The organism is Frateuria sp. Soil773 (assembly GCF_001428405.1).
Lineage (GTDB): Bacteria > Pseudomonadota > Gammaproteobacteria > Xanthomonadales > Rhodanobacteraceae > LMSL01.
Window position 1 is genome coordinate 311,275 of sequence record NZ_LMSL01000002.1, and the last position, 55,907, is coordinate 367,181.

General features: G+C 70.7%; 48 protein-coding genes and 1 riboswitch (1 of these 49 running past the window's edge). Of the genes, 24 read left to right on the top strand and 24 right to left on the bottom strand.

The window, feature by feature from the left end:
* Positions 1-51 precede the first annotated feature (51 nt).
* The gene (locus ASG87_RS01470; protein ID WP_055999688.1) at positions 52-2,034 is read left to right on the top strand and encodes a UvrD-helicase domain-containing protein; all 1,983 of its coding nucleotides are present in this window, start codon (positions 52-54) and stop codon (positions 2,032-2,034) included.
* 127 nt (positions 2,035-2,161) lie between these two features.
* On the opposite strand, the gene ASG87_RS01475 is transcribed toward ASG87_RS01470, so the two are convergent.
* The gene (locus ASG87_RS01475; RefSeq protein WP_055999691.1) at positions 2,162-3,190 is read right to left on the bottom strand and encodes an AI-2E family transporter; all 1,029 of its coding nucleotides are present in this window, start codon (positions 3,188-3,190) and stop codon (positions 2,162-2,164) included.
* A gap of 127 nt (positions 3,191-3,317) precedes the next feature.
* Between ASG87_RS01475 and ASG87_RS01480 the strand changes: the two genes are divergently transcribed.
* The 5 genes from ASG87_RS01480 (at position 3,318) to ASG87_RS01500 (ending at position 9,587) form a co-directional block, all read left to right on the top strand.
* Positions 3,318-4,217: an HAD family acid phosphatase gene (locus ASG87_RS01480; RefSeq protein WP_055999694.1), complete on the top strand. Its 900-nt coding sequence runs from the start codon at positions 3,318-3,320 to the stop codon at positions 4,215-4,217.
* A gap of 294 nt (positions 4,218-4,511) precedes the next feature.
* The gene (locus ASG87_RS01485) at positions 4,512-5,456 is read left to right on the top strand and encodes a hypothetical protein (RefSeq protein ID WP_055999697.1); all 945 of its coding nucleotides are present in this window, start codon (positions 4,512-4,514) and stop codon (positions 5,454-5,456) included.
* Positions 5,457-5,481: 25 nt separating this feature from the next.
* A complete protein-coding gene (gene plsB / locus ASG87_RS01490; protein ID WP_055999699.1) occupies positions 5,482-8,160 on the top strand; it encodes a glycerol-3-phosphate 1-O-acyltransferase PlsB in 2,679 nt (892 codons plus the stop codon).
* Between the two features lie 10 nt (positions 8,161-8,170).
* Positions 8,171-8,938: a bifunctional demethylmenaquinone methyltransferase/2-methoxy-6-polyprenyl-1,4-benzoquinol methylase UbiE gene (gene ubiE, locus ASG87_RS01495; protein ID WP_056000260.1), complete on the top strand. Its 768-nt coding sequence runs from the start codon at positions 8,171-8,173 to the stop codon at positions 8,936-8,938.
* Between the two features lie 10 nt (positions 8,939-8,948).
* On the top strand, positions 8,949-9,587 hold the full coding sequence (locus tag ASG87_RS01500; RefSeq protein ID WP_055999702.1) for a TMEM175 family protein: 639 nt from the start codon (positions 8,949-8,951) through the stop codon (positions 9,585-9,587).
* A gap of 27 nt (positions 9,588-9,614) precedes the next feature.
* Here the strand turns inward: ASG87_RS01500 and ASG87_RS01505 are convergent, their stop codons facing one another.
* The 4 genes from ASG87_RS01505 to ASG87_RS01515 all read right to left on the bottom strand — a co-directional run bounded on the left by ASG87_RS01505 (position 9,615) and on the right by ASG87_RS01515 (position 11,837).
* On the bottom strand, positions 9,615-10,331 hold the full coding sequence (locus ASG87_RS01505) for a glutathione S-transferase family protein (RefSeq protein WP_055999705.1): 717 nt from the start codon (positions 10,329-10,331) through the stop codon (positions 9,615-9,617).
* 272 nt (positions 10,332-10,603) lie between these two features.
* Positions 10,604-10,747 carry a cupin domain-containing protein gene (locus ASG87_RS21160; RefSeq protein ID WP_268761794.1) on the bottom strand — a complete coding sequence of 48 codons (144 nt, stop codon included), beginning with the start codon at positions 10,745-10,747 and terminating at the stop codon, positions 10,604-10,606.
* A 12-nt stretch (positions 10,748-10,759) separates the two neighbouring features.
* Entirely contained in the window at positions 10,760-10,918 is a 159-nt protein-coding gene (locus ASG87_RS20735; RefSeq protein WP_235499536.1) for a hypothetical protein, read from the bottom strand.
* Positions 10,911-11,837, bottom strand: a complete 927-nt coding sequence (locus tag ASG87_RS01515) for a DMT family transporter (protein ID WP_055999708.1) — start codon at positions 11,835-11,837, stop codon at positions 10,911-10,913. Before ASG87_RS01515 ends, ASG87_RS20735 begins: the two co-directional genes overlap by 8 nt.
* A gap of 118 nt (positions 11,838-11,955) precedes the next feature.
* Here ASG87_RS01515 and ASG87_RS01520 point away from each other — a divergent pair, with 118 nt between their 5' ends.
* Positions 11,956-12,456: an Lrp/AsnC family transcriptional regulator gene (locus ASG87_RS01520; RefSeq protein ID WP_055999711.1), complete on the top strand. Its 501-nt coding sequence runs from the start codon at positions 11,956-11,958 to the stop codon at positions 12,454-12,456.
* Between the two features lie 110 nt (positions 12,457-12,566).
* Positions 12,567-14,270 carry an acid phosphatase gene (gene acpA, locus ASG87_RS01525; RefSeq protein WP_055999714.1) on the top strand — a complete coding sequence of 568 codons (1,704 nt, stop codon included), beginning with the start codon at positions 12,567-12,569 and terminating at the stop codon, positions 14,268-14,270.
* Positions 14,271-14,519: 249 nt separating this feature from the next.
* On the opposite strand, the gene ASG87_RS01530 is transcribed toward acpA, so the two are convergent.
* Positions 14,520-15,713, bottom strand: coding sequence for an FAD-dependent oxidoreductase (locus ASG87_RS01530; protein ID WP_055999717.1), 1,194 nt, complete (start codon positions 15,711-15,713; stop codon positions 14,520-14,522).
* A 134-nt stretch (positions 15,714-15,847) separates the two neighbouring features.
* Here ASG87_RS01530 and pip point away from each other — a divergent pair, with 134 nt between their 5' ends.
* The 5 genes from pip (at position 15,848) to ASG87_RS01555 (ending at position 21,327) form a co-directional block, all read left to right on the top strand.
* Positions 15,848-16,801 carry a prolyl aminopeptidase gene (pip, locus tag ASG87_RS01535; protein ID WP_055999720.1) on the top strand — a complete coding sequence of 318 codons (954 nt, stop codon included), beginning with the start codon at positions 15,848-15,850 and terminating at the stop codon, positions 16,799-16,801.
* Complete coding sequence (locus ASG87_RS01540) at positions 16,794-17,663, top strand: aminoglycoside phosphotransferase family protein (protein ID WP_055999723.1); 870 nt, start codon at positions 16,794-16,796, stop codon at positions 17,661-17,663. Before pip ends, ASG87_RS01540 begins: the two co-directional genes overlap by 8 nt.
* A 302-nt stretch (positions 17,664-17,965) precedes the next feature.
* The gene (locus ASG87_RS01545) at positions 17,966-18,277 is read left to right on the top strand and encodes an EF-hand domain-containing protein (RefSeq protein WP_055999726.1); all 312 of its coding nucleotides are present in this window, start codon (positions 17,966-17,968) and stop codon (positions 18,275-18,277) included.
* A gap of 139 nt (positions 18,278-18,416) precedes the next feature.
* Entirely contained in the window at positions 18,417-20,273 is a 1,857-nt protein-coding gene (locus ASG87_RS01550; RefSeq protein ID WP_055999733.1) for a M1 family metallopeptidase, read from the top strand.
* Between the two features lie 109 nt (positions 20,274-20,382).
* A complete protein-coding gene (locus tag ASG87_RS01555; RefSeq protein WP_055999736.1) occupies positions 20,383-21,327 on the top strand; it encodes an alpha/beta fold hydrolase in 945 nt (314 codons plus the stop codon).
* Positions 21,328-21,445: 118 nt separating this feature from the next.
* Here ASG87_RS01555 and ASG87_RS01560 read toward each other — a convergent pair whose 3' ends face one another.
* From ASG87_RS01560 to ttcA, 5 genes are all read right to left on the bottom strand, one after another.
* On the bottom strand, positions 21,446-21,691 hold the full coding sequence (locus ASG87_RS01560) for a hypothetical protein (protein ID WP_055999739.1): 246 nt from the start codon (positions 21,689-21,691) through the stop codon (positions 21,446-21,448).
* 259 nt (positions 21,692-21,950) lie between these two features.
* On the bottom strand, positions 21,951-22,721 hold the full coding sequence (locus ASG87_RS01565; RefSeq protein WP_055999741.1) for a YgjP-like metallopeptidase domain-containing protein: 771 nt from the start codon (positions 22,719-22,721) through the stop codon (positions 21,951-21,953).
* A 118-nt stretch (positions 22,722-22,839) separates the two neighbouring features.
* Entirely contained in the window at positions 22,840-23,757 is a 918-nt protein-coding gene (locus ASG87_RS01570; protein WP_055999744.1) for a recombination-associated protein RdgC, read from the bottom strand.
* A 170-nt stretch (positions 23,758-23,927) separates the two neighbouring features.
* Positions 23,928-25,130 (bottom strand): amino acid aminotransferase, encoded by a 1,203-nt coding sequence (locus ASG87_RS01575; RefSeq protein ID WP_055999748.1) that lies wholly within the window; start codon positions 25,128-25,130, stop codon positions 23,928-23,930.
* A 36-nt stretch (positions 25,131-25,166) separates the two neighbouring features.
* Positions 25,167-26,027, bottom strand: coding sequence for a tRNA 2-thiocytidine(32) synthetase TtcA (gene ttcA, locus ASG87_RS01580; protein WP_055999751.1), 861 nt, complete (start codon positions 26,025-26,027; stop codon positions 25,167-25,169).
* Between the two features lie 99 nt (positions 26,028-26,126).
* Between ttcA and ASG87_RS01585 the strand changes: the two genes are divergently transcribed.
* Entirely contained in the window at positions 26,127-26,333 is a 207-nt protein-coding gene (locus tag ASG87_RS01585) for a DUF465 domain-containing protein (protein WP_055999754.1), read from the top strand.
* A 9-nt stretch (positions 26,334-26,342) separates the two neighbouring features.
* Complete coding sequence (locus ASG87_RS01590; protein WP_200948962.1) at positions 26,343-26,957, top strand: GNAT family protein; 615 nt, start codon at positions 26,343-26,345, stop codon at positions 26,955-26,957.
* Between the two features lie 21 nt (positions 26,958-26,978).
* On the opposite strand, the gene pssA is transcribed toward ASG87_RS01590, so the two are convergent.
* From pssA to ASG87_RS01630, 8 genes are all read right to left on the bottom strand, one after another.
* Positions 26,979-28,385, bottom strand: a complete 1,407-nt coding sequence (gene pssA, locus ASG87_RS01595; RefSeq protein WP_055999757.1) for a CDP-diacylglycerol--serine O-phosphatidyltransferase — start codon at positions 28,383-28,385, stop codon at positions 26,979-26,981.
* A gap of 37 nt (positions 28,386-28,422) precedes the next feature.
* Positions 28,423-29,421: an HlyD family secretion protein gene (locus ASG87_RS01600; protein WP_055999759.1), complete on the bottom strand. Its 999-nt coding sequence runs from the start codon at positions 29,419-29,421 to the stop codon at positions 28,423-28,425.
* Positions 29,422-29,431: 10 nt separating this feature from the next.
* A complete protein-coding gene (locus ASG87_RS01605; protein WP_055999762.1) occupies positions 29,432-29,632 on the bottom strand; it encodes a DUF1656 domain-containing protein in 201 nt (66 codons plus the stop codon).
* The gene (locus ASG87_RS01610) at positions 29,622-31,721 is read right to left on the bottom strand and encodes an FUSC family protein (protein ID WP_055999765.1); all 2,100 of its coding nucleotides are present in this window, start codon (positions 31,719-31,721) and stop codon (positions 29,622-29,624) included. The genes ASG87_RS01605 and ASG87_RS01610 overlap by 11 nt, the downstream gene beginning before the upstream one ends.
* A 3-nt stretch (positions 31,722-31,724) precedes the next feature.
* Positions 31,725-32,219: a MarR family transcriptional regulator gene (locus ASG87_RS01615; RefSeq protein ID WP_055999768.1), complete on the bottom strand. Its 495-nt coding sequence runs from the start codon at positions 32,217-32,219 to the stop codon at positions 31,725-31,727.
* A 346-nt stretch (positions 32,220-32,565) separates the two neighbouring features.
* The gene (locus tag ASG87_RS01620) at positions 32,566-35,697 is read right to left on the bottom strand and encodes an efflux RND transporter permease subunit (protein ID WP_055999770.1); all 3,132 of its coding nucleotides are present in this window, start codon (positions 35,695-35,697) and stop codon (positions 32,566-32,568) included.
* 195 nt (positions 35,698-35,892) lie between these two features.
* Positions 35,893-39,138 (bottom strand): efflux RND transporter permease subunit, encoded by a 3,246-nt coding sequence (locus ASG87_RS01625; protein ID WP_055999773.1) that lies wholly within the window; start codon positions 39,136-39,138, stop codon positions 35,893-35,895.
* A 121-nt stretch (positions 39,139-39,259) separates the two neighbouring features.
* Complete coding sequence (locus tag ASG87_RS01630) at positions 39,260-40,507, bottom strand: efflux RND transporter periplasmic adaptor subunit (RefSeq protein WP_055999776.1); 1,248 nt, start codon at positions 40,505-40,507, stop codon at positions 39,260-39,262.
* 330 nt (positions 40,508-40,837) lie between these two features.
* Between ASG87_RS01630 and ASG87_RS01635 the strand changes: the two genes are divergently transcribed.
* Positions 40,838-41,359 (top strand): c-type cytochrome, encoded by a 522-nt coding sequence (locus ASG87_RS01635; protein ID WP_055999779.1) that lies wholly within the window; start codon positions 40,838-40,840, stop codon positions 41,357-41,359.
* A gap of 126 nt (positions 41,360-41,485) precedes the next feature.
* Here ASG87_RS01635 and ASG87_RS01640 read toward each other — a convergent pair whose 3' ends face one another.
* Complete coding sequence (locus ASG87_RS01640; RefSeq protein ID WP_055999782.1) at positions 41,486-42,097, bottom strand: ACP phosphodiesterase; 612 nt, start codon at positions 42,095-42,097, stop codon at positions 41,486-41,488.
* A 60-nt stretch (positions 42,098-42,157) separates the two neighbouring features.
* Here ASG87_RS01640 and ASG87_RS01645 point away from each other — a divergent pair, with 60 nt between their 5' ends.
* The 5 genes from ASG87_RS01645 to ASG87_RS01665 all read left to right on the top strand — a co-directional run bounded on the left by ASG87_RS01645 (position 42,158) and on the right by ASG87_RS01665 (position 47,174).
* Entirely contained in the window at positions 42,158-42,844 is a 687-nt protein-coding gene (locus ASG87_RS01645; protein ID WP_055999786.1) for an alpha/beta fold hydrolase, read from the top strand.
* A 2-nt stretch (positions 42,845-42,846) separates the two neighbouring features.
* Positions 42,847-43,848, top strand: coding sequence for a hypothetical protein (locus ASG87_RS01650; protein WP_055999789.1), 1,002 nt, complete (start codon positions 42,847-42,849; stop codon positions 43,846-43,848).
* A 16-nt stretch (positions 43,849-43,864) separates the two neighbouring features.
* On the top strand, positions 43,865-44,980 hold the full coding sequence (zapE, locus tag ASG87_RS01655) for a cell division protein ZapE (protein WP_055999792.1): 1,116 nt from the start codon (positions 43,865-43,867) through the stop codon (positions 44,978-44,980).
* Between the two features lie 413 nt (positions 44,981-45,393).
* On the top strand, positions 45,394-46,185 hold the full coding sequence (locus tag ASG87_RS01660; RefSeq protein ID WP_055999794.1) for an aspartyl/asparaginyl beta-hydroxylase domain-containing protein: 792 nt from the start codon (positions 45,394-45,396) through the stop codon (positions 46,183-46,185).
* A complete protein-coding gene (locus ASG87_RS01665) occupies positions 46,173-47,174 on the top strand; it encodes an aspartyl beta-hydroxylase (RefSeq protein ID WP_055999797.1) in 1,002 nt (333 codons plus the stop codon). The genes ASG87_RS01660 and ASG87_RS01665 overlap by 13 nt, the downstream gene beginning before the upstream one ends.
* Before the next feature lie 266 nt (positions 47,175-47,440).
* Here the strand turns inward: ASG87_RS01665 and ASG87_RS01670 are convergent, their stop codons facing one another.
* On the bottom strand, positions 47,441-48,448 hold the full coding sequence (locus tag ASG87_RS01670; protein ID WP_055999800.1) for an SDR family oxidoreductase: 1,008 nt from the start codon (positions 48,446-48,448) through the stop codon (positions 47,441-47,443).
* Positions 48,449-48,686: 238 nt separating this feature from the next.
* Positions 48,687-48,901: riboswitch (cobalamin riboswitch) on the top strand.
* A 313-nt stretch (positions 48,902-49,214) separates the two neighbouring features.
* Between ASG87_RS01670 and ASG87_RS01675 the strand changes: the two genes are divergently transcribed.
* A complete protein-coding gene (locus ASG87_RS01675; protein ID WP_056000266.1) occupies positions 49,215-51,668 on the top strand; it encodes a ribonucleoside-diphosphate reductase subunit alpha in 2,454 nt (817 codons plus the stop codon).
* 203 nt (positions 51,669-51,871) lie between these two features.
* On the opposite strand, the gene ASG87_RS01680 is transcribed toward ASG87_RS01675, so the two are convergent.
* Entirely contained in the window at positions 51,872-52,168 is a 297-nt protein-coding gene (locus tag ASG87_RS01680; RefSeq protein WP_055999803.1) for a GIY-YIG nuclease family protein, read from the bottom strand.
* 175 nt (positions 52,169-52,343) lie between these two features.
* On the opposite strand from ASG87_RS01680, the gene ASG87_RS01685 reads away from it, so the two are divergent.
* Positions 52,344-53,369: a ribonucleotide-diphosphate reductase subunit beta gene (locus ASG87_RS01685; RefSeq protein WP_055999806.1), complete on the top strand. Its 1,026-nt coding sequence runs from the start codon at positions 52,344-52,346 to the stop codon at positions 53,367-53,369.
* Between the two features lie 228 nt (positions 53,370-53,597).
* On the opposite strand, the gene ASG87_RS01690 is transcribed toward ASG87_RS01685, so the two are convergent.
* Together ASG87_RS01690 and ASG87_RS01695 are read right to left on the bottom strand one after the other, a co-directional pair.
* Positions 53,598-54,377, bottom strand: coding sequence for a LytTR family DNA-binding domain-containing protein (locus tag ASG87_RS01690; RefSeq protein WP_055999809.1), 780 nt, complete (start codon positions 54,375-54,377; stop codon positions 53,598-53,600).
* The gene (locus tag ASG87_RS01695; protein WP_055999812.1) at positions 54,374-55,489 is read right to left on the bottom strand and encodes a histidine kinase; all 1,116 of its coding nucleotides are present in this window, start codon (positions 55,487-55,489) and stop codon (positions 54,374-54,376) included. Before ASG87_RS01695 ends, ASG87_RS01690 begins: the two co-directional genes overlap by 4 nt.
* Before the next feature lie 198 nt (positions 55,490-55,687).
* Here ASG87_RS01695 and ASG87_RS01700 point away from each other — a divergent pair, with 198 nt between their 5' ends.
* Positions 55,688-55,907 carry the 5' portion of a hypothetical protein gene (locus tag ASG87_RS01700; protein WP_055999815.1) on the top strand. It continues 110 nt past the right edge of the window, so 220 of the gene's 330 nt are visible here — the first part of the coding sequence; the start codon lies at positions 55,688-55,690; the stop codon falls past the right edge of the window.

Consider the following 55,907-nt stretch of genomic DNA (forward strand, 5'->3'; position numbering starts at 1 on the left):
CCAGCACCGCTCTGCTACCATCGGCCGCCGCCTCACGCACCGCCCCGATCCATGCTCAATCCGCAACAACTGGCCGCCGTCGAACACTGCGACAGCCCGCTGCTGGTGCTGGCCGGCGCCGGTTCCGGCAAGACCTCGGTGATCACCCAGAAGATCGCGTACCTGATCGCGCGCAAGCGCCTGGCCGCATCGAGGATCGCCGCGATCACCTTCACCAACAAGGCGGCGAAGGAGATGCGCGAGCGCGTGGGCAAGCTGGTCAGCAGCGAGGACGCCGCGGCGCTCACCGTGTGCACCTTCCATGCGCTGGGGCTGAAGTTCCTGCAGATCGAGCACGCGCGCGCCGGCCTGCGCCGCGGCTTCTCGGTGCTGGACGCGGACGACAGCGAGGGCATCGTCAAGGAGCTGGCGCCGAAAGGGGTCAAGCCCGACGTGCTGTTCGGCATCCGCAACCTGCTCAGCCGCGCCAAGAACGGCGGGCTGTCGCCGGAGGAGGCGCTGGCCGCCGCGCGCAGTCCGCGCGAGCTGGAGGCGGCGACCATCTACGACCTGTACCAGCAGCGCCTGGCCGCGTTCAACGCCGTGGACTTCGACGACCTGATCCGGCTGCCGCTGCGCATCCTGGAAAGCGACGCGGAGTGCCGCGACGCCTGGCGCGAGCGCCTGCGCTACCTGCTGGTGGACGAATACCAGGACACCAACGACGCGCAGTACCGCCTGCTCAAGGCGCTCACCGGCGAGCGCGGCGGGATCACCTGCGTGGGCGACGACGACCAGTCGATCTACGCCTGGCGCGGCGCCAACCCGGAGAACATCGACCAGCTCGGCCGCGACTGGCCGAACCTGCGCGTGATCAAGCTGGAGCAGAACTACCGCTGCGGCAAGCGCATCCTGCGCGCGGCCAACGCGCTGATCGCCAACAACCCGCACCTGCACGAAAAGAAGCTGTGGAGCGAGCACCCGGAAGGCGCGCCGATCCGCGTGCTGGAATGCAAGGAAGCCGAGCACGAGGCCGAGCGCGTGGCCGCGATCGCCGCCACCCTGGCCGAAAAGCACAAGGCGCGCTGGGACGACATCGCGATCCTGTACCGCGGCAACTTCCAGGCGCGCCCGCTGGAGAAGGCGCTGCGGCTGGCGCGCATCCCGTACCACCTCACCGGCGCGCTGTCCTTCCTCGACCGCGCCGAGGTGAAGGACCTGCTCTGCTACCTGCGCCTGCTGACCAACCCCAGCGACGACGCCGCCTTCCTGCGCGTGGTCAACGTGCCCCGGCGCGAGATCGGCGCCACCACGCTGGAGAAGCTGGGCCAGATCGCGCAGTCGCGCCACTCGTCCCTGCTCGACGCCACCCGCAGCGACAGCGTGCTCCGCCAGCTCACCCCGCGCCCGGCGGCGGCGCTGGCCGCGTTTTCGGACCTGCTCGACGAACTGCGCAGCGCCTCGCTGCACGAAAGCGCGGCCGACCTGGTCGAGCTGATCCTCAAGCGCACCGGCTATGCCGCGCAGATCGCCGCCAGCACCACCGACAACACCGTGCGCGAGCGCAAGCTGGGTAACCTGCGTGAACTGGCCGACTGGTTCCGCGCCATGCAGAAGGGCGGCAACAGCGCCGGCGACCTCGCCTCGCAGCTCGCCCTGCTCAGCCACGCCGACCGCGACGAACCGGGCAACGCCGTGCGCATGATGACCCTGCACGCGGCCAAGGGACTGGAGTTCCGCTTCGTCTTCATCGTCGGCTGCGAGGACGGCACGCTGCCGCACGAGGGCGCGCTGGACGAGGGCCGGGTCGACGAGGAACGCCGCCTGATGTACGTGGGCATCACCCGCGCCAAGGAACTGCTGACCCTGTCGTGGTCGGCCCGCACCAAGCGCTACGGCGAGGTCCACAACAACCAGCCCAGCCGCTTCCTGCACGAGCTGCCGCAGGCCGACCTGCACTGGCAGGGCAAGGACCCGGAGGCGGACAAGGAAGTGGTGCGCGAGACCGCCGAGTCGCACATGGCGAAAATCGCCGCGATGCTCGCCGGGGGCTGAGCCCCGCGCCGGGCATCGGGTGCGCGCGGCATGGCCGGGCCGGGTCGCCCTTGCCGTGCCGGGCGCACCGCATCGAACTCGCCGCATTGGCGAGGCGGCCCCGGCGCAGGCGGGCCGGGCAAGCGGGCTAGATCAGCCGCCCGCTCTCCAGCTCGCTCTTGAGGTAGGCGTAGTAGATCGGCGCGGCGACCAGCCCGGGCAGGCCGAACGCCGCCTCCATCAGCAGCATCGCGATCAGCAGCTCCCACGCGCGGGCGCGGATCTGCGTGCCGACGATGCGCGCGTTGAGGAAGTACTCCAGCTTGTGGATCAGGATCAGGAAGGCCAGCGCGGTGATGCCCACGCCCAGCGACACCGACAGGCCGGCGACGGTGACGGCGGTGTTGGAAAGCAGGTTGCCGATCACCGGCAGCAGGCCGACCACGAAGGTGACCACCACCAGCGTCTTGGCCAGCGGCACGTGGATGCCGAACAGCGGCAGCGCGCCGAGCAGCAGGATCGCGGTGAGGACGGTGTTGATCAGCGAGATCTTGATCTGCGCGAACACGATGTTGTGGAACGCCTCGGCCAGCCGCTGGCAGCGCTGCGACAGCGCCCCGGCGAGCGGGCCGACCTGGTGCGCCGGACGGGTGCGGCTGAGCGCCACGATCGCCCCCAGCACCAGGCCGATGATGATGTGCACGAAGGCGCGCGCGGTCTCCTTGCCGGCGAGCTGCAGGCTGCCGGCGTGCTTGCGGGTCAGCTCCAGCGCCATCACGCGCAGCTCGTCGACGCTGTCGGGCAGCGAGCCGACGATCGCCGCCGGCAGTTGCTGGCGCGCCTTCTCCACCAGCGGCATCAACTGGTTCTGCCACAGCTCCTCCGGGTTGCCGATCTCGCTGCGGAAGAAGCTGATCGCGCCCAGGATCAGGAGAATCAGCAGCCCCACCACCACGATGCCGAGCAGGGCCACCACCAGCATCCGCGCGCGGTCGCCGGAAATGCGCCGTCCCAGCAGCGGGCTGACCGTCTGCACCAGTTCGTACACCAGCAGGCCGGCCAGCAATGCCGGCAGCAGGCGCAGCCACAGCACCGCCAGCAGTGCGAGGCCGGCCAGGACGTAGCTCGCGGTGCGGATCGCACGGGTCGGTTCGCGCAGGGGCTGGATCGGTTGCATCGGTCGGCAGGGATGGACGGGGCGGCCAGTCTGTCAGCAGCGCGCGGCCGCCGCCAGCCCGGCGGGCGGACACGCGGCTGTCGTAAACTCCCGCGATCCTGCACGCTGCCTTCCTGGAAAACCCTTCATGTCCCTACGCCTGCCGGCGCTCGCCGCCACCCTCGTCCTGCTGGCCGGATGCGCCGCGCCATCGCCCAGGCCCGCCGCCGCCCCGGCACCGGCGGCCGACGCCGCGCCGACCGCCCCGGCGGCGACGCCCGCCGACGACAACCTCAACGCCGTCGCCTGGACGCAGACCGCGATCGAGCACGACCTGATCTACCTTCAGACCTACCGCGACGCGCAGGCCCGCCTGCCCGCCGCGCTGAAGGACCGGCAGTGGGATGCGCTGCCGAAGGACGACCGCATGGTTCCGGCCAGGGGCCTGAGGCCGGCCGTGGTGCTCGACATCGACGAGACCGTGCTGGACAACTCGCCGTACCAGGCGCGGCTGGTCAGGAGCGGCGGCGAATACAACGAGGCCGACTGGGCCGCCTGGTGCAAAGAGCAGAAGGCGCGTGCGCTGCCGGGCGTGGTCGAGTTCACCCAGTACGCGGCGAAGCACGGCGTTGCGGTGATCTACATCTCCAACCGCGCCAAGGACCTCGACCAGGCCACCCTCGCCAACCTGCGCCAGGTCGGCCTGCCGGTATCCGGGCCGGAAGCCTTCCTGGGCCTGGGCACCTTCGTCGAGGGCTGCGAGCAGATGGGCACCGAGAAGGGCTGCCGCCGCCAGTTGATCAGCCGCAAGTACCGGGTGCTGATGCAGTTCGGCGACCAGATCGGCGATTTCGTCACCGTGCCGGCCAATACCCGTGCCGGCCGCGAGAAGGCCGTGGCGCCCTATCTGCCGTGGATCGGCACGCGCTGGTTCACCCTGCCCAACCCCACCTACGGCGCCTGGGCGCCCGCGCTGTTCAACAACGACTGGACCGCCCCGCGCGGCGAACGCCGCCGGCAGACCATCGAGGCACTGCGCTTCGATTGATAAAAATCAATCACTTAACTACCAATTCATCACGTATTGCCTTAGCTTTAACGAGCAAGTAAGATTTCTCCCGCCGAAACCTGCTGACCTCCAATTCGCGGGCAAGGCCATTTCCCTTCCGGCTTCTGCCGGATTACCCCGCGAGGCCAAACGCCCGCGGGGTTTTTCTTTTGGGCGACGCATGGCAGGCCTTGTTTCGCCGCCGCACGCCCCCTTACCCTGCCGCGACTTCCGGCGCCGGTTCGCGCGCCGCCACCCCGCGGCGCGCCGGCGCCGTCCATCGCGAGACCTCCCATGCGTTCCAAGCCGCTCCGCCGTACCCTGCTGCCGCTGCTCGCCGTGCTGGCGCTGGCCGCCTGCCACGACAAGAACGACACCGCCGCCGCGGGCGGCGACACGCCGGAGGCGGCGGTGCGGCAGTCGGTGGCGCTGATCAAGGCGGGCGATTTCGCCGGCTTCTGGAAGCACGCGCTGCCGCCGGCGGACTACGCCACCCTGCGCAGCGACTGGGGCCGCGCCCGCCCGGACCAGAAGCCGGTCACCGCCGAGGACCGCGCCAGGTTCGACCAGACCGTGCAGAAGCTCACCGCGCCGGATGCGGAGAACAGGCTCTATGCCGAGCTGCAGCCGAAGCTGGCCGAGGCCGAGCAGAAGTACAAGGACCAGTTGCCGATGATGATCGGCGTCGGCCAGCAGTTCGCCAAGTCCGCCATCGCGCAGAACCAGAACCTGACCGCGCAGCAGAAGGACCAGGCCGGCGCCGTGCTCGACGTGCTCGGCCCGTGGGCGCAGCAGGTGGCCTGGTTCGACCCGGCCAAGGCCAGGCAGGCGGTCGGCGTGGCGGTGGCGACCGCGCGCAAGCTCGACCTGAAGAGCCCGGACGCGATGCGCACGATGGATTTCGACACCGCCATGGCCAAGTACGCGATCGGCTTCGACGGCGCCAGGCAACTGCTGGCCACCTACGGCCTGTCGGTGGACGACACGCTCGACTCGGTCAAGGTCACCCCGATCGAGACCACCGACGACCACGCCCGCGTGCGCATCGACTACACCCTGCTCGGCAAGCCGCTCTCGACCGAATCGGCGCTGGTGCGGGAGGACGGCCGCTGGTACGGCGAAGACCTGCTGGAGAAGACCCGCGAGGCGCACCGGCAGTTGCAGGCGCCGGCCGCCGCCGGCTCCGCGCCGGTCCAGGCCCGGGCGCCGGCCGCGACGGCGGGCGGTGCGCAAGGCTGAACGGCGCTGCCGGTAGAATAGGCGGATGCACAATATGAACGCGGACTCTCCCGCCCGCAACCGCGCGCCCTGGTGGTTCCACCTGGCCAGCCAGTTGCTCGAACCCTGGGTGCGCATCCGGCGCGATCCGGCCGAACCCGCCACCCTGCTGCAGGGCGGCGTGCCGGTCTGCTACGTGATCGAGCGCGACGGCTTCTCCGACGCGCTGATCCTCGACCGCGCCTGCCGCGAGGCCGGCCTGCCCTCGCCGATGCAGCCGCTGTCCGGCACCCGCCGGCGCCGCTCGGTGTTCGCGCTGGCGCGGCGCGACGGCTGGCTGTTCGGGCGCAGCCGCCAGCGCGCGCCGAACGAGCCGCTGGGCCAGTTGGTCCGTTCGCTGGAGGGCGACGCCGAGCGCGACATCCAGATCGTGCCGGTGTCGATCTACGTCGGCCGCGCGCCGAGCCGCGAGAGCGGCTGGTTCCGCGTGCTGTTCTCCGAGAACTGGGTGATGGTGGGCCGTTTCCGCCGCCTGCTGGCGCTGCTGCTCAACGGCCGCGACACGGTGGTGCACTTCTCCGCGCCGGTGTCGCTGCGCAGCGTGATGAGCGAGGCCGGCGAGATCCGCCCCGAGCGCCTGGTGCGCAAGATCGCGCGGGTGCTGCGCACGCATTTCCGGCGCATCCGCGCGGCGGTGATCGGCCCCGACCTGTCGCACAAGCGCACCGTGGTCGACGCGGTGCTCAACGCCGAGCCGGTGCGCAACGCGATCGCCGCCAGCGCCGCCAAGGAAAACATCACCTACGCCAAGGCCTGGCGCAAGGCGCACAAGCTGGTGCTGGAGATCGCCGCGGACTATTCGCACCCGGTGGTGCGCTCGGCCTCGTTCCTGCTGTCCAACTTCTGGAACAAGCTGTACGACGGCATCGCCATGCACCACTTCGACAAGGCCCGCGCCGCCGCGCCGGGCTACGAGGTGGTCTACGTGCCCAGCCACCGCAGCCACACCGACTACCTGCTGATGTCCTACCAGTTGCACGTGTCCGGCGTGGTGGTGCCGCACATCGCCGCCGGCGTGAACCTCAACCTGCCCGGGCTGGGCCCGATCCTGCGCCGCGGCGGCGCGTTCTTCCTGCGCCGCAGCTTCAAGGGCAACGCGCTGTACTCGGTGGTGTTCAACGAGTACATGGCGCAGTTGATCGACCGCGGCGTGCCGATGGAATACTTCATCGAGGGCGGCCGCTCGCGCACCGGGCGCCTGCTGGCGCCGCGCGCCGGCCTGCTGGCGATGACCGTGCGCGCCTTCCTGCGCGCGCCGCGCCGGCCGGTGCTGTTCCAGCCGGTCTACATCGGCTACGAGAAGCTGATGGAGGGCAAGAGCTACATCGGCGAGCTGTCCGGCAAGCCGAAAGAGAAGGAATCCCTGCTCGGCCTGCTGCGCGGCATCGGCGGCGTGCTGCGCCAGCGCTACGGCCACGTGGCGCTCAACTTCGGCGAGCCGATCGAGCTGACCCCGCTGCTGGACGCGGCCAGCGGCGACTGGCGCGCCGCCACCAGCGATCCGGACGCCAAGCCCGAATGGCTCAACCGCGTGGTCGACGACCTCGCCGACCGCATCCAGGTCAACATCAACCGCGCCGCCGACGTGAACCCCATCAACCTGCTGGCGCTGGCCCTGCTGGCCACGCCCAAGCACGCGATGGCCGAAAGCGACCTGCTCGCCCAGCTGGAGCTGATGAAGTCGCTGCTGACCGAGCTGCCCTATTCCGACCGCGTCACCATCACGCCGATGGACCCGGCCGCGATCATCGCCTACGGCGAGCAGATGGGCTGGATCCGCCGCGCGCGCCACCCGCTCGGCGACGTGCTGGCGGCCGACGACGAGCAGGCCGTGCTGCTGAGCTACTTCCGCAACAACGTGCTGCACCTCACCGCCACCGCGGCCTGGGTGGCGTGCTGCTTCCTCAACAACCGGCGCATGTCGCGCTCGTCGATCCTGCGGCTGGGCCGGATCATCTACCCGTTCATCCAGGGCGAGCTGTTCCTGCCGTGGGACGCCGAGGGCTTCGCCGCGCAGTTGCAGGCGACGATCGACTTCTTCGTGCGCCGCGGCCTGCTCGAATCCACCGGCGAGGGCCGCCTGCTCGAACGCGGCCCCGGCCAGGACGACGGCGCCTACCAGCTCAAGACCATCGCGCGCAGCCTGATCCAGGCGTTCGAGCGCTACTACATCACCATCGCCGCGCTGGCCAAGAACGGCCCGCACACGATCACCGCGGCCGAGCTGGAGAACGCCTGCACGCTCACCGCGCAGCGGCTGAGCCTTCTCAACGAGCTGTCCGCGCCGGAGTTCTTCGACAAGGCGCTGTTCCGCGGCTTCATCCAGAAGCTGCGCGAGCGCCGCATCGTGTGGACCGACGAGGCCGGCAAGCTCGACTATGCCGGCGCGCTGGAAGACATGGTGCGCGACGCGCGGGTGATCCTGTCGCGCGACGTGCGCCATTCGATCCTCAAGATCACCGGCGGCGACGACAAGGACGCGCCGAAGAACGAGCCGCCGCGCGCGCCGGCGGAGCCGGCCCCGGCCGAAGCCGCCGCGCCCGCTCCCACGCCCGCGCCCGTTCCCGCCGACGCCGGCAGCGACGACCTGCACCGGCGCCACGTCGAGGCCGAGCGGCAGGCGCATGCCCATGCGCCCGACGACGCCGGCAAGCCGAGCCTGTAGCATGGACCCCATGAACGAGCAGCCCAAGTCCAACCCGGAACCGACCACCCATTTCGGCTTCCGCGACGTGCCGGTCGGCGACAAGCAGAAGCTGGTCGGCCAGGTGTTCACCTCGGTCGCGCGCAACTACGACCTGATGAACGACCTGATGTCGTTCGGCGTGCATCGCCTGTGGAAGCGCCACTTCGTGGCGGTCAGCGGCGTGCGCCGCGGCGACCGCGTGCTGGACCTGGCCGGCGGCACCGGCGACATCGCCGCCCTGCTCAAGCCGGTGGTCGGCGACGCGGGCGAGGTGGTGGTGGGCGACATCAACGCCGCCATGCTCGGCGTGGGCCGCGACCGCCTCACCGACCGCGGCCTGGTCGGCGGCCTGCGCTGGGCCCAGCTCAACGCCGAATGCCTGCCGTTCCCCGACGACAGCTTCGACGCCGTGACCATGGCCTTCGGCCTGCGCAACGTCACCGACAAGGACAAGGCGCTGGCCGACATCTGCCGCGTGCTCAGGCCCGGCGGCCGCGCCCTGGTGCTGGAGTTCTCGCGGGTGCAGAGCGAGCTGTTCGGCAAGCTATACGACTTCCACTCGTTCAAGGTGCTGCCGAAGCTCGGCCGGCTGTTCGCCGGCGACGCCGACAGCTACCAGTACCTGGCCGAATCGATCCGCAAGCACCCGGACCAGCAGACCCTCAAGGGCATGATGGAGCGTGCCGGCTTCGGCCGCGTCGAGGTGCGCAACCTCACCAACGGGATCGTGGCGATCCACCGCGCGTACAAGCTCTGAAGGACCGCGCATGAGCCATGGAGCGCAGCAGCTCGAACGCCTGAAGGCCTTCTCCGACGCCGTGTTCGCCATCGCGATCACGCTGCTGGTGATCGAAGTGCACGTGCCGCGGCTGGACACGCCGGACGATGCCGCCTACCTCGCCGCGCTGGTGCACCTGATGCCGAGCTTCATGGGCTTCGTGCTGAGCTTCCTCGCCATCGGCGCGCTGTGGATCGCGCACCACCGGCTGTTCGGCGTGCTGGATGGCTACGAGCCCCGGCTGATGTGGCCGAACATGCTGCTGCTGATGGTGATCGCCTTCATGCCGTTCGCCACCGCGCTGATGAGTTCCAACCCGCTCGCGCGCGTGCCGGAGGTGTTCTATTCGGCCACCCTGCTCGCCGCCGGGCTGTTGCAGTTGTTCCTGTTCCAGCTCGCGCTGCGGCCCGGGCGGGTACGCGCCGGGGTGCCGCCGCAGGAGGTCAACGCGCTGCGCTGGCGCGCGCTGGCCCTGCCCACGGCGGCTGCCGCCGCGCTGCTGGCGGCACCGCACATCCCGGGCAACAACAACTTCTTCCTGCTGGCGATCCCGTTGCTCGCCCGTGCCTATGCCGCGATCGGCCGGCGCCGCGCCCTGCGGCGCATGGAGCCGGCGCTGGCCGACTGAGCGAGCGCCGGGTCCACGCCGCGCCGATCAGCCCGCTCCGGCCGACGCGCCCTCGGCTCCACGCAGATCCTGCAGCCACGTGCCTGCACGGCGCGCTTCGTCCTCGTGACCGGGATCGCGCCACGATTCCGCCAATGCCGCGTCGTACCACTCGCGCATCGCGGGCAGGTCCAGCAGGCGCTGCGCATAAGCCATCGATCCCGCGCCAAGCCGCAACCCGTAGGTCTGGATGCGGAAGGCCACCGGCGCGTAGAACGCATCGACCGCGCCGAACCCGTCGCCGGCGAGGAACCGTCCGCCGAAGCGCTCCAGCCCCTCGCTCCACAGCTCGTCAACGCGCGCGATGTCCGCGTCCAGCCCCGCCGGCAGCGGGTCCGGCAGGCGCACGCGCACGCCGCAGTTCATCGTGCAGTGCGTGCGCAGGGCGCCGAAGCCCGAGTGCATCTCGGCCGCGGCGCAACGCGCCCAGGCGCGCGCCGCCGGGTCGGACGGCCATACGCCCGGGTGGCGTTCGGCCAGGTATTCGGCGATCGCCAGCGAATCCCACACCACCGTATCGCCGTCGTGCAGGCACGGCACCTTGCCGTTCGGCGCGAACGCGCGGAACGCCTCACGGTTCGCCGCGGCGGCCGGGGAGAACGCCACCAACCGCTCGGCGAACGGGATCCCCAGCCCGCCGAGCAGCAGCCAGGGCCGCAGCGACCAGGACGAGTAGTTCTTGTTGGCGATGTAGAGCGTGTACATGGGTGGGCTCCAGGGTGAGTGTCAAAGCCTGTCCGCGATCTCCGGAAATGTCATCCCAGCGGACCGAAAAGGGGCAAGGGCCGGGATCCAGCGTCATTGAGCCTTGGGGCATGAAGGAAGCCCTGATTTCGCTCGTCATCCCAGCGGAAGCTGGGATCCAGCGCCTGTAGGCCATTGAGCGCCCCCTGCTTGACCGGCCCTGCGTCCGTTGAAAGCCGCAGGAATGACAGGCAGGCAATGGGAACCACGGGTGGGATCGTGAACTTGAGGCGTCAGGTATCGATGATCAGCAGCGTGCCCTCGATGCCGGACTCGACGGCATGCGGCACGTCCGCCGGCACGACCTGCAGCTCGCCGGCTTCCAGCGTGACCGCCTCCCGCCCGATCCGCAAACGCAGCCGCCCCTCGACGACCAGCCGGCCCTCGAGCTAGTCGTGGACTTCCTGCGCATGGGACGCCGCATCCATCCGCAGCAGCTTCAGCCGGGCCGTGCCGATCCGCGCCAGCACGCTGGACGTCCAGGCATCCGGCAGCCGTCGCGCAAGGTCGGCCAGGTGGTGGCGCTCCGTCCGTCCGGGCTCAGCCATGCTCGCATGCCTGCCGCTCCAGCGTCGGCTTGGCCGGCATCGGCACGGCGCGGCGGCGCGCGTTCGCCAGCACCACGCCGCCCACGGTGATCGCGCCCCCCACCAGGGTCAGCCAGCCGGGGCGCTCGTCCAGCCACACCCAGCCGATCAGCACCGCGATCGGCGGCGAGAAGTAGATGAAGCTGGATACCTGCGAGGCGGAGGCGCGGCGCAGCGCGGCGTTCCACGCCAGGTAGCCGGCGAAGGTGGGGGCGATGCCCAGCCACAGCAGCGCGGCGATGTGCGACCACGGCGCCGCGGCCAGCGCGCGCGGCAGCTCCCAGCCGAACGGCAGCGAGCCCAGCGTGCCGGCGAAGAAGGTGAAGGCGGTGACGCCCAGCATGCTGCTGCGCGCGAACAGCGGCTTCTGCCCGACGAAGTACAGCGCCGAGGCGAGCACGCTGAACAGCACCAGCGCCGCCATCGGCTCGAACTTCACCTGCTTGCCGCTGGCCAGCACCACCAGCACTACGCCTACCAGCGCCACGCCGAGCCCGACCAGGGTGCGCGCCGGCAGCCGCTCGCGCAGCCATACCGCCGACACCGCCGCGGTGGCCGCCGGCACCAGCGAGATCAGGATCGAGGCGGTGCCGCTGGCGATCCGCGTCTCGGCGATGTTGAGGCACAGGTGGTACACGGTCAGCCCGATCACCCCGAGCAGGGCCAGTTGCGGCCAGTCGCGCCGCGCCGGCAGCGGCACCCGCTTGACCAGCACCAGCGCGGCGAAGCACAGCGAGCCGATCGCCAGCCGCGCGAACGCCACCTCGCCCGGCGTGAACGAGGCCAGCGCATAGGCGATCGCGGCATAGGCCGACGACCAGGTCAGCAGGGCAATGCCGATGTAGCAGAGCGCGCGGCCGTCGAGGCGTTCGGTAGTCATGGGAGGGCGGGTTTCGTGGGGGGAGACGCGCATGCTAATCGCCGGCCATGCACGCCGGAATGATGAATCGTCTTAGAGTAGACATGTTTCGCCATCGAACGAATCGAGAATCCAGGGCATGACCTTCGAATCGAAATACGAGTGGGACAGCAAGGACTGGCAATTGCTGGAGGCGCTGCAACGGGACGCGCGCCTGGGCTACGCCGAGCTGGGGCGAAAGGTGCGCCTGTCAGCGCCGGCCGTGGCCGAGCGCGTGAAGCGGCTGGAGGAAGCCGGCGTGATCGCCGGCTACCGCGCCGTGGTCGAGCCCAAGCGGCTGGGCTACGCGATCGAGGCGATGGTGCGGCTGCGCTGCGACGGCGGCATCTGCGCGCGCATCGGCAGCATCGTGGAGGACATCCCCGAGGTGCTCGACTGCCGCCGCCTGGCCGGCGAGGATTCGGCGATCCTGCGCGTGGTGGCGATGTCGATCGGCCATCTCGAATCGGTGCTCGACCGCCTGCTGAAGATCCACGCCAGCATCAGCACCACCACCCTGATCGCGCTGCAGGCGCCGCACACCAACCGGCCGATCACCCGCGGCATGTGGAGCGCGGCGCGCGCCATGTCGCCGGACTGAAACGCCGCGGCATGACACCGGTCCGGCAAGGACGATACCCTTGCCCGCTCTCCCCGCCGCTCCCCGTGGCGATCCACACCCCGCCGCGCCACCGGCGCGCCTTCCGAGCCATGACCGACAAACATTCCCGCCCGCCCGCCACGCCGCCCTCCGATACACCCGACGATCCCTCGCGCCGCCGCCTGCTCGGCGGCCTCGCGGCCGCGGGCGCCGGACTGGCGGCGGGCGTCCACACCGTCGCCGCCGCCGAGCGTCGCACCGATGGCGGCACGCCGCGCAGCGAGGCGCAGACCGACGCCCTGCTGCGCGAGCACATCCGGCAGGTCGTGGTGATCTTTGCCGAGAACCGCAGCTTCAACAATCTGTTCGCGGACTTCCCCGGCGTCGAGAAGCCGCTCCGCGCGCTCGCCCCGGAGGACTACCGCCAGCGCGACCGCGACGGCTCGCTGCTGAAGACCCTGCCGCCGATCTGGCACGGCCTGGCGCCGCACGAGCAGGTGGTCGAGCACCGCCGCTACCAGATCCTGCAGGAACACATCACCGGCCTGCCGAACGCGCCGTGGGCGCTGCGCACGCCGGACGGCGAGCCGCTGCCGCACGGCGTGATCACCCGCGACCTGGTGCACCGCTTCTACGAGAACCAGCGGCAGATCAACGGCGGCAAGAACGACGGCTTCGTCGCCTGGGGCGACACCGGCGCGATGGTGATGGGCCACTACGGCGACGCCTCGGCCAACCTGCGGCTGTGGCAGCTCGCGCGCCAGTACACCCTTTGCGACAACTTCTTCATGGGCGCCTTCGGCGGCTCGTTCCTCAACCACCAGTACCTGGTCGCCGCGCAGCCGCCCTACTACCCCGACGCGGACAAGAGCCCGGCACGCTTCAACATCGCGCAGACCGAGAGCGGCGAGCCGACCGACACCCGCCTGAAGCTGGCCGAGGATTCGCCGGCCAGCGCGATGGACGGCAAGCCGAAGTTCGCCTCGCGCAGCACGCTCACGCCCGACTTCTGGGCGGTCAACACGATCAGCCCGGCGTACGCGCCGGCCGCCACGCAATCGCCCGACGACCCGCGGCTGGCCGACCCGCACAGCCCCAACACGCTGCCGCCGCAGGTGCACAAGACGATCGGCGACGCGCTGTCGGACAAGGGCATCGACTGGGCCTGGTACGCCGGCGGCTGGCAGCTCGCGCTCGACGGCAAGGGCGACGGCGACCAGAAGGATTTTCCGCAGCGGCCGAACTTCCAGTTCCACCACCAGCCGCTCAACTACTTCAAGAGCTTCGCGCCCGGCACGGCGGCGCGCGCGCGGCACCTGCGCGACGCAGGCACCGGCGAGACCGCGCGGACCAACCGCTTCATCGCCGCGATCGAGGCCGGCACGCTGCCGACGGTGACGTTCTACAAGCCGCAGGGCGACCTCAACATGCATGCCGGCTACTCCGACGTGGACGCCGGCGACCGCCACATCCTGCGCATCGTGGACGCGCTGCAGAAGAGCGCGGCATGGAAGCACACCCTGGTGATCATCACCGTGGACGAGAATGGCGGCTGGTGGGACCACGTGGCGCCGCCCAAGGCGGATCGCTGGGGCCCGGGCTCGCGCATTCCCGCGCTGGTCGTCTCGCCGTTCGCCAGGAAAGGCCACGTCGACCACACGGTCTACGACACCGGCTCGATCGCCCGCTTCCTCACCCGCCGCTTCGGCCTGGAGAAGCTGCCCGGCCTGGCGTTGCGCGAGAAGGCGATGCGCGAGGCCTCCGGCTTCGAGCCGGGGGATCTCACTGCGGCGCTGGATTTCGGCGAGGGCTGAGCGCGTGTCCGCGATCTAGCCATCCGTCCCACCGCCGCCTCGTCATCCCAGCGGAAGTTCGTTCTGCCAAAGTTCGTCATTCCTGCGGCTTTCAACGGCCGCAGGGCCGGTCAAGCAGGAGACGCTTTTCAACAGCCGAAGGGCTGGTCATCCAGTGACTTGATGCTCCAAGGCAAAGGCGCTGGATCCCAGCTTCCGCTGGGATGACGTTTCGTTGAAATACCCGGAGGTCCTGAGCCGGCTTTCCGCTCAGCCTCGCCTGACCTGCGCCATCAGGCCGGCCAACTGCCGCACCGCCGCCTCGGACGCCGCACGGTCCGGCGTGGTGTCGGGGTTGTTGAAGTTGCCGGTGTCGCCGGTCACCTGCACCAGCAGGCCGTCGCTGCGCGGCACCACGCCGAGGTGGTGCATGTTCAGGCCGTAGGTCACTTCCGGCTGCGGGATCAGCCGCGCGGTCTGGCCGCGGATCGGTATGACCGAATCGTCGCCGAACAGTGCGCGCGCGCCATAGCCGGTCGCGTTGATGAGCGTGCGCTCGGGCAGCGACAGCAGGTCGCCCGGCCGGTGGAACTCGCGCACCTCGATGCTGCCGCCCGCGGCGAGGAAGTCGGCCATCAGCATGCGCGCATAGGCGGTGATGTTGAACATCAGCGTGGTGTAGTGGCGCACGTACGGCTGCGGGAACGGATGGCTGCCGGGCGGCAGCATGACCGAGTGCGGCGTGAGGTCGCGCACGCGGTCGTACAGCTCGCCGTACTCGGGCTCGTCGGTCGGTTCGGGCAGGGACTGGCCGGGCGGCGTGTCGGACAGCGCGTAGCCGTCGATCCATTCGACCGGCCGCCCGGGCAGGCCGAGCAGGCTCTGGTACATGGCGAACGAGGTGCGCGTCATCGCCTCCCATCGCGTCGCCAGCGCATCCGCATGGCTCGCCTCGCAGATGCGCGAATCGGGCGTCCACAGGCCGGAGGCGCGCATCGAGTACACGTCCGGCGGCAGTTGCCTGGCGTAGATGCGCACCGGCAGGCCCGCACGCTGCGCCAGCAGGGCCGAGGTGAGCCCGAGCGCGCCGCAGCCGATCACGCCGAGCCGGCGCGCGCCGGTGGCCCGCGCCAGTTCCAGCGCCAGCGCGCTGGAGCCCCACGACAGCGACCAGCCGCTGCCGCCGTGGCCGTAGTTGTGCACCAGGGTCTTGTCGCCCAACCGCTCGGTCTCGATGCGCGGCCCGGCGGCGCGGAACGGACGGGTACAGACGTAGACGCCGGTGATGCGGTCGACCTGGGCGCGTATCGGCGCCAGTTCCGGCATCCCGCTGCCCATCCGCAGCGGCGGCGATGCCATGATGGCACCCGGCCGTTCCAGCGGGCGGACGCAGCCGGCCAGCATGCCCGTCGAGGCCGCCGCCAGCGTGGTGCCGGCACCGCGCAGAAAATCACGTCGCTGCATACATCCCCCTCCGCACGGTGACGCCGGGCATGGCTCCCAGACCTTATCAGCCCTCCGCCGCCGCGCGACAGCCCGCGGGCGAAGGCATCCGCACATCGCCTACCATGGCCGTCCGTCCCCGCAGGAACCTCTCCATGCGCGAGCTGTACCCCGAGATCGAGCCCTACCGCACCGAACGCCTCGCCGTCGATGCGCTGCACACCCTGTACCTGGAGGAATGCGGCAATCCGCAGGGCCTGCCCGTGGTGTTCCTGCACGGCGGCCCGGGCGCCGGCATCGCGCCGTACCACCGGCGCTTCTTCGACCCGGCGCGCTACCGCATCGTGCTGTTCGACCAGCGCGGCTCCGGGCAATCCACCCCGCACGCGGAACTCGCCGACAACACCACCCAGCACCTGGTCGCCGACATCGAGGCGATCCGCGAGCACCTGGGCATCGAGCGCTGGGTGGTGTTCGGCGGCTCGTGGGGCTCGACGCTGGCGCTGGCCTACGCGCAGGCGCATCCGCAGCGCGCGCTGGGGCTGGTGCTGCGCGGCATCTTCCTCGGCCGGCCGGAGGAGCTGCGCTGGTTCAACGAGGTCGACGGCGGCGCCTCGCAGATCTTCCCCGAACGCTGGGAACGCTTCCGCGACTTCATCCCGCCGGCGGAGCGCGACTCGATGCTGGAAGCCTACTGGCGCCGGCTGACCGGCGCGGACGAGGCCACCCGCCTCGCCGCCGCGCGCGCCTGGAGCGCGTGGGAAGGCGGCAGCACCACCCTCGTCCACGATCCCGACGGCGCCGGCGACTTCGACGATCCGCACAAGGCGGTCAGCCTCGCGGTGATGGAGGCGCACTACTTCCGCCACCGCATCTTCCTGGAACCGGATCAACTGCTGCGCGGCATCGACCGCATCCGCCACCTGCCGGCGACCATCGTGCACGGCCGCTACGACATCATCTGCCCGATGAAGAGCGCCTGGGACCTCGCCAAGGCCTGGCCGCAGGCGGACCTGCGCGTGGTGCTGGCCGGGCACAGCGCGGCGGACCCGGCGATCGTCGACGAGCTGGTGCAGGCCACCGACCGGCTCGCCGACCGCCATGGCTGAAGCGCCGGGCCGCAGCACCGGCGCCGCTCCCCGCTTTCCGGCCCACTGGCGGGCGAGCGAACCGGAGCTGGTCGCCGAAACGTTCTCCAGCCGCATCTGGAAGGTGCGGCTGGACGACGGCCGCGACGCGATCGTGAAGGACCTCAAGCCGTTCGACGACGTCGCCGACGAACTGCGCGGCGTGCACTACCTGGCGTGGCGCGACGGCGTCGGCGCGGTGCGGCTGCTCGGCGTCGACGGCCACCGCATGCTGCTCGAGCATGCGGGCGGGCGGATGCTCTCGCACGACCTCGACGCGCACGGCGACGACTTCGCCACGGACGTGGCGGCCGAACTGCTGGCGCGGCTTTCCACGCCCTCCGCGACGCCGATTCCCGCCGGCCTGCAACCCCTGCGCGAACGCTACGCCAGCCTGTTCGCCCAGGCGAAGGCCGGGCATGGCGCCGGCGCGGAAAACCCGTACGCCCATGCGGCCGCCATCGCCGAAAGGCTGCTGGCCGACCCGCGCGACGTGCGGCCGCTGCACGGCGACCTGCACCACGAAAACATCATGCACGGCCCGCGCGGCTGGCTGGCGATCGACCCCAAGGGCGTGCTGGGCGACCCCGGCTACGACGCCGCCAACCTGTTCTACAACCCGCTGGAGCGCGACGACCTGTGCCTCGACCCGGCGCGCATCGCCCGCATGGCCGGGACGCTCGCGCGCGCGCTCGGCCAGGACCCGCGACGCCTGCTCGACCACGCCATCGCCTACGGCTGCCTGTCCGCCGCCTGGCACGCCGGTGACGGCAACGCGCGGGACGAGTCGCGCGAACTGTCGGTCGCCGCCGCCGTCCGCGACGTCCGCGACCACGGCTTCTGACCACGGCCTTGCCGCCATTCGCGTCTTGCGGCGCAAGCCCCGCCCCGCCTCCGCTTCCCGCCATTCCCAACGCAACGGCCGCAGGGCCGGTCAAGCGGAAGGCGCTTTTCGACAGCCGAGGGGCCGGTCATCCGGCACCCTGTGCAACGCCACGATTTCAGGAAACCGCACCCTCGCCGGACCGTCCTCGCGCGGGTCGAGGCGCAGCCGGGCTTCCTCGCCGCCATGCACCCGCATGCGGCCCGCGAACTGCCCCGGGGATCGGTGCCATACTGCCGCCTCGTTCCCCCGGGAGAGCACGCATGAAGCGCATTCAGTGGATGACCGCCGCCCTCGCCGCAACCCTGGCCGCCTTCTCGGCCTCGGCCCAGAACGGCCTCGGCGGCCTGGCCGACCAGGCCGCCAGGGCCTCGAAGAACTTCGACATCGCCGACAAGAACCACGACGGGCTGCTCAGCCGCGAAGAAGCGGAAGCCGGCCCGGTGCCGTTCATCCGCGCGCATTTCGACGCGATCGACACCGCGCACCGCGGCCAGGTCTCGAAGGCCGACGTGGCCGCCTACATCCGCCGGATGCAGAACGCCGGCCCGGCGCGGGCGACCACCGTACGCTGAGCGCCGCGCGCCCGCGCCGTGGCGCGCGGCCCCGCGGGCCGCGCCACGGCCGCGGAACCCCGGCGGGATGACCTTCGCCGCAGGCAGACGCCGGCGCGGCGATGGCATACTCGGCGTTCCCGTCACTGGAGTCCGCCGCATGCGTCTGCTTCCTGTCCTCGCCCTCGGCGCGTTCGCGCTGCCGCTGGCCGCCTTCGCCGCCGACCCGCATTCCTATGCGCAGCCCGACCAGGTGCGGGTGACCCACCTCGACCTCGACCTGAAGATCGACTTCCCGCACCGCCGGCTCGACGGCCTCGCCACGCTGAAGCTGGACTGGAAGAATCCCGAGGCGAAGTCGCTGGTGCTGGACACGCGCGACCTGAAGATCGCCAGGGTCGAGGCGGTCGACGCCGCCGGCAAGGCGACCGCGCTGAAGTACGCGCTGGCGCCGCGCGACAAGGAACTGGGCAGCAAGCTCACCATCGCCACGCCGCAGCATCCGGCGCAGGTGCGCATCGCCTACGCCACCTCGCCCGACGCCTCCGGCCTGCAATGGCTGACGCCGGAGCAGACCGCGGACAAGAAGCAGCCCTTCATGTTCTCGCAGTCCGAATCGATCCACGCGCGCTCGTGGGTGCCGCTGCAGGATTCGCCGGCGGTGCGCTTCACCTACCGCGCCCACGTCACCGCGCCGAAGGACACCCGCGTGGTGATGAGCGCGATCAACGACGCGAAGCATCCGCTCGACGGCTCGTTCGATTTCGACCAGCCGCACCCGATCCCGTCCTACCTGCTGGCGATCGGCGCCGGCGACATCGCGGTGAAGGAGACCGGCCCGCGCTCGGCGGTCTACGCCGAGCCCAGCGTGGTCGGCAAGGCCGCGCACGAGTTCGAGGACACCGAGAAGCTGATCGCCACCACCGAGTCGCTGTACGGCCCCTACGCCTGGGGCCGCTACGACATCCTGGTGCTGCCGCCGTCGTTCCCGTTCGGCGGCATGGAAAACCCGAACATGACCTTCGCCACGCCGACCGTGCTGGTGGGCGACAAGAGCCTGGTCTCGCTGGTCTCGCACGAGCTGGCGCACTCGTGGTCGGGCAACCTGGTGACCAGCGCCGCGTGGCGCGACATCTGGCTCAACGAGGGCTTCACCACCTACGTGCAGGGCCGCATCACCGAGGCCGTCTACGGCAAGGCGCTGGCCGACGAGGAGGCGCTGCTGTCCGCCCGCGCGCTGCAGAAGGGCATCGGCGAGATGCCGGCCAACGCGCAGAAGCTGGCGCCGGAGCCGCGCGGCATCGGCGCGGACGATGCGCTGTCCGCCGTCGCCTACGACAAGGGCTCGTGGTTCCTGCGCACGCTGGAGCAGCGCTTCGGGCGCGCCAACTTCGACGCCTACCTGAAGGGCTACTTCCACCACTTCGCGTTCCAGAGCATCGACACCGAGCAGATGCTCGACTACCTCAAGCCGAACCTGATCGACAAATACCCGGGCAAGATGAGCTGGGACGAGGTGAAGGCCTGGGTCTACGGCGCCGGCATCCCGAAGGACGCGCCGCTGCCCGACTCGCCGCGCTTCGATGCGATCGACAGGCAGCGCGCGGACTTCCTCGCCGGCAAGCTCGACGCCGCCAAGCTCGACGCGAAGGGCTGGAACACGCAGGAGTGGATGTACTTCCTCGACCGCCTGCCCGACGCGCCGAAGCTCGCCGACATCAAGGCGCTCGACGCCGCCTGGCACCTCACCGGCACGCCCAACGCCGAGATCGGCATGCGCTGGTACGTGCATGCCATCGCCGCCGGCGACAAGGACGTGTGGCCGGCAGCGCGCGAGCACATGACGCGGATCGGCCGCATCTACCTCACCACGCCGGTGTACCGCGCCTTCGCCGCCACGCCGGACGGCCTGGCCTACGCCGAGGCCGCCTACGCCAAGGCGAAGGGCGGCTACCACCCGATGACCCAGGGCGCGATCGAGGGCATCTTCGCCAAGGCGAAGAAGGGCAAGCACTGACCCCTGCGCCCGCCGTGCCGCACCCCGGCACGGCGGGCGCAACGCCGCGAACCACCGACGGAAGCACGCGATGACGCCCAGCCCCTCTCCCCGCCCGCTCTGGCAGCGCATGCTGCTGCGCCGGCTGAAGTTCCTCGCCGTCGTGGCGGCGGCGCTCGCCGTGCTGCTCGGCGGCAGCTACCTGTTCGCGCCGCAGTGGCTGCTGCGCGCCGACATCGCGCGGCAGGCGATGGCCGCGCACGTCGAGAAGCATTCGGTGCAGGCCGGCGACACCACGTGGTCGTACTACGAGGGCGGCCAGGGCCCGACCCTGCTGATGCTGCACGGCTTCGCCGCCAGCAAGGAAGTGTGGCTGGAACAGGCCAAGCTGCTCAGTCCGCATTTCCACGTCATCATCCCTGACCTGCCCGGCTGGGGCGAGTCCACCCGCATCGACGGCGCCAGCTACGGCATCGAGGCGCAGGCGGCGCGCCTGCAGGCGTTCGTCGACGCGCTGCGGCTGCCGCGCGTGGTGCTGATCGGCCACTCGATGGGCGGCGCCATCGCCGGCGTGTACGCGGCCGAGCATCCCGAGCACGTCGCCGAACTGGCCCTGATCGATTCGTTCGGCCTGAAGTCGAACGAGAACGACTTCACCCGCGCGGCGCTGGCCGGCAAGAACCCGTTCCTGTACGACGACCGCGCCGGCTTCGAGCGCGCCACCTCGCTGGCGTTCAAGCAGGCGCCGTCGATCCCCGGCCGCTTCGTCGACGTGCTGGTCAAGCGCAACCGGAAGGACCACGCCTTCATCCAGCGCACCTTCGACGAACTGCGCCAGCCCGCGCAGTACCTGGCGCTGCAGGACCGTCTCGACCGCCTGACCATGCCGGTGCTGGGCCTGTGGTGCCACGACGACAGGATCATCGACGTCTCCGCGCTGGACAGCCTGCGCAACGGCCTCACCCATGCGCCGGACATCAGCTCCAGCGTGCTCGCCGGCTGCAACCACATGCCGATCGTCGAGAAGCCGGAAGAGACCGCGCGCATCCTCACCGGCTTCGCGCTGTCGCACTGAGCGGCCGGCTCCGGGCCGCAGCGCGGAAACCGGCGCCTCTCCGGAACGCAGGCCCACCCGCATCCGCGACGCCCGCACGGCGACCGTGAAGCCCACGGCCGCCGCGGCCGCTCCGCGCTCAGGCGCGCGACTGCCCCAGTTGCCTGGCGGCCGCCACGATCTGCTCCGCCGCCTGCGCGCGGATGCCTTGCGCGAGCTTCGGATCGGTCAGCCGCCAGGAGAGCGCATTGATGGCGAGCGCCGACAGCACCTCGTCCACCCCTTGGCGCCAAGGCTCCGGGTCGCCCGGCCCGTGCGGGTGGCCGTGCAGGAGTTCCCACAGGATTTCCGGCCACAGGCGCGGACACAGTTCATCGGTTTCCATGACAGTTCCTCGTTCGGAAGGCGGCATCGGCCATGATTGCCCCTGTGCCCGCGGCGCGGCGATGCACGGCGCCGAGGCAGGCGGAGCTTGCCGCCGGCCGCGCATGGAAACCATTCGGCATGCGGGGGATTGCGTTCGCCGTAGGAGCGCGCCGACACGGACGATCGGGTGCCGCCGTCAACGGCCGCGCGCCAGCCTCCCCCGCAAGGCAGCGCGATCGACGGGACGAGGCGTGCCGCCGGAGGACGGCGCCGCGGCCTCAGTCGGCGACGTCGGCCACCAGCCGGTCCAGCTCGGCCTTCAGCATCGCGCCGTTGATGCGCAGCCAGTCGCGCTGCTCGCGCCAGTCGGGAAAGATGCTTTCCACCAGCGCCCAGAACCGCGGCGCATGGCTGCGCACCCTGAGGTGGCACAGCTCGTGGGCGAGCACGTAGCGCAGCGCGGCCGGCGGCGCCAGCGCCAGCGCGAGGTCGAGGTTGATGCGGTCGCGCGTGTCGAGGCTGCCCCACAGGCTCTTCATCGGGCGGATCTTCAGCGCGGTCGGCGCCAGCCCCAGTTGCGGCACGTAGCCGACCAGCCAGCGCGATACGTCACGGCGGATCTGCGCCTCGAAATGCGAGGCGAGCAGGCCGCGCGCCACCGGCAGCGCGCGCGTGTGCGGGCGCGGGATCACCAGGGTCAGCGTGCCCTCGCCGGTCTCGATGCGCGGATACGGGCCCTCGGCCCAGTCCAGCGTGACGAACTCCCCGCGCAGCGGGAACTCGCTGGCGTGGCCGACCCGCAGCGGCGGCAGCGGCTTCACGATCAGGTTCAGCTCGTCGAGCTTCTGCTCCAGCCAGTCGGCGTGGCTGCGCAGGAAGGCGCTGACCTGGGCGGGGTGGGTGCCCTGCGGGTACGACACCCGCGCGCCCTTGGGCGTCACCGTGAGGCGCAGGCGGCGCGCGCGCGGGTGGGCGGCCTTGAGCACCCGGATGGTGCTGCCGCCCGCCGTCGCCAATTCCAGCCAGTCGCCTTCCAGATGCTGCGCCATGGTCCCATGCCCGTCCGGGTCGGCTAGCTTCGCCGATTCTCAGGGAAATGTGGGGAAAGCCTGGGGCATTCGCAAGACGGCCCGGTTACCGCGGGCACAACATACGCTTGCGTATGGATCAGCCGTCGGCCGGCCGCGGCAGCCCGAACCACTCCTCCAGCTTGGCCAGCAGCCGCTCCAGCTCCAGCGTGAGCAGGGCGAAGCTGGCGTCCATCTCGGCCTGCGCGTCCTGCTGGCTGTCGCCCATCTCGTCCAGCACCACGTCGAGGAACTTCAGCTTGCGCACGATCAGGTCCTCGCCGAGCACGAAGCTCATGCGGTCGTCGAACACTAGGCCGAGCTGGAACACCTGCTTGCCGTTGCGCAGGTGCTCCTTGATCTCCTCGCTGTCCAGGTCCTGCCGGCGGCACTTGGCGATCGCGCCGGTGGCGCTGGCCGGATCGCGCAGCTCCACCTCGTCGCCCAGCGCCAGGCCGGCCGGCAGGGTGCCGTTGGCGAGCCAGTCGGTCATCAGCACGCGCGGGCCTTCCTCGGGCGCCAGCGGCACCGCCGGGAAGCTGCCCAGCGCCTCGCGGACCTGGGTCAGCGCGTTCTCGGCCGACTTGCGGCTGGAGGTGTCCAGCACCAGCCAGCCGTGCTTCTTGTCGACGTAGGCGGACATCCGCGAGCTGCGCACGAAGGCGCGTGGCAGCAGCTCGTTGAGCAGGTCCTCCTTCAGGCGCTTGCGCTCGCGCCCGCCGACCTTGCGGCCTTCCTCCTCGGCGATCTTCTGCACCCGGCGCTGCAGCTCGTCGTTGACCACCGCGGCCGGCAGCAGCTTGTCCTCGCCGCCGACGGTGACCAGGGTGCACGCCTTCACCGCGTGGGTGAGCGGCGCTTCCTCGCCGCGGCCCACCGGCGGCACGAAGCCCTTGGTGAACATCTCCAGCGGCCCGCAGGGGCGCAGGCGATGCTCGGCCAGCGCCTCTTCGAGGCGTTCCAGGTCGGTGGCGACGGCGGGGGAAAAGCGGAACAGCGTGAGGTTGCGGAAGAACATGCGAAGCCCGGTGGAATGAACGATTGGAGATCAAGCCTGCGCGCCAGCCCTACGCCGTCATTCCGGCGAAAGCCGGAATCCAGCGTCGTTGTACTGGCAAGCCAAGTCACTGGATTCCGGCTTTCGCCGGAATGACGGGCATGAAGGCCGGGGAAACGGCCAGCGCGCGCTCAGCGGCAGACGTCGGCGACGGCGCGCGCCACGTAGTCGATATTGCCGGTGTTGAGCGCGGCGACGCAAATGCGCCCGCTGGACAGCGCGTAGATGGCGTGCTCGTCGCGCAGGCGGTCCACCTGCGCCTTGGACAGGCCCGAGTAGGAGAACATGCCGGCCTGCCGGTTGATGAAGCCGAAGTCCGGCGCGTCCAGCGCCGCCAGGCGGTCCACCAGGCCCGCGCGCATCACGTGGATGCGCTCGCGCATCGCGCCCAGCTCCTGCTCCCACAGCGCGCGCAGCTCGGCGCTGTCCAGCACGCCGGCCACCAGCTTGCCGCCGTGGGTGGCGGGGCTGGAATAGTTGGCGCGGATGGTCTGCTTGATCTTCGAGCGCAGCCGCGCCGCCTCGTCGCGGTCGGCGCCGACGAAGGACAGCGCGCCCACGCGCTCGCCGTACAGCGAGAACGACTTGGAGTAGGAGTTCGCCACCACGAAGGCATCGATGCCGGACTCGGCCAGCAGGCGCAGCGCGAGGGCGTCGGCCTCGGTGCCCTGGTCGAAGCCCTGGTAGGCCATGTCCACGAACGGCAGCAGGCGGCGGTCCTTCAGCAGCGCCACCACCTGCGCCCACTGCGCGGCGTCCAGGTCCACCCCGGTGGGGTTGTGGCAGCACGCGTGCAGCAGCACCACGGTGCCGGGCTCCAGCCGGCCGAGGTCTTCCAGCATGCCGGCGAAGTCCAGGCCGCGGGTGGGCGCGTGGTAGTAGCGGTAGTCCACCAGCCGGAAGCCGGCGGTGCCGAACACCGCGTGGTGGTTGCCCCAGCTCGGGTTGCTGATCGCCAGGGTGGCCTTGTCGCCCAGCACCTGCTTCAGCAGGTCCGCGCCCACGCGCAGCGCGCCGCTGCCGCCGATGGTCTGCGCGGTGGCCACGCGGCCGGCCTCCAGCAGCGGCGAGCCCGCGCCGAACAGCAGCTTCTGCGTGGCGAGGTTGTAGGCCGGCAGGCCGTCGATCGGCAGGTAGCCGCGCGGCTGGTCGCTGCCCGCCAGGGCCTGCTCGACCTGGCGCACCGCCTGCAGCACCGGGATGCGGCCCTGGTCGTCGACGTAGATGCCCACGCCCAGGTTCACCTTGTTCGGGCGCGGGTCGGCCAGGTAGGTCTCGGTGAGGCCGAGGATCGGATCGCCCGGCGCCATTTCAACGGATGCAAAGTAGGACACGGCTGTACTCGATGGGGTGAATGGAAGTATGGACGTCTAATTATTATCGTCGGTCCGGCCGTCTTCCGGCCAGCGCGGCGCATCGGCGTCCTCGCGCGCGCCCAGCGCCGCGAAATCGAACAGGCCGCGGTCGGCCAGCTGCGAGGGCGACACGTTGCCCAGCGCGCGGAAGATCGTCTCGCAGCGTCCCGGGTGCCGCGCTTCCCAGTCCTGCAGCATGCGGCCGATCGCCTTGCGCTGCAGGTTTTCCTGCGTGCCGCACAGGTTGCACGGGATGATCGGGAACTGCCGCGCCGCGGCGTACTCGGCGATGTCGCTCTCGCGGCAGTATGCCAGCGGGCGGATCACGATGTGGCGGCCGTCGTCCGAGCGCAGCTTCGGCGGCATCGCCTTCAGGCTGGCCTGGTGGAACAGGTTGAGGAAGAAGGTGGCGAGGATGTCGTCGCGGTGGTGGCCCAGCGCGATCTTGGTGATGCCGTTGGCCGCCGCCCAGGTGTACAGCGCGCCGCGGCGCAGGCGCGAACACAGGCTGCACATGGTCTTGCCCTGCGGGATCACCCGCGTCACCGTGCTGTAGGTGTCCTGCTCGATGATGTGGAACGGCACGCCGCGCGCGCGCAGGTAGTCCGGCAGCACGTGCGCGGGAAAGCCCGGCTGCTTCTGGTCCAGGTTCACCGCCACCAGCTCGAAGCGCACCGGCGCCTTCGCCTGCAATTGCAGCAGCAGGTCGAGCAGGGTGTACGAGTCCTTGCCGCCGGACAGGCACACCATCACCTTGTCGCCGTCCTCGATCATGCGGAAATCGGCGATCGCCTGCCCCGCCTGGTGGCGCAGGCGCCGGGCCAGGGTGCTGGTTTCGTGGGCTTGCGCGGGGGCGGGATCGGACCGGGCTGGCATGCGTGGGCATCGTGCGGACAAGCGCCCATTGTAGCCGCCCCGGCGGCCGCCTTCCGACGGCGCTACACTCGGCACTCCCCCGCCAGTCGTTTTCCCGCCATGCAGGCTCACGATCCCATCGAGATCGCCCACCACCTGGCCGAACTGCGCCAGGAACACCGCGACCTGGATGCCGCGATCACCCGGCTGGCCGACGCGATCGGCCGCGACGAGCTGCAACTGACCCGCCTGAAGAAGCGCAAGCTGCTGCTGAAGGACGCGATCGCCCGGCTCGAAAGCAAGCTGATCCCCGACCTCGACGCCTGAACCCGCCCGATGCCCGACCACGCCCCGATTCGCCCGGCCCCGACCCGCCTGAAGGACGCGCACGTCGTCCTGGAACCGCTCGCCGCCGACCACGCGCCGGCGCTGGAAGCGGCCGCCGCCGACGGCCGGCTGTGGAACCTCTGGTTCACCAGCGCGCCCGCCCCCGGCGAGGCCCGGGCCTACGTCGACAAGGCGCTGCAAGGCCAGCGCGAAGGCCACATGCTGCCGTTCGCGGTCCGCGAGAAGGGCAGCGGCGAGATCGTCGGCACCAGCCGCTACTACGACATCGTGGCCGATCCGCGGCGCCTGGGCATCGGCTACACCTGGTACGCGAAGCGCTGGCAGAAGAGCCACCTCAACACCGCCTGCAAGCGCCTGCTGCTCAAGCACGCGTTCGAGGCCCTGGGCTGCGTCGCGGTGGAGTTCCACACCGACGCGCGCAACCTCGACTCGCAGCGCGCGATCGAGCGGCTCGGCGCACAGCGCGAGGGCGTGCTGCGCTCGCACCGGCGCCGTCCCGACGGCAGCCTGCGCGATACCGTGTGCTACTCGATCCTCGACCGCGAATGGCCCGACGTGCAGCGCTGGCTCGACCTGCGCCTGCAGCGGCTGGCGGCGCGCTGACCCATCCGGCGGCGCGAGCGGCTACAGCAGCCGGTTCAGCAGCCGGTCCAGGCGCACCCGGTTGAGCCGGCGCAGCGTCCGCCGCACCGCCGCCGGGTAGCTGCGCGGGCTCTCCAGCGCGCGGTAGTCGTCCAGCCGGGTCGCATGGCGCAGCAGCGCCTGCCATTCGGCCTGGTGCTGCTCGTGCAGCAGCCCGGCCGGATCGCGCAGCAGCAGGCCGTTCTCCAGGTCCAGCGCCCAGGCGCGCGGGTTGAGGTTGTTGCCGGTGATCACCGCGCAGTCGTCGTCGACGAACAGCCCCTTCAGGTGGAAGCTGTTGTCGCCGTGCTTCCACAGGTAGACGTTGAGCTGGCCGCTGGCGACGTGCGCCTGGTGGGCGCGCGCGAAGCGCCGCAGGTTGCCCTCGTACAGGTACGGCAACAGGCCGATCCGGCTGAACGGGCGGTCCGGCGGGATGTAGAAATCGTTGGCGGTCTTGTCGCCGACCACGATGTCGATCGTGCAGCCGCGCCGCAGCAACTGGCCGACCGCCGCGCGCACCGGGCGCGGCAGGTTGAAGTACGGCGTCAGCAGCGCGACCCGGCGCCGCGCGCCGCGCAGCAGGGCCAGCAGCGTCTCGTTGAGCTCGTTGCCGGTGCGCCCGAAGCCGACCAGCGGCGTCACCGCCACCTCGCCCTCGCCGAGCGGGTCGTCCGGCACCGCGTAGCGCGCCTGCTGCAATCGCTGGCGCAGCCGGCGGATCGCGCCCTGCAGCTCGCGCGTGGACGGCAGCGGCGGCCGGTCCAGCCGGGGCACCGCGTCGCCGTCGCCGAAGCAGTGCCGCACGAACGCGGCCATGCTGTCGGCGAGCGCGCCGTCGCGGAACAGGTGGTAGCGGTCGAGCCGGTAGCGGCCGTGCCGGGCCAGATAGACGTCGTTGAGGCTGGCGCCGCTGTAGATCACGGTGTCGTCGATCACGAAGCCCTTCAGGTGCAGCACGCCGAACAGCTCGCGGTTCTGCACCGGCACGCCGTACACCGCGACACCGTCGCCGTGGCGCGCGGCGTAGTCGCGGTACATCGCGGCATTGCCCTCGCTGTGGCCCTGGCCGATCAGGCCGCGCCGCGCGCGGTGCCAGTCGACGAACACCTCGATCGAGAGCGCCGGCCGGGCCGCGTGGGCGGCGTACAGCGCGTCCATCAGCTCGCGGCCGGCCTCATCGTCCTGCAGGTACAGCGCCACGATCACGATGCGCCGCCGCGCCTGGGTGATGTGCTGCAGCAGGCTGCGGCGGAACGCGGCCGGCTCGGTGAGCACGGCGATCGACGTGGCCGGCAGCGCGAACGCCGGCGGCGCGACGGGCGCGGCGGCGGGCCGGCGACGGAACGGCAGCAGGCGCCGGACCAGTTGGCGCGCGGGCCGGTCCATGGAGCGGGACGGTGGATTCATGGGCCGCGATATTAGCGCGGCCCCCGTGATCGGCGGCTCAGCCGTGGTGCGGCCGCACCTCGATCGTCGCGGTCATGCCGGCGGCGAGCACGGTGCCGGCCGGCAGCCGGTCGGCGTCGATCGCGATGCGCACCGGCACGCGCTGGGCCAGCCGCACCCAGTTGAAGGTGGGATTGACGTCGGCCAGCAGGTCGCTGCCGGTGGGGTTGTCGCGGTCGGTGATGCCGCGCGCGATGCCGCTGATCGTGCCCTTGAGGTGCACGCCGCCGGCCATCAGGCGGATGTCCACCGGGTCGCCCACGCGCAGTTGCGGCAGCTTGGTTTCCTCGAAGTAGCCGTAGATGTAGTAGCCGTGGCTGTCGATCAGCGCCAGCCGGGGGCTGCCGGTGGCGGCGTAGTCGCCGACGCGGATGTCCAGGTTGGTGACGTAGCCGTCCACCGGCGCGCGCACCTCGGTGCGCTCGAGGTTCAGCCGGGCCAGCTCCAGCGCCACCTGCGCCTGCTCCACCGCGGCCCTGGCCTGCTCGCGTGCGGAGCCGGCCTGGTGGCCGCTGGCCTGCGCCTGCTGCCAGGTGGCGCGGGCGGAGTTGGCGGCGGACTGCGCGTCGGTGCGGTCTTCCAGCGCGATCAGGTCGCCGAGCTTCTGGCGGCGCCGCGCCTGCTGCTGGCGCATCTCGAAATCGGCCTTGCGCGCGGCGGCGGTGGCCAACGCGGCGTCGATGCTGGCGCCGGCCGAGCGCGCGTTCGCCTCGGCGGCGGCGAGGTTGGCCTCGGCCTGGGCCAGCGCGTTGCGGTAGCGCTCCTGGTCGACCGCGAACAACAGGTCGCCCTTGCGCACGAGCTGGTTGTCGCGCACCGCCACCGCGGTGACCAGGCCGGACACGTCCGGCGCCACGCGCACCACTTCGGCGCGCACGCGGCCGTCGCGGGTCCACGGCGAATAGAGGTAGTGCTTCCACAGCGCGTGGCCGAGCAGCAGGGCGACGACGACGACGACGGCGGTTATCAGGAAGCGCAGCAGCGATTGGATTTTCATGGGAGGCGACTCAACGGATCAACGACAGTCCGGCGATGCCGAACAGGCAGACGAACAGGGCCAGCCGCAGCAGCGCCGGATGCCACACGCGGCGGTAGGCGCCGAGGTGGCCCAGCAGCAGGTCGAGCAGGACCATCAGCAGCAGGCAGCCGACGAACACCGGCAGCAGGCCGGGCATCAACATGCCGTAGAAGGCGATTTCACGGGGCATGGGCATTCTCCCTGGGCGCCGCGGCGCGCACGGCGGCGGCCAGCGGCGACTCGTCGTCGCGCAGCGCGCTGCGCAACTGGTAAAGGTGGTTGCGCACGGCCGGCGGCGCCACCGCGATGGCGGCGTCCACCGCGCGGTCGGCGGCCTCCCGGCGGGCGGTGCCGGGCCAGCGGTACAGCTGTGCCACCGCCTGCACGGCGGCGCCGCAGGTGGCGCGCGCGGCCGGCGGCAGCTCGCCGGCGGCGAGGTCCTGGCGCAGCTCGATCACCGCGCGGCCGCTTTCCTGCACCGCCAGCGACCACGCCAGCAGGGTGCGCGATTCGGCGCTGCCCGGCCGCGTATGCGTCACCGCCTGCAACAGCAGGTCGCGTCCCAGGCTCTCGAAACGCCACGACAGGCCTTCCAGCGGCGCCGTGGCGGCCAGCCACACCAGCCGGCGCAACTGGCGCAGCCTGCGCTGCCAGCCGGCCAGGCCCGGCAGCAGCATGAAGGCCGCGCCCGACAGCGCCAGCCCGGCCAGTTGCGCGATGGCGTCGTTGAAGAAGTGTTCCGGGTCGTAGACCATCGGGTTCTTCAGCGCCAGGATGTAGACGAAGCCCAGCGTGTAGCCGGCGCCGACGCCCGGCAGGGTGTCGCGGGTGCTGAGGTAGGGGCCGATCAGCAGCAGCGGCAGCGTCGCCGCCACCAGCATCACGAAGCCGTCGCTGCCGGGCAGCAGGCCGAACACCACCACCGCCGCCCCGATCATGCCCGCCGCGTAGCCGTAGAGCGTGCGCGTCACGGCGCCGATCGGGTTGGGCGAGGCGCCCATCAGCCCGCTGAAGATCGTCGCCAGCAGCATCGCGCTGGAACCGAAGGCCCAGCCGCTGGCCAGCCAGAACGCGCTCAGCGCGGCCATCGTGAGGAAGGTGCGCAGCACCGCCAGGCCGGCACCGGCGAGGTCGTTGCCGCGGCTGAAGTGCACCCGCTCCACGCTGCCGTGGACGGCGGCGCCGGCGCGCAGGGCGACCTCGGTGGCGACGAAGGCGTGCAGTTCGTCGACGAAGCGCGCCAGCAGCGCCGCGCCGGTGTCGAACTCGGTCGCCGCCGCGGCGTCGGCGAGGCCGGCGCGCAGGGCGGCGGCGCGCGCCGGCAGCGCCTGCGCGCAGGCCAGCAGTTGCGGCGCCAGCGAATCCAGGCCGTCGTCCGGCTGCCCGGGCGCCGGCGTGAGTGCGACGCCGAGCGGGCGGTACAGCGCGATCAGCGCCTGCACCACCGCATCGCTGCCGCCGCGCTGCATCCGGTTGATCAGGTGGTGCAGCGAGTGGAAGCTGGTCGCCGCGGCCATGTAGCGTTGGTTGAGCAGGCGCATGCGGCGGCTGCGCAGGCGTATCTCCGGATCCTCGAAGATCACCGAGGCGCGCAGGTCTTCCAACTGCACCGCCGCGCGCACCGAGGCGAGCTGCGCATCCTCCATCGCCTCGCGCGGGATGCTGCCGGCGGTGCTGCCGCGCACGAACGCGACGAACTCGCCGAAATGCGCGCGCGCGTTCCGCCGCAGCATCGGCCGCAGCCGCTCCGGCAGCACCAGTTCGCTCACCAGCGCCGACACCGCGATGCCCAGCAGCACCTCGCTCACGCGCATCACCGCCGAGTCGAACACGTTGAGCGGGTTGCTCACCGCGGGCAGCGCCACGATCGCGGCGGTGTAGCCGGCCAGCACGAAGCCGTAGGCCATGAAGTTGCGGTAGAGCATGGCGCCGCCCGCGCACAGCGCCACCCACAGCGACAGGCTCAGCAGGAACAGTTCGCGCTGCTGCGGGAACAGCGCCATCATGCCCAGCCCCACCAGGCTGCCGGCCAGCGTGCCGAGGGCGCGGTAGAAGCTCTTGGCCAGCACCATGCCGCTGTGCGGGTGCATCACGATCGACACCGTGATCATGGTGGTGGCCGGCTGCTCCAGTTGCAGCCACATCGCCAGCCAGCCGCCCAGGTAGATCGCCAGCACCGACTTCAGCACGAACAGCCAGGCGCGCCGCTCGCCGGCGAGGAAATCGGCCAGCCAGGGCTTGCGCGGGGCGGCGGCATCGAGGGCGGGAACGGCGGACATCGCTCAGGCCTGTTCGAGCCGGTCCAGGAACTTCTTCAGCAGCGTCTCGAGCTGCGCCATCTCCTGCGGCCGCAGGCCGGCGGTCTGCCGCTCCAGCAGGGTGCAGATGTCCGGCAGGAAGCTCTCGATCATCGCGACACCGTCTCCGGTCAGCGTGAGCGCGATCTTGCGGCGATCCTCGTCGCTGGCCGTCCGCTCGATCAGTCCCTTGTCGCACAGGCCGTTCGTCAGGCGCGTGATGTTGGCCGACTTCTCGCCTGCCGCCTCGGCCAGCTGCGAGGGGTTCAGCGTATATCCCTCGGTGCCGTACAGCATCATCAGCAGGTTGTATTCCGGATGGTTGATCGCCCACGGCTTGAGCAGGGCGTTGGCGTCGTCGTGCACGCGTTTGTAGATGTGCTTGATCAGGCGCACCAGCACCGCCGGCTCGCGCGGGAACGCCGGATGCCGCTGGCAGGTGATCGCCAGGCGCTGTTCGGTGGGTTGGAAGCTGCTCATCGTCGGCCGGCCTCGTAGATGACGTGGCAGTATTATATATATGTACTATTTAGAGATAAAGTACCTGCCTGAACGGCCGTTGTAGTGCAGATACCTAGCCTGCGCCAAGAGCTTCTCCCAGGCGTCCCCTACCTACGGGGCGTCATCCCAGCGAAAGCTGGGATCCAGTGCCTCTAAGGTTTGGGGACAGGGGGAAAGTCGCTGGATTCCTGCTTTCGCAGGAATGACGAGGGGGGAGCCTGTCACGCGGCGCGGCAACGGCCTTCCGGGCCGCGCTGCGGGATCGCCGGCAACGGCATCGTCTTCTTGGCCGGAACGCCGCGCCGTCGCTCCGGCGCGCGGCGGACTACGAGCGGGCCTGGCCCGGCGCCGGCAGCAGAGCGCGGCCCTGCCTGCGCGCACGCCATGCCTTCCAGCGCGCGCCGAGGCAGGAGAAGACCACGTACAGGGCAGGCGTGCTGAGCAGGGTCAGGCTCTGCGAGATCAGCAGGCCGCCGATCATCGCGATGCCGAGCGGGCGGCGCAGCTCCGAGCCTTCGCCCAGGCCGATCGCGATCGGCAGCGCGGCGAGGATCGCCACCATCGTGGTCATCATGATCGGGCGGAAGCGCACGACGCACGCCTCGCGCGCCGCCTCCAGCGGGCTCTTGCCGTGCTCGCGCTCGGCGACCAGGGCGAAGTCGATCATCATGATCGCGTTCTTCTTCACGATGCCGATCAAGAGCACCATCGCGATCTGCGACACCACCGACAGCTCGGTGCCGGTGATCCACAAGGCGAGCAGCGCGCCGACGCCGGCCGCCGGCAGGGTGGACAGGATCGTCACCGGGTGGATCAGGCTCTCGTACAGCATGCCCAGCACGATGTAGACCGTGAGCACCGCCGCCAGCACCAGCCACAGCATGCCGCTCTGCGACTGCTGGAAGCGGCGGAAGTCGCCGCCCACGTTGAGCTTGATGTCGCCCGGCATGCGCATGTTGTCGACGGTGTGCTGGATGATCGCCATCGCCTCGCCCATGCTCGCGCCCGGCGCGAGGTTGAAGCTCAGGTCCATCGTGGTGTACTGGTTCTGGTGGGTGATCTGCGAAGGCGCCAGCCCCGGCTCCTGCCGCGCGAAGGCGGTGAGCGGGATCATCTCGCCCTTGTCCGAGCGCACGTAGATGCGGTTGATCGCCGCCGGCGTGGCGGTCTGCGACGGCAGCGCGTTGATCACCACCTTGTACTGGTTGATGTCGGAGTAGATCGTCGACACCTGGCGCTGGCCGAACGCGTTGTACAGCGCGCCGTCGATGGTGCCGATCGACACGCCCAGGCGCGCCGCCTTGTCGCGGTCGATCACCACGTTCTGGCGCAGGCCGGCCTCGTCCACGTCCGAGCCGACGTCCTTCAGCTTGGGGTTCTTCTTCAGCTCGTTGACCAGCTTCGGCAGCCAGGCCTGCAGCTCGGCGAGGTCGTTGCCCTGCAGCGACACCTGGTACTGCGCGCCCTGGCTGCTGCCGCCACCGCCGCCGCTGGGCAGGTCCTGGATCGGCCGCAGCCGCACGTTCAGGTCGGGATAGCGCTGCGCCTTGGCGCTGAGCCGCGCCAGCACCGCGAAGGTGTCGTCCTTGCGCCCCTGCGCGTGCGTGCGAAGCTCGATGTTGAACGAGCCGCTGGTGCCCTGCCGGCTGGTGCCCAGGCGCGAGCTCACCGCCGCCACGTCCGGGTCGGCCAGCAGCATGTCGGTGATGCGCCGCTGCCGCGCGATCGTCTCCTCGAACGACACCGTGGCGCTGGAGCTGGCGCGGCCCCACAAGAGCCCGGTGTCCTGCGGCGGGAACAGGCCGCTCTGCACCACCCCGAACAGGTACCAGGTGGCGGCGATCAGCGCCAGCGGGGTCAGCGACAGCAGCAGCGCATGGCGCAGCGAGAAGTTCAGCGCGCGGGTGTACACGCCCAGCATGCCGGCATGGAAGCGGTCCAGCGCGCGACCCAGCCGGCTGGGTCGCTCCGGCTCGCGGTGGCCGTTGAGGAAGCGCCCGCACAGCGACGGCGTCAGCGTCAGCGAGATCAGCGCCGACATCGCGATCGCCGCGACCAGGGTCATCGTGAACTCGTGCATGAACATGCCGGTGATGCCGCCGGCGAACAGCAGCGGGATGAACACCGCGATCAGCGAGGCGGTGATCGAGACGATGGTGAAGCCGATCTCGCGCGCGCCGGCCAGCGTCGCCTGCAGCCGGGTCATGCCCTGGTCGATGTGGCGGATGATGTTCTCGATCACCACGATCGCGTCGTCGACCACGAAGCCGATCGCGATCACCAGCGCCAGCAGGGTGAGGTTGTTGAGCGTGTAGCCGAGCACGTACATCACCACGAACGCGCCCGACAGCGACAGCGGCACGGTGATGCCGGCGATCAGGGTCGGCGCCAGCCGGCGCAGGAACAGCGCCATCGTCAGCACCACCATCGCCAGGCTGATGAGCAGCGTGGCCTGCACCTCGTGCAGCGAGGCGCGGATGGTCGGCGTGCCGTCGAAGTACGGCGTCAGCGTGGTGCCCGGCGACAGGTAGGTGCGCAGTTCGGGGATCTGCGCGCGCACGCTGTCCACCGTGGCGATCACGTTGGCGTCGGCCTTCTTGTAGACGTACATCAGCACGGCCGGCTGATGCTGGAACCAGGCGGCCTGGTAGGCGTCCTGCTGGCCGGAATAGACCGTCGCCACGTCCGACAGCCGGATCGGCGTGCCGTTGCGCGTCGCCACCACCAGGCCGGCGAAGTCGTCCGCGGTGTGCAACTGGTCGTTGGCGGTGATCGCCATGGTGGTCTTGCCGTTGGACAGGAAGCCCTGCGGCGAGGTCACGTTGGCCGCCACCAGGGCGTTGCGGATCTGGTCGGGCGACAGCCCCATCGCGTTGAGCGCCTGCAGGTTCAGGTCGACCCGGATCGCCGGCGTGGCGGCGCCGGCGATCTCCACCGAGGACACGCCGGAAAGCTGGCGCAGCCGCTGCGCCAGCAGCGAGTCGGCGAGGTTGTACAGGTCGGCGGCGTCCTGCGTGTCCGAGGTCAGCGCGAACGCGATGATCGGGTCGTCGTTCGGGTTGGCCTTCTGGTAGCTCGGCGCGTTGTTGAGCCCGGCCGGCAGGTCGGGCGCCGCGGCATTGATCGCCGCCTGCACGTCGCGCGCGGCCGAATCCAGGTCGCGCCCGTTCTGGAAGATCATGAATACCGACGCGCTGCCCTCGGAGCTGTTGGAGCGCATCGTGTCGATGCCGGGCACCTGGCCCAGGTGCCGTTCCAGCGGCGCGGCCACGGTGGAGGCCATGGTGCTGGCGTCGGCGCCCGCCTGCTGCGCCTGCACGAAGATCGCCGGGAACTGCATGTTCGGCAGCGCGGCCACGCCGAGCAGCGCGTAGCAGATCATGCCGGCGATGAAGATGCCGGCGGCCAGCAGGGTGGTGCCGATCGGGCGGCGGATGAACGGGCCGGAAATATTCATGCGTACGACGGGGTCGGGCGGCTGGCGGCTGGCAGGGCTGGAAGCGTCATCTCGGTAACAACGCGCCGGCGGCGGATCGGTTGAACCGGCCTCGTGGATGCGGCCGGCCCACAACGCCGAAAGGGGCGTCGGCCCGAGGCCCGCCCCTTTCGTCGCAAATCACCGGCACCGCGGCACCGGTTCGCCGTCGTCGCCTCATGCCGCCCTGCTGTCCGCGTGGGGCGCATGGGCCAGGGCGCGGCGCTCGCGGCGCAGCCGCAGCCATTCGGAGTAGCGCTCCATGTAGAGGTAGATCACCGGCGTGGTGTACAGCGTCACCAACTGCGACAGCAGCAGGCCGCCGACGATCGACACGCCCAGCGGCCGGCGCAGCTCGGCGCCGATGCCGTTGCCCAGCGCCAGCGGCAGCGCGCCGAGCATCGCCGCGGCGGTGGTCATCATGATCGGGCGGAAGCGCAGCAGGCAGGCGCGGCGGATCGCGTCGTGCGGGCTCATGCCGTCGCGGCGCGCCTCGATCGCGAAGTCGATCATCATGATCGCGTTCTTCTTGACGATGCCGATCAGGAGCACGATGCCGACGATGCCGTCCACCGACAGGCTCATGCCGCACAGGATCAGCGCCAGCAGCGCGCCCACGCCGGCCGGCGGCAGGGTGGAGATGATCGTCAGCGGGTGGATGTAGCTCTCGTACAGCACGCCCAGCACGATGTAGATCACCACGATCGCGGCCAGCAGCAGCAGGACCTCGTCGCCGAGCGAGGAGGAGAACTCCGCCGCCTTGCCGACGAACTCGCCGCGCACCTGCGCCGGGAAGTTCATCTGCTTCTCCACCTCGTGGATCGCCTCCACCGCCTGCGACAGCGAGTAGCCGGGCGCCAGGTTGAACGACAGCGTCACCGCCGGCAACTGCTGCTGGTGGCTGACCACCAGCGGCGAGTTGGTGACCTCGGCGCTGGCCAGCGAGGCCAGCGGGATGGTGCCGCCGCCGCCGACCTGGAAGCCGACGTTGCCGGTGTTGCCGATGCCCGCCGGGGTGGCCGAGTTGCTCGAGGTGAGCTGGCCGAAGCTGGTCGCGGTGCTGCCGGTGAGCGCCCCCGAGCCGTTGCCGCGCACGGTCAGCTTGTTCAGCAGGTCGGTGCTGGTGCGGTACTCCGGCGCCACCTCCAGCACCACGCGGTACTGGTTGAGCTGGGTGAAGATGGTGGAGATCTGGCGCTGGCCGAAGGCGTCGTACAGCGTGTCGTCGATGGTCTGCACCGGCACGCCGAGGCGGCTGGCCTTCTCGCGGTCGATGGTGAGCTTGAGCGCGTTGCCGCTGTCGGCCAGGTTGTTGTCGACGTCGGCCAGCTCGGGCCGCTGGCGCATCGCCTGGGTCATCTGCTCGGCGCGCTTGGCCAGGTCGGCCGAGTTCACCTCCGACAGCGAGTACTGGTACTCGGTCGAGGCCACCCGGCTGTCCAGCGTCACGTCCTGCACCGGCTTCAGGTACAGCGCCACGCCCGGGATGTCCGCCACCGCCTTCTGCAGGCGCGGCAGCACCTCGTCGAGGCCGCCGCGGTCGCCGCGGTCCTTCAGCACGATGCTGAGCTGGCCCTGGTTGAGGGTGGGGTTGATCGTGCCGGCGCCGATGAAGGCGGCCACGCCGGTCACCGCAGGGTCCTTGCGCAGCGCCTCGGCCACCGCGCGGGTGCGCTGCTCCATCTGCGGGAAGGCCACGTTCTGGTCGGCCTGCACCACGCCGGTGATCAGGCCGGTGTCCTGCTCGGGCAGCAGCCCCTTCGGGATCACGACGTAGAGGAACACGGTGACCACCACGGTGACCGCCGCGACCAGCATGGTCAGGCGCTGGTGGCCGAGCACCCAGTCCAGCGTGCGCTCGTACAGGCCCACCGTGCGCGCCCACACCGTGCGCTTGCCGGCGGCGGCGTGGCGCTCGTGCGCGTCGTCGCCCTCGGGCAGCGCGTCGGCCTTGAGCAGGTAGGCGCACATCATCGGGGTCAGGGTCAGCGAGACCAGCATCGAGATCGCCACCGCGATGGTCAGCACCCAGGCGAACTCGTGGAACAGGCGCCCGGTGACGCCGGGCATCAGCAGCAGCGGCAGGAACACCGCGATCAGCGACACGGTCAGCGACAGCACGGTGAAGCCGATCTCCTTCGCGCCGATCTCGGCCGCCTCCTTGCCGTCCTTGCCCTGCTCGATGTAGCGCACGATGTTCTCGATCATCACGATCGCGTCGTCCACCACGAAGCCGGTGGCGACGGTGAGCGCCATCAGCGACAGGTTGTCCAGCGACATCCCGGTGAAGGCCATCACGCCGAAGGTGCCCAGCAGCGACAGCGGCACCGCCACCGACGGGATGATCGTCGCCCACAGCCGGCGCAGGAACACGAAGATCACCGCCACCACCAGGAAGATGGTGAGGACCAGGGTGAACTGCACGTCCTCGACCGAGGCGCGGATGGTCACCGTGCGGTCGGCGAACACGTCCAGGTGCACGTCGGCCGGCAGCACGTTGCGCAGCTCCGGCAGCACCGCGCGGATCTGCGCCACCGTCTGCACGATGTTCGCGCCCGGCTGGCGGCGCACGTCCAGCAGCACCGCCGGCTTGCCGTTGGCCCACGCGGCGAGCTGGTCGTTCTCGACGCCGTCGACCACCCTGGCCACGTCCGACAGGCGCACCGGCGCGCCGTTCTTGTAGCTGATGATGCTGTTCTTGTACTCGGCCGCGTCGACCAGCTGGTCGTTGGTGCCGATGCTGTAGCTCTGGGTCTTGCCGTTGAGCGTGCCCTTGGGCGCGTTGACGTTGGCCTGGGTCAGCGCGGCGCGCACGTCCTCCATGGTCAGGCCGAGGTTGGAAAGCTGCGCCGGGTTCACCTGCACGCGCACCGCCGGGCGCACGTTGCCGGCGATCGAGACCAGGCCCACGCCCTGCACCTGCGACAGCTTCTGCGCGATGATCGAGTCGGCCAGGTCGTTCACCTCGCGCAGCTGGCGGCTGTCGGAGGTGAGCTTCAGGGTGAGGATCGGCGCGTCGGCCGGGTTCACCCGGTTGTAGACCGGCGGGTACGGCAGGTTGTTCGGCAGCGTGCCCTTGGCCGAGCTGATCGCCGACTGCACGTCCTGCGCGGCGATGTCGATGTCGCGGTCCATGTTGAACTGCAGCACGATGGTCGACAGGCCCGCCGAGGAGTCCGAGCTCATCATGCTGAGGCCGGAGATCTGGCCGAAGTTGCGCTCCAGCGGCGTGGTCACCAGCGCCGCCATGGTGGTCGCGCTGGCGCCGGGGTACTGCGTGGTCACCACCAGGCTGGGCGCGTCGATTTCCGGCAGCGCCGAGACCGGCAACTGGCGGTAGCCGAGCACGCCGAGCAGCAGCACGGCCACCATCAGCAGCGAGGTGGCGATCGGTCGGCGGATGAAGAGCGTCGAGAATCCCATGGGTATCTATGCAGCCATCGTGGCGGGTCAGCGACTGACCATCAGTGGATAAGGACCTTTCGTTGCGGCGGGCCGCCGCCGGCGCCATCCCGCGCCGGGCCGGCGTCCCGCCCGGCGGGGATCAGCCGCCGCGGCCGCCGCGGCGTCCGCCGTGCTGGCCTTTCTTCTTCGCCTCTTCCATCTCCGCGGCGGTGGGCACGGCAGGCACCTCGCCCGGCTTGAGCGCCTTGACCTTGCTGCCCGGCTTCAGGCGGAACTGGCCCTCGGTGACCACGCTGTCGCCCTGCTTGAGGCCGCTGCCGATCATCACGTGGCTGTCGCCCACCTCGCCGGCCACCTTCACCGGCTGCATCTTCACCGTGTTGTCGGCCTGCACCTGGTAGACGTAGTCGCCGTCCGGGCCGCGCTGCACCGCCTGGGTCGGGATCACCAGGCCGCCGCCCACCGTGCGCACCAGCAGCCGCACGTTGACGAACTGGCCCGGCCACAGGTCGTTCTTGTCGTTGCTGAACTCGGACTTCAGGCGGAACGTGCCGGTGGTGGCGTCGATCTGGTTGTCGATCACCTTGAGCACGCCACCCTCGGCGATCGGGTGCGCGTCGACGCGGTCGAGCGCGGTCACCGCGAGCGCGTTGCCGTTCTGGCTGGCGCCGCGCACCATGTCCAGGTCCTGCTCGGGCAGGGTGAACATCACGTTGATCGGGTGCAACTGGGTCAGCGTGACGATGTTGCTGGAGGTGGTGACCACGTTGCCCGGGTCCACCGCGCGGATGCCGGCGAGGCCGTCGATCGGCGAGACCACCTTGGTGTAGCCGAGCTGCACCTGCGCGTCGTTGATCGCGGCGGTGTCGGACGCCACCGCAGCCTCGTACTGGGCCACCGTGTTGCGCTGGGTGTCCTGGTCCACCTTGGACACGTACTGCGCGTACTTCGGATCGGTGCTGCGCGAGTAGTTGCTGCGCGCGGTGGCGAGCAGGGCCTCGTCCTGGCGCTTCTTGGCCACGGCCTGGTCGTAGGCGGCCTGGAACGTGCGCGGGTCGATCTGCGCCAGCACGTCGCCCTTCTTCACCGGCGCGCCTTCGGTGAAGTTCAGGGTGAGCAGCTTGCCGCCCACCTGCGGGTTCACCGTCACCGTATTCAATGCCTGCACCGTACCCAGCGCGGTGAGGTAGACCGGCACGTCCTGGCGCGCCACCGGCTCCACCGTGACCGGCACCGGCGGGTTGTCCTTGCCCTCGGCGTCCTTGCCCTGCCCCTGGCCGCCGGCCTGGGCGGCCGGCGCGCCGGGCTTGTGCAGCAGGCGGAAACCCACGCCGCCCACCACGATCACGGCAATCACGATCAGCGCGATCTTCCAAAAACGCGACATTGAAAAAACTCCCGATAAGACAGCAGGTCATCCGCCAACCGGCGCAGCATGCGCGCACGAGTTGTCCATGGGATGAAAGGATAGGGGCACTGGAACGGCGTTGGACAATGCCGGTTGACAGGGGTCGGCCATGACCGATGGCATGGAACGGCCCGTGCCGCCCTGCATCGCCGGGGGATCCGCCGGCTCGCGCCGGGGGCGCCGGCACAGTCTGAAACTTGCCGCCGGCTTCGTCTATAATCGACGCTTTGCTGCCTGCTTCCGGGGCCCGCGCGCGGGATCGATCCGGGTTTTTCCACTGCACTTTGGAGTACTTGCGTGAGCGGTTCCATGACCAAATCCGACCAGAGCTTCGTGCGTCAGTTCGGGATCCTGCTCCTTGGCCTCGGCATCCTGACGGTGCTCCTGCTCGTCATGGCCAACGTGATCTACAGCCGCGAGCCGAAGGAAACCAACCCGAACGTGCCCAAGCAGACGGCCGCGCGCATCGCGCCGGCGGGTGCCGTGTACGCCGGCAACACCGGTCGCGCCGCGATGCAGGCCGCGCAGGAAGCCGCCGCCAAGGCCGCCGCCTCGCAGGTCGCGTTCGGCGGCAGCACCGACGGCAAGACCATCTACGAAGGCCTGTGCCATAGCTGCCATACCGCCGGCGTCGCCGGCGCGCCGAAGCTGGGCGACAAGGCCGCCTGGGCGCCACGCATCGCCGAGGGCCTGGACACCCTGGTCAAGCACGCGATCGAGGGCTACAAGGGCCCGGACGGCAACGTGATGCCGCCCAAGGGCGGCATGCCGTCGCTGACCGACGAGCAGGTGAAGAACACCGTGCACTGGATCGTGGACCAGGCCAAGTAAGGCCCCCGCTTCCATCCGGCGAATACCGAAACGCCGCCCGCGAGGGCGGCGTTTTCGTTTGTCCCTCCCTGTCGGAAAGCCTCGCCGCAGGGAGAGCCGCGAACCGCGCCCGACCCGGCAGGCGCCTCAGGCAGCCGCGCCCCCGCCATCGCGCGCATGCCGCCCGATCCAGTCCTGCGCGAACGTCCGCAGCTCCGGCAGGAACGCCTCGAAATGCACCTGCAGCGGCCGCTCCAGTTCCTGCAGCACCGGCAAGGCGGTGGCGAGCGGATTGGCCCGGCTGAGGCGTTGCCCGATGCCTTCCAGCGCCTCGCCGAGCACCGCCGGATCGGCATAGCCGGCCGGCAGGCCGCGCGCTTCCATGTAGCCGCGGAAACGCCGCAGCGCCGGCGGCAGCAGCGCGTCGTGGCGGCGCAGCAGCGCGAGCAGGGCCTGCGAGAAGGCCTCCAGCGGCTGGCCGCTCCAGCGCGCGAAGTCGCGCGCCAGGCAATGGTCGAACCACATGTCCAGCAGGATGCCGGCGTAGCGCCGGTACGGCGCTGGCAGCAGCGCCTTGGCCGCCAGCACCTGCGGGTGCGCGTCGGTATGGGTGTCCACCGCGCGATGCAGGCGGATGCCCGCGGCCACGCCGGCCGGCAGGGCCGAATCGGGCCGCCCGCGCACGAAGTCGCCCATCATCCCGCCCAGCCGCAGGCCGTCGTCGCCGCCGGCCAGCCAGGCGTGCGCAAGGTGGTTCATCGCCGGCCGCCGGCCAGCCGTGACGGACGCTGAACGGATCCGGCGGTTATCATCGTCTGCATGACCCCTTCCGCATTCCCCGACGACCCTGCCGGCTTTCCCGACCAGGCCGCCAGCTTCGCGCTCGCCGGCCCCGCCGGCAAGCTGGAGACCATCAGCGACGTCGCCGAGCCGGCCGACGCGCGCCGCGGCGTGGCGGTGATCTGCCACCCGAACCCGGCCCAGGGCGGCACCATGCACAACAAGGTGGTGACCATGCTGGAACGCGCGCTGCGCGAGTCCGGGCTGGACACCGTGCGCTTCAATTTCCGCGGCACCGGCGCCTCCGAGGGCAGCTACGACAACGGCGAGGGAGAGGGCGAGGACCTCGCCGCGGTGGTCGCCTGGGTGCGCCGCACGCGCCCGGACGACGCGCTGTGGCTGGCCGGCTTCTCCTTCGGCAGCTACGTCACGATCCGCAACGCCGCCGCCCTGCAGGCCGAGGCGCTGATCAGCATCGCGCCGCCGGCCGGGCGCTGGTCGTTCGAATCGATCGCGCCGCCGGGCTGCCCGTGGCTGGTGGTGATGGGCGAGGAAGACGAAGTGGTCGAGCCGCAGGCGGTGTTCGACTGGATCGACGGCCTCGAGACGCCGCCGGAACTGGTGCGCATGCCCGAGACCGGGCATTTCTTCCATCGCCGCCTGATGGACCTGCGCGGCGCCGTGAAGCACGCCGTGCTCGACTGGCTGCCGCCACCACGGAACTGACCATGCGCCGCCTGCCCGCCCTCCTGCTGCTGGCCCTGCCCCTGCTGGCGCACGCCGCCGGCTTCGACTGCCGCAAGGCGGCCGGCGCGGCCGAGAAGACGATCTGCGCCGACGCGACCCTGTCGAAGCTGGACGCGGAGCTGTCCGGCGCCTGGCAGAAGGCCCGCGCGGTGGCCGCCGACCCCGCCGCCGCGACCCGGCGGCAGCGCGCCTGGCTGGCCCTGCGCGACGCCTGCGGCGACAACAAGGAATGCCTGCGCAGCGCGTACCGCGAGCGGCTGCAGGCGCTGCAGGCCACCGCCGATGCGGGCGGCTTCCGCTGGCAGCAGGAATGGCAGCGCGAGAGCGCGAACCGCAGCGTGGGCAGCCAACTGGTGCTGAGCGGCGAGCTGCCCGCCCTGCACTTCGTGCTGAGCGCGTGGAACGGCGCCAACACCGGCGTGCTCGAAGGCGACCTGGCGCTGCGCGACGGCGTCGCCAGCTACCGCAACGGCAGCGGCTGCCGGCTGGACGTCCGCCGCCACGGCGACGGCCTGCGGGTGGACCAGCACGGCGACAGCGGCGGCTGCGGCGCCGGCATGGGCGTGGACTATGCCGGCGACTACCGCCCGGCCGCCGAACAGGCCGGCCGGCCCGCCGCCGACCTGCTCTCGCTCGGCGTGCTCGATACCCCCGCGCAGAACGAAGCGGCGCGCGCCCTGCTCGGCAAGGACTACGACACCCTGGTCGACGACGTGAACATGCAGGGCGAGGTGGACGACCTCGACGGCCTCGGCGCCGCGGTCGGCAGCTATTTCGTGCGCGGCATCGCCAACACCAACGCGGCCATCGTGATGCGCAAGGACGCCGAGCTGTGGATCGGCCTGCTGGTGTTCGACGCCGGCAATGCGCTGCGCATGCGCTACTACACCAACGTGCCGGCGTGGAAGGATCGCATCCCCAAGACGATCCAGGCCTGGCACGACAACAACGACAAGAGCATCCCGATCGACCGGATGCCCTGAAGGGCCTTTGACCCCGATGAGCGAAACCACCCCGATCGCGCCCAGCGCGCGTTACCAGGAAGGCATTGCCGCGCACCGCTGGGAGGCCGACCCGGCCCAGCTCGCAGTGCTGCCCGAGTTCGACCGCATGCATGCGGCGCTGTGCGCCGAGCCGCCCCGCAACGGCCTGTTCGGGCGGCTGAAGTCGCTGCTCGGCAACGAGCCGCGCGAGGCCGTCCCGGGCCTGTACCTGTGGGGAAGCGTGGGTCGCGGCAAGACCTTCCTGATGGACCTGTTCGCGGCCAGCCTGCCGCACGGCGTGGCGCTGCGCCGGCACTACCACCGCTTCATGGGCGAGGTGCACGGATCGCTGCGCGAGCTGGGCAACCGGCAGGACCCGCTGGTCGAGGTCGCCGCCGGCATCGCCGCGCGCTGCCGCGTGCTGTGCCTGGACGAGTTCCTGGTCAACGACATCGGCGACGCGATGATCCTGGCCAACCTGCTCGACGCGCTGTTCGAGCACGGCGTGGGCCTGGTCACCACCTCCAACACCGCGCCGGCGAACCTGTACCGCGACGGCCTGCAGCGCGCGCGCTTCCTGCCGGCGATCGCGCTGATCGAGCAACACTGCCACGTGGTCGAGATGGTGTCGCCGCGCGACTGGCGCCTGCGCGCGCTGACCCAGGCGCCGGTCTACCACACGCCGCCCGGCGCCGAGGCCGAGCGCGCGCTGGCGCGGATCTTCGCCAGCCAGGCGCAGGGCGAGGCGCAGGACGGCGGCGCGATCGAGGTCAACGGCCGGCCGATCCCGGTGCGCAGGCGCGCCGACGGCGTGCTGTGGTTCGAGTTCGACGCGCTGTGCGAAGGTCCGCGCGCGGTGGCCGACTACATCGCGCTGGCCAAGGCCGGCCCGACGGTCATCGTCTCCAACGTGCCGCAGTTCTCGGTCTACAGCGAGGACGCCGCCAGGCGCTTCGTGCAGCTGGTGGACGAGTTCTACGACCGCCACGTCAAGCTGGTGCTGTCGGCCGCCGCGCCGGTCACCGAGCTGTACGACGGCGAGCGCCTGCGCGCCGAGTTCGGCCGCACCGAATCGCGCCTGATCGAGATGCAGAGCGAAGCCTACCTGGCGCTGCCGCACCGCGCGGACTGACGTTCTCCCGCCGGCGGCAAGGTAGCCGCATGCGCGCCCCGCTTCCGGAAAGGTCCGCGTCGTCGGCGTGCCGCTGGCAGCCTTCTTCGCCGGCGCGGCAGCGGTCGCGCAGGCGGTCGCGTGCAATCCCCATTACGCACTGCGACGGCGGCCGGGAAGCCCTGTCCCGCACCGTCGTCGCGTGGCCCGTCATGCTGGCCGCGCTGCCCTATGCCCCGGCGTCCGGCATCGGCGCGCTGGTGCGGTACCTGCGCTACCGGAAAGCGCCCTAGGCCGGCCGCCGGCCATGCCGCTGCACGGCGCCTATCGCGTTCTTCGCCGCGCCCCGGCCTCCCGCCGAGAAGCCGATGCCGACCGGCGCGCACGCCGCGGCAAGCCGACATAATGCGCGGATCGTCCAGCCGGGATTCCGCATGCCGCCGAACCTGCCACCCTGTGCGCGGCTGCCGCTGCGCTTCGACGCCGAGGCCATGCGCCGGGCCGTCGATGCCCTGCCCGGCGATGCCTGGCAATCCCATTTCAACACCGGCTATTACGAGGGCGACTGGAGCGGCGTCGCGCTGCGCGCGTTCGACGACGCGCCGCTGCCGCTCGCCCCCGGCCAGGGCGCCACGCGCGACACCGCGCATTGCGACGCCTTCTGGAGCGCCCAGTTGCGCCGCCTGGACACCGGGCTGCGCGGCGTGCGCCTGCTGCGGCTGGGGCCGGGCGGACGCATCCGCGAGCACTGCGACTACGACCTGGGCAGGCCCGACGGCGACCTGCGCGTGCACGTCCCGATCGTCACCGACGACCGGGTCGACTTCCTGCTCGACAACCGGCGCGTGCCGATGCGGACCGGCGAATGCTGGTTCCTCGACCTGTCGCGGCCGCACCGGGTAGAGAACCACGGCGGCATCGCGCGCATCCACCTGGTGATCGACTGCCGCCGCTCGCCGTGGCTGCTGGCGCAGATCGCGGCCGGCCTGGCCGATACCCCGCCGTGCCGGCCCAGCCGCGGCGGCGAGGCGTTCGCCGCCCTGCGCGAGCGCGTGCATGCCGATCCCGCCCTGCAGGAGGCGCTCGCCGCGCAGGCCGACGCCGATGCCTTCGTCGATGCCGTGCTGGCGCTGGCGACGGACGGCGGCCACCGCTTCGGGCGCGAGGACGTACGCGCTGCCATGGCGCAGGGGCTGCGCGACTGGAGGGAACAATGGCTGGCCTGACGACGGCCGACCCGGGCTCCGGCGCCCCCGACTACCGCGGCTGGCTGCCGATCCGGATCTGGCCGGTGGACGGCGCATGGACCGTGGACTGGTGCCGCTTCGGCGCCCGGCCGCTGCGCGAGCCGTTCTTCGTCGACAGCGTCGCGGCGGCCCTGCGCGAACCGTTCAACCAGGCGTTCCGCCGGCGCAGCGGCATCGACGCCCTGCTCGACTGGCAGGCGCGCAGCCCGGGCATGGCGCCGACCGCCTTCGTGTTCCACGCCTCGCGCTGCGGCTCGACCCTGCTGACGCAGACGCTGGCCGGGCTGGACAGCCACACCGTGCTGTCCGAGCCGACGCCGCTCGACGCCGTGCTGCGCGCGCCCTACCGCGACCCGTCCGTCCTGCCGGCGCAGCCGGCCTGGACGCGCGCGCTGCTGTCCGCCCTGGGCCAGCGCCGGCGCGGCACGGAGCGCGCCCTGGTGGTCAAGCTGGACGCCTGGAACCTGTTTGAGCTGCCGCTGCTGCGGCGCTGCTTCCCCGGCACGCCCTGCCTGTTCCTCTACCGCGATCCGCTGGAGATCGCCGTGTCGCAGTTGCAGTCGCCCGGCCGGCACATGGTGCCCTGCCTGCTCGGCCCCTCGCCGCTGGCGCTGCCGGACGAGCAGGCCCTCGCCATGGAGCGGCCCGAGTTCGTGGCGCGCACGCTGGGCCGTCTGCTGGAAGCGGGGCTGGATGCCTGCGCGCGATACGGCACGCTCGCCGTCAACTACGACGAACTGCCCGACGCCATCGGCGGCCGGCTGGCGCCCCTGCTGGGGCTGGACGACGGGCAGGCGGCACGCGCCCGCACCGGCATGACCCACCACGCCAAGCGCCCCGGCGACCTCTTCCAGCCGGACCGCTCGCGCAAGCGGCAGGCCGCCGACGACGGCACCCGGCGGCAGGTCGCGCAGTGGACGGACGCCGCCTACGCCGCGCTGGAGGCACTGCGCCTCGCAACTGACTGAGCGCGGCAAGGGATGCCGCGCGAGCACACGTCCTGCGCCTCGCCTCCGTCGAGCCGACCATCAGCCTGCGCACGTCGCCGGCATCGCGCCGGCCATGCGCACAGCGTGCCACCCGCCGGCATCGGCGCCACGCGGCCGGACGCGGCCATCTCGCGCAACACGCGTGGCTCGGCACCGACAGGCCGGGCCAGACGCCGGCACCGCGCCGTGCGGATTCCCGCCAAGGCATCGACGGCCGAACGGCTCCAGCAACAAGCCGCTCCGCATCAGCCCGTGGAGCCGCCCATCACCGGCAGGATCGCGCCGCTGATGTAGCTGGAGCAGCTCGGCGCGGCCAGGAACACGTAGGCCGGCGACAGTTCCTCCGGCTGCGCCGGGCGGCCCATCGGGTTGGACTTGCCGAACTCGGCGACCCGCTCCGCCGGCTGGTCGGCCGGGTTCAGCGGCGTCCACACCGGCCCCGGCGCCACCGCGTTCACGCGGATGCCGCGCGAGACCACGTTGCTCGCCAGCGACATGGTGAAGGCGTGGATCGCGCCCTTGGTCGCGGCGTAGTCGAGCAGATGCGCGTTGCCGAACAGGCCGGTCTCCGAGCCGGTGTTGATGATCGAGCAGCCGCTGCCCAGGTGCGGCAGTGCGGCCCGGGCCATGTTGAAGTAGCCGTAGACGTTGGTGCGCAGGGTCAGGTCGAAGTGCGCGTCGCTGATGTCCTCCAGGCGGCCGGCATGCTCCTGGAACGCCGCGTTGTTGACCAGCACGTGCAGCTTGCCGAACGTCGAGATCACCTGGGTCACCGCCGCCTGGCAGAACGCGGGGTCCTTCACGTCGCCGCGGATCAGCAGGCAGCGCCGGCCTTCCTTTTCCACGTAGCGCTGGGTCGCGCGCGCGTCGTCGTCCTCGTCCAGGTAGACGATCGCCACGTCCGCGCCCTCGCGCGCATACAGCACGGCCACCGCGCGGCCGATGCCGGAATCGCCGCCGGTGATAAGCGCCACCATGCCTTCGAGCTTGCCGCTGCCGCGGTAGGTGGGCGCCTCGAACTGCGGCCGCGGATCGAGATCCGCCTCCCGCCCCGGCTTGGGCAGGTGCTGCGCCGGCAGCGGCGGCACCGGCTTGCGGCGCGGGCCGGGCGCCGCGGCCTTGCGGCCGGCCGGCTTGGCCGCCGGCTCGTCGGCATCCTTCGCGTCGGTCCGCCGCTGGATCTCGCGCTGGCGCATCACCGTCGCGCGCGTGGATTTCGAGGCGGACTTGCGGGGGGATTTCGGCTGGGCCATGGCACGGCTCCGAGGGCGACGGGGGAGTTCCGACCATAGGCGCGTCCTCGTGGCAACCGGGTGAGCGCCGGCGGCGGATTCCTTGATGGCGCGACGACGCCTGCCGCCGCCGGGCCTCGCGCATGCGGCCTGGCAGCAGCCGATCCGCATCGGCCGTCAGCCCGCGCCGGCGCTCGCGCCGCGCGGCTTATCCACCGGGTTGTCCACAATACCTTGGGTTGACCGCCACCAGCCGGCCCGATATGTTGTGTCCGTCGGTGCCTTTCCCAGACCTACGGTCGGACTGGCTTAATAGGGAATCCGGTGCGAATCCGGAACTGCCCCGCAGCGGTAAGCGGAAACGAACGCCATCACATGCACTGGCCCGCCGTGGCTGGGAAGCGAAGGCAAGTAGGCGGGTCGCAAGACCCCTGTCCGCAAGTCCGAAGACCTGCCGACACGGCACGGCCAAGCGCCGTGCCGAGTGGTGACGGCTTCCGCGGGGAGGCGCGTCGAGCGACGGGGCCGTCCGCCCCGTGGCGCGAGCGTCCGCGGCAACCGCCACTTCAGCCCTGCGCGCGGGAGCAGGCGGTTGATACCCAGGCCCGGAGCGTCCGACATGCAACCCCTCGACACCGCCACGCGCGAGCGCACCGCCGCCCGCGACGAACCGTCCGCCACGTTCGAAAACGCGATCTCCGGCCACGCGGCTCCCGCCGATGCGGACCGCGGCGACACCCTTCCCGCCGCTGCCGACGTGGCCGCGGCCGGCACCGCCGAAGCGGCCATGCACGCCCCGCAGGAACCACGAACGCCCGCTTCCGGCGCGCCCGGCGAACCGTTCGCGCTCACCCCGCCGCACAGCCCCGGCCAGATGCGCGTGACCAAGCGCAACGGCGGCCAGGAAACCGTGGACGTCAACAAGATCGTGCGCGCGGTGACCCGCAGCGCCGACGGCCTGCACGCGGTCGATCCGCTGCGCGTGGCGCTGAAGACCATCGGCGGGCTCTACGACGGCGCCACCACCGCCGAGCTGGACCAGCTCTCGATCCGCACCGCCGCCGCGCTCACCGCCGAGGAGCCCGAGTACGGCCAGCTCGCCGCGCGCCTGCTCGGCGCCTACATCGACAAGGAAGTGAGCGGGCAGGAGATCCAGAGCTTCTCGCAATCCATCGCGCGCGGCGCCGAGCTGGGCATCCTCAACGACCGCCTGCGCGACTTCGTCGCCGCCAACGCGCGCAAGCTCAACGATGCGATCGATCCGCTCGCCACCCGCCGCTTCGAGTACTTCGGCCTGCGCACGGTGTACGACCGCTACCTGCTGCGCCATCCGCAGCAGCGCCGCGTGATCGAGACGCCGCAGTACTTCTTCATGCGCATCGCCTGCGCGCTGGGCGGCGGCGAGATCGGCGAGACGCTGGAGCTGTACCGCCTGCTGTCCGCGCTGGAATACATCGCCAGCTCGCCCACCCTGTTCAACGCCGGCACCGCGCACGAGCAGTTGTCGTCGTGCTTCCTGCTCGACTCGCCGACCGACTCGCTGGAATCGATCTACGACAAGTACGCCGACGTGGCGAAGCTCAGCAAGTTCGCCGGTGGCATCGGCCTGGCCTATTCGCGCGTGCGTTCGCGCGGCTCGCTGATCAAGGGCACCAACGGCCACTCCAACGGCCTGGTGCCGTGGCTGAAGACGCTGGACGCCTCGGTCGCCGCGGTGAACCAGGGCGGCAAGCGCAAGGGCGCGGCCTGCGTGTACCTGGAGCCTTGGCACGCCGACATCGAGGAGTTCCTGGAGCTGCGCGACAACACCGGCGACGAGGCCCGCCGCACGCACAACCTCAACCTCGCCAACTGGATTCCCGACGAGTTCATGCGCCGGGTCGAGACCGACCGCGAGTGGTCGCTGTTCGATCCCAAGACGGTGCCGCACTTCGTGGACGGCTGGGGCGAGGCGTTCGAGGCCGCCTACCGCAAGGCCGAGGCCGACGGCCTCGCGGTGAAGACGGTGAAGGCGCGCGAGCTATACGCGCGCATGCTGCGCACGCTGGCGCAGACCGGCAACGGCTGGATGACCTTCAAGGACCGCAGCAACGCCACCAGCAACCAGACCGCCCGGCCGGAAAACGTCATCCACCTGTCGAACCTGTGCACCGAGATCCTGGAAGTCACCAACGCCGGCGAGACGGCGGTGTGCAACCTGGGCTCGATCAACCTGTCGCGGCACGTGGTGCCGAACGCCGACGGCAGCGTCGCCTTCGACTTCGACAAGCTCGCCGCCACCGTGCGCACCGCGGTGCGCCAGCTCGACCGCGTGATCGACCTCAACTTCTACCCCATCGATACCGCCGCCGCCGCCAACCGCAAGTGGCGCCCGGTGGGGCTGGGCGTGATGGGCCTGCAGGACGTGTTCTTCAAGCTGCGCCTGCCGTTCGACTCGGCCGAGGCGCTGGCGCTGTCCACCCGCATCGCCGAGGAGATCTACTTCCATGCGCTGTCGCAGTCGAACGAGCTGGCCGCGCAGCACGGCGCGCATCCCGGCTTCGCCGAGAGCCGCGCCGCGAACGGCGAGCTGCAGTTCGACTACTGGCCCAACGCGCAGCCGCACGACCCGGCGCGCTGGGAGGCGCTGCGCGAGGCGGTCAAGGCGAACGGGCTGCGCAACTCGCTGCTGATCGCCATCGCGCCCACCGCCACCATCGCCTCGATCGCCGGCTGCTACGAATGCATCGAGCCGCAGGTGAGCAACCTGTTCAAGCGCGAGACGCTGTCGGGCGACTTCCTCGTCGTCAACCGCCACCTGGTCGAGGAGCTGAAGGCACTGGGCCTGTGGACCGACGCGGTCCGCGACGCGATCAAGCTGGCCGAGGGCTCGATCCAGGGCATCGCCGCGATCCCGGAGCGGCTGCGCCAGATCTACCGCACCGTGTGGGAGCTGCCGCAGAAGGCCCTGATCGACCTCGCCGCCGCGCGCGGCGCCTACATCGACCAGAGCCAGTCGCTCAACCTGTTCATGGAAAACCCGAACATCGGCCAGCTCAGCTCGATGTACATGTACGCGTGGAAGTCCGGCATCAAGACCACCTACTACCTGCGCTCGCGGCCGGCGACGAAGATCGCCAAGACGACGGTGAGCAACAGGGCGGGCGCATTGGCGCCTGCCCCGGCCATCGATCAGGAGAAAGCCAGCGCCGCGGTGTTCTGCTCGCTGGAAAACCCCGAGTACTGCGAGGCTTGCCAGTAATCCCCCACCGTCGTCCCAGCGAACCCCAAAAGGGGGCAAGAGCTGGAATCCAGTGCCTTTGGCTCTCGTGATGCGCAAAGGCTCTGGATTCCAGCTCTTGCCCCCTTTTGGGGTTCGCTGGAATGACGGTGAGGACGGATGCTGGATTCGGGACAGGTGTCGGATTTCAGGGCGAGGGCAAGGGCAAGTGTCGATTTCGGGACTTAGCCGCAGATTTCCGTGTACAGGTCACGCCAGTACGGATTGGACTTTTCGATGAACTCGATCTTCCACGCCCGCTTCCATGCCTTGATCGCCTTCTCGCGCACGATGGTCGATTCCATCGTGTCGTGCATTTCGAACCAGACGAGGGAGTGCACGTGGTGATGCTTCGTGAAGCCTTCGACCGCTTCGTTGCGATGCTGCCAGATGCGCGCTGGAAGATTGGAGGTCACGCCGGCATACAGCGTGCCGTTGCGGCGACTCGCAAGCAGGTAGACGCAGGGCTGACGTTCACGCATCCCGGATTCTTCCGAACACTTCCAAGTCGTCATTCCAGCGAAAGCTGGAATCCAGCGCCTTAGGCCCTCGCCACGCCACCGCGTAGGCGAAAGTCACTGGATCCCAGCTTTCGCTGGGATGACGGCAAAACACAACCGCGCGCCTGACCGGCTGCGCCCCATGAAGGAACCTTCCATGTCCGCCCAACCCGAACGCTCCCAGCACATCCTCGACCCCGGCTTCGAACTCACCCTGCGCCCCATGCGCTATCCCGGGTTCTACGAGATGTACAAGAACGCGATCAAGAACACCTGGACCGTGGAGGAGGTGGATTTCTCGCTCGACACCACCGACCTCAACGCCAAGATGTCGGCCGCCGACCGCCACCTGATCCACCGCCTGATCGCGTTCTTCGCCACCGGCGACACCATCGTGTCGAACAACCTGGTACTGAACCTGTACCAGCACGTGAACGCGCCGGAGGCGCGCATGTACCTGTCGCGCCAGCTCTACGAGGAGGCGCTGCACGTGCAGTTCTACCTCACCCTGATGGACACCTACATCCCCGACCCGGCCGAGCGCGCCAAGGCGTTCGCGGCGATCGAGAACATCCCCTCGATCCGCGCCAAGGGCGAGTTCTGCTTCAAGTGGATCGACTCGATCCAGGAACTCTCGCGCCTGGAGACGCGCGCGCAGCGCCGGCAGTTCCTGCTCAACCTGATCTGCTTCGCCGCCTGCATCGAGGGGCTGTTCTTCTTCGCCGCGTTCGCCTACGTGTACTACTTCCGCTCGCGCGGCCTGCTGCACGGGCTGGCCTCGGGCACCAACTGGGTGTTCCGCGACGAGAGCTGCCACATGGCGTTCGCCTTCGAGGTGGTGCGCACGGTGCGCGCCGAGGAGCCCGACCTGTTCGACGAGGACATGCGCGCGCAGGTGGAGGAGATGCTGGAGGACGCGATCGCCTGCGAGACCCGCTTCGCCGAGGACGTGCTGTCCGGCGGCGTGGCCGGCCTGTCGGCGAAGGAGATGCGCCAGTACCTGGAGTACTGCGCCGACCAGCGCCTGGCCCAGCTCGACCTGCCGAAGAAGTACGGCGCGAGGAACCCGTTCGACTTCATGGATCTGCAGGACGTGCAGGAAGTGACCAACTTCTTCGAGCGCCGCGTCTCGGCCTACCAGGTCGGCGTGCAGGGCGAGGTGGCGTTCGACATGGCGTTCTGATGCCGATGCGCGTTCGGTGAGGAAGGATGCCGCCGGCCTGCCGGCTCGTGCCCGCTTTTCCCGCGCGCCATTCCCGCGAGGCGCCTTTCAACAGCCGAAGCGCCGGTCGAGCGGGAATCCAGCGTCTCTCGACGTCACTGGATTCCCGCTCTTGCTCCCTTTCCGGGGTTCGCGGGAATGACGGCACGAGAGGTCGTCGATCGCGATTCGGCATGCCGCAACGCCGCCTCACGCGCCCTGGCACCCCATCAGCCTGAGGAAGCTCTCGTGCTGGTAGCGGCTCATGCGCAGTTCCTGGCCGGTGGACAGCACCAGCACGTGATGGCCGTTGAACCACGGGTGGATGGCCTTGATCCGGCCCAGGTTGACGATGGCCGAGCGGTGCACCCGGACGAACTGCTTCGGGTTGAGCCGCGCCGCCAGGTTGGCCATGGTCTCGCGCAGCGCGTACGTCTGCCGGCCCACGTGCAGGCGCACGGTGTTGCGGCTGGCCTCGATCCAGTCGATCTCGCCCACGCCGACCAGCACGACGTGCTCGTCCACCGGCACCGCGATGCGTTCGAGGTAGCCCTGCTCGCGGCGCAGGTCCTCCAGCGCGCGCAGCACCTGCAGCGAGGCCGCCTTCTCCGCCGCCGCGCCGGCGCAGGCGAGCCGGCGCTTGGCCCGCGCCAGGGTCGCGGCGAAGCGCTCGCCGCTGAACGGCTTGACCAGGTAGTCCACCGCGTTGGCCTCGAACGCGCGCACCGCGTAGCGCTCGTAGGCGGTGACGAACACCGTCGCCGGCGCCTGCTCCGCGCCTAGCGCCGCCATCACGTCGATGCCGGTCATCTCCGGCATCTGGATGTCGAGGAAGATCAGGTCCGGCGCCAGCGCGCGGATCATCGCCAGCGCGCTCGCGCCGTCGCCGCACTCGCCGGCCAGCGCGATGTCCGCGTCCTCGCGCAGCCGCCGCACGATGCTGTAGCGGGCGATCGGCTCGTCGTCGATCACCAGGGTGCGGATGCTCATGCGGCCCTCCCGGCAGCGGCCGGCGCGGCCTCCTCGATGGTTCGCAGCGGCAGGCGCACGCGGCAGACCGCGCCGCGCGGCCAGCGCGCGTCGAGGCCGATCCGCGCCGCGCCGCCGTACAGCTCGTCCAGCCGCAGCCGCGTGTTGGACAGGCCGATGCCGCGCGCGAACGGCATCGCCGCGTCGACCACGCTGTTGCGGTTGCGCACCTCCAGGCAGAGGCTGTCGCCGTCCCGGTAGCAGTCGATCTCCACGCGGTCCGGGCCCGCGTGGCGGCCGATGCCGTGCTGGATGGCGTTCTCCACCAGCGGCTGCAGGATCAGGCTGGGCACGGCGCAGTCCAGCGCCTCGACGGCGGCGCCCACCCGCACCGTGAGGCGGTCCTTGAAGCGCATGCGCTGGATGCCGAGGTACAGCTCGACCAGCTCCAGCTCGCGCCGCAGCGAGATCTCCTGGCGGTCGTCGTCGAGGTAGGCGCGCAGCAGCTCGGCCAGGCGCAGCAGCATCTCCTCGGCCGCATCGGCTTCCTCGCGCACCAGGGTGGCCGCGGCGTGCAGGGTGTTGAACAGGAAGTGCGGATGCAACTGCATCTTGAGCACCTGCAGGCGCGACTGCGCCAGTTGCGTCTGCAGCTGGCTGGCCTGCAGCTCGCGGCGGCTCTTCTCGCGCTGGAAGTGCTCGGCCTGCCGCACCATCAGCAGCAGCCAGTAGGCGAGGAAGCCCGCCTCGCCGTGCTTGGTGATGAACTGCGCGAGCTGGTCGCCGAACCAGGCGCCCGGCTCCACCATCACCGCGACCAGCGCGCCGACCACCACGGCGGACAGCGCGAAGCCCACGCTGGCAAGCAGGTGGAAGGCGAAGCGGCGCACCCGGTGCGGCGGCTCGATCGGGCTGTAGGCGGCGGCCCGGAACGCGACCGGTCCGAGCAGCGCCAGCGTGGTCCACTGCACCGTCGACCAGCGCAGGTAGTCCCTGGCCTGCCACACCTGCTCGCCGTCGAGGCGGTCGGACAGGTAGCCCAGCACCGCGAACAGCACGACCACGATCAGCCACACCGCGACGTAGGCGGCCAGCCACCGTGGGGGATGCTGCAGGTCGATGTGGTTGTCCATGCCCTCGCCGCCGGTCCGTGCCGCCAACGCATCCTACGCAGCCGCGGCCGCTTCCGGAAAGGCCGCCGCCGCGCGGCTACGACTCGTCCCGCCGCCACGACGATTCGTCCCGCACCGCTGGCGCCGCGCGCGCCGGCGCCCCCACGATCGCGCCACGGCCGGCCGCCCCGCGCGGCCGGCGCCACCGGAACCCCCGCCATGCCCAAGCGATCTCTCGCCGCCCTGCTCGCCGGCCTCGCCTGCGCCGCGTGCACCGGCAACGTCCACTACGTCGAGCTGGTCAACACCGCGCCGAGCAGCGTCGTCGCCTTCGCCGTCGCGCCCGCCGGCAGCGGGGATTTCCGCGACGTCCCGCTGGGCAAGGCGCCGCTGCAGGGCGGCGGCGTGTCCACCACCATCGCCGTGCGCGACGACGGCG

What these genes read in the sequence shown, in the direction of transcription:
- ASG87_RS01470 (WP_055999688.1), top strand. Translation starts at nt 52, where the DNA reads ATGCTCAATCCGCAACAACTGGCCGCCGTCGAACACTGCGACAGCCCG.
- ASG87_RS01475 (WP_055999691.1), bottom strand. Translation starts at nt 3,190, where the DNA reads ATGCAACCGATCCAGCCCCTGCGCGAACCGACCCGTGCGATCCGCACC.
- ASG87_RS01480 (WP_055999694.1), top strand. Translation starts at nt 3,318, where the DNA reads ATGTCCCTACGCCTGCCGGCGCTCGCCGCCACCCTCGTCCTGCTGGCC.
- ASG87_RS01485 (WP_055999697.1), top strand. Translation starts at nt 4,512, where the DNA reads ATGCGTTCCAAGCCGCTCCGCCGTACCCTGCTGCCGCTGCTCGCCGTG.
- plsB (WP_055999699.1), top strand. Translation starts at nt 5,482, where the DNA reads ATGCACAATATGAACGCGGACTCTCCCGCCCGCAACCGCGCGCCCTGG.
- ubiE (WP_056000260.1), top strand. Translation starts at nt 8,171, where the DNA reads ATGAACGAGCAGCCCAAGTCCAACCCGGAACCGACCACCCATTTCGGC.
- ASG87_RS01500 (WP_055999702.1), top strand. Translation starts at nt 8,949, where the DNA reads ATGAGCCATGGAGCGCAGCAGCTCGAACGCCTGAAGGCCTTCTCCGAC.
- ASG87_RS01505 (WP_055999705.1), bottom strand. Translation starts at nt 10,331, where the DNA reads ATGTACACGCTCTACATCGCCAACAAGAACTACTCGTCCTGGTCGCTG.
- ASG87_RS20735 (WP_235499536.1), bottom strand. Translation starts at nt 10,918, where the DNA reads ATGGCTGAGCCCGGACGGACGGAGCGCCACCACCTGGCCGACCTTGCG.
- ASG87_RS01515 (WP_055999708.1), bottom strand. Translation starts at nt 11,837, where the DNA reads ATGACTACCGAACGCCTCGACGGCCGCGCGCTCTGCTACATCGGCATT.
- ASG87_RS01520 (WP_055999711.1), top strand. Translation starts at nt 11,956, where the DNA reads ATGACCTTCGAATCGAAATACGAGTGGGACAGCAAGGACTGGCAATTG.
- acpA (WP_055999714.1), top strand. Translation starts at nt 12,567, where the DNA reads ATGACCGACAAACATTCCCGCCCGCCCGCCACGCCGCCCTCCGATACA.
- ASG87_RS01530 (WP_055999717.1), bottom strand. Translation starts at nt 15,713, where the DNA reads ATGCAGCGACGTGATTTTCTGCGCGGTGCCGGCACCACGCTGGCGGCG.
- pip (WP_055999720.1), top strand. Translation starts at nt 15,848, where the DNA reads ATGCGCGAGCTGTACCCCGAGATCGAGCCCTACCGCACCGAACGCCTC.
- ASG87_RS01540 (WP_055999723.1), top strand. Translation starts at nt 16,794, where the DNA reads ATGGCTGAAGCGCCGGGCCGCAGCACCGGCGCCGCTCCCCGCTTTCCG.
- ASG87_RS01545 (WP_055999726.1), top strand. Translation starts at nt 17,966, where the DNA reads ATGAAGCGCATTCAGTGGATGACCGCCGCCCTCGCCGCAACCCTGGCC.
- ASG87_RS01550 (WP_055999733.1), top strand. Translation starts at nt 18,417, where the DNA reads ATGCGTCTGCTTCCTGTCCTCGCCCTCGGCGCGTTCGCGCTGCCGCTG.
- ASG87_RS01555 (WP_055999736.1), top strand. Translation starts at nt 20,383, where the DNA reads ATGCTGCTGCGCCGGCTGAAGTTCCTCGCCGTCGTGGCGGCGGCGCTC.
- ASG87_RS01560 (WP_055999739.1), bottom strand. Translation starts at nt 21,691, where the DNA reads ATGGAAACCGATGAACTGTGTCCGCGCCTGTGGCCGGAAATCCTGTGG.
- ASG87_RS01565 (WP_055999741.1), bottom strand. Translation starts at nt 22,721, where the DNA reads ATGGCGCAGCATCTGGAAGGCGACTGGCTGGAATTGGCGACGGCGGGC.
- ASG87_RS01570 (WP_055999744.1), bottom strand. Translation starts at nt 23,757, where the DNA reads ATGTTCTTCCGCAACCTCACGCTGTTCCGCTTTTCCCCCGCCGTCGCC.
- ttcA (WP_055999751.1), bottom strand. Translation starts at nt 26,027, where the DNA reads ATGCCAGCCCGGTCCGATCCCGCCCCCGCGCAAGCCCACGAAACCAGC.
- ASG87_RS01585 (WP_055999754.1), top strand. Translation starts at nt 26,127, where the DNA reads ATGCAGGCTCACGATCCCATCGAGATCGCCCACCACCTGGCCGAACTG.
- ASG87_RS01590 (WP_200948962.1), top strand. Translation starts at nt 26,343, where the DNA reads ATGCCCGACCACGCCCCGATTCGCCCGGCCCCGACCCGCCTGAAGGAC.
- pssA (WP_055999757.1), bottom strand. Translation starts at nt 28,385, where the DNA reads ATGAATCCACCGTCCCGCTCCATGGACCGGCCCGCGCGCCAACTGGTC.
- ASG87_RS01600 (WP_055999759.1), bottom strand. Translation starts at nt 29,421, where the DNA reads ATGAAAATCCAATCGCTGCTGCGCTTCCTGATAACCGCCGTCGTCGTC.
- ASG87_RS01605 (WP_055999762.1), bottom strand. Translation starts at nt 29,632, where the DNA reads ATGCCCCGTGAAATCGCCTTCTACGGCATGTTGATGCCCGGCCTGCTG.
- ASG87_RS01610 (WP_055999765.1), bottom strand. Translation starts at nt 31,721, where the DNA reads ATGTCCGCCGTTCCCGCCCTCGATGCCGCCGCCCCGCGCAAGCCCTGG.
- ASG87_RS01615 (WP_055999768.1), bottom strand. Translation starts at nt 32,219, where the DNA reads ATGAGCAGCTTCCAACCCACCGAACAGCGCCTGGCGATCACCTGCCAG.
- ASG87_RS01620 (WP_055999770.1), bottom strand. Translation starts at nt 35,697, where the DNA reads ATGAATATTTCCGGCCCGTTCATCCGCCGCCCGATCGGCACCACCCTG.
- ASG87_RS01625 (WP_055999773.1), bottom strand. Translation starts at nt 39,138, where the DNA reads ATGGGATTCTCGACGCTCTTCATCCGCCGACCGATCGCCACCTCGCTG.
- ASG87_RS01630 (WP_055999776.1), bottom strand. Translation starts at nt 40,507, where the DNA reads ATGTCGCGTTTTTGGAAGATCGCGCTGATCGTGATTGCCGTGATCGTG.
- ASG87_RS01635 (WP_055999779.1), top strand. Translation starts at nt 40,838, where the DNA reads ATGACCAAATCCGACCAGAGCTTCGTGCGTCAGTTCGGGATCCTGCTC.
- ASG87_RS01640 (WP_055999782.1), bottom strand. Translation starts at nt 42,097, where the DNA reads ATGAACCACCTTGCGCACGCCTGGCTGGCCGGCGGCGACGACGGCCTG.
- ASG87_RS01645 (WP_055999786.1), top strand. Translation starts at nt 42,158, where the DNA reads ATGACCCCTTCCGCATTCCCCGACGACCCTGCCGGCTTTCCCGACCAG.
- ASG87_RS01650 (WP_055999789.1), top strand. Translation starts at nt 42,847, where the DNA reads ATGCGCCGCCTGCCCGCCCTCCTGCTGCTGGCCCTGCCCCTGCTGGCG.
- zapE (WP_055999792.1), top strand. Translation starts at nt 43,865, where the DNA reads ATGAGCGAAACCACCCCGATCGCGCCCAGCGCGCGTTACCAGGAAGGC.
- ASG87_RS01660 (WP_055999794.1), top strand. Translation starts at nt 45,394, where the DNA reads ATGCCGCCGAACCTGCCACCCTGTGCGCGGCTGCCGCTGCGCTTCGAC.
- ASG87_RS01665 (WP_055999797.1), top strand. Translation starts at nt 46,173, where the DNA reads ATGGCTGGCCTGACGACGGCCGACCCGGGCTCCGGCGCCCCCGACTAC.
- ASG87_RS01670 (WP_055999800.1), bottom strand. Translation starts at nt 48,448, where the DNA reads ATGGCCCAGCCGAAATCCCCCCGCAAGTCCGCCTCGAAATCCACGCGC.
- ASG87_RS01675 (WP_056000266.1), top strand. Translation starts at nt 49,215, where the DNA reads ATGCACGCCCCGCAGGAACCACGAACGCCCGCTTCCGGCGCGCCCGGC.
- ASG87_RS01680 (WP_055999803.1), bottom strand. Translation starts at nt 52,168, where the DNA reads ATGCGTGAACGTCAGCCCTGCGTCTACCTGCTTGCGAGTCGCCGCAAC.
- ASG87_RS01685 (WP_055999806.1), top strand. Translation starts at nt 52,344, where the DNA reads ATGTCCGCCCAACCCGAACGCTCCCAGCACATCCTCGACCCCGGCTTC.
- ASG87_RS01690 (WP_055999809.1), bottom strand. Translation starts at nt 54,377, where the DNA reads ATGAGCATCCGCACCCTGGTGATCGACGACGAGCCGATCGCCCGCTAC.
- ASG87_RS01695 (WP_055999812.1), bottom strand. Translation starts at nt 55,489, where the DNA reads ATGGACAACCACATCGACCTGCAGCATCCCCCACGGTGGCTGGCCGCC.